Genomic DNA, 43,287 nt, shown 5'->3' with positions numbered 1-43,287 from the left:
CCCCCACGGGCCTGGGGATCTCCCCCGGGCGGCCCGGCCCGGCCGGGTCACCCCGCCCTCCCCCCCGCCGGGGCGCCCCCCCGCCGCTGTGCGCGGGGGCCGCGCCGCGTGTGTTGCGACCCGGTGTCAGTCGGTGCGCACGCCGAGGACGTAGGTGCCGCTGTAGCCGTCGGACAGGTCGGCCAGCGTCACCCGCACCATGCCGGTGCCGTCGACCTCGTAGCGCTCCTGGATCCGCGGGCCCCACCCGGTGCGCTCGACGGTGACCTGGGCCAGGTCCTCCCTGCCCCGCAGTGCGGGGTCGAAGGGGAAGACGATGTCCTCGTAGGGGGCGATCTCCCCGCGGGGCGCGCCATGCTCGTCGACCCCGGCGCACTCGGCGAAGCGGTACCACCCGACGTTGTGCACGGCGGGGTACTCGCGCACGAGCACCGTGCCCTGCAGGCCGAAGGAGTCCTGCAGCACGGCGTCCTGGGTCAAGATGGCGTCGAAGACCGTGCGGGTGCCGCCGTCGGCCTCGCGGAAGACGCCGAAGCCTCGCGACAGGCGGTCCTTGAGGCGGGCCCGCGAGGAGCGGTCGGCGGCGATGGCCAGGCCGATGGCCGTGGAGGCGGCGGGGTAGGGCGAGCGGTGGACGCGGCGGCCGAAGCGCTCACGGAGCATACGCGGGACGAGGGGGAAGGAGGAGGCCCCGCCCACGAGGTAGATCCCGGCGATGTCGGTCAGGTCCGGGCCGCCGTCCTCGAGCCGTCCCACGAGGGGCGACATCGTCTCCAGGCTCCGCTCGACCAGGGGGACCGCGGCCTCGTAGAGGTCTGCCGCCTGCAGGACGACGTCGTGGTCGCGCAGGCTCAGCAGGAGGCGGCGCGTCTGCGGCGCGAGCGCCTCCTTGGCGTCCCGGCACTGCACGAGCAGGTCGTCGAGCTCGCCGGGGCTCAGCGACTGCTCATCGACCCCGGCCCGGGCGAGCACCATCTCGACCAGGAGCAGGTCGATGTCGTCACCGCCCAGGTCGCCCAGGCCCCGGGAGGCCAGCACCTCGTGGTCGTCGTCGCGCACGTCGACGACCGAGGAGTCGAAGGTGCCGCCTCCCAGGTCGTAGACGAGGACCCGGGTGCGACGCGAGGAGACGGTCGATGCCTTGCGGTGGGTGTACTCGAAGCCAGCCGCGCTGGGCTCGTTGAGCATGGCGGTCACGTGAAAGCCGGCCGCTCGGAACGCCTGGAGCGTGATGAGGCGCTGCGCCCCGTAGGCGTGCGCGGGCACGGCCACCGCCACGTTGACGTCCTCGTCCCCCGGGTCCTTGCCGTCGAGCGCCCCCGAGGCCAGCAGCCGGCGGCGCACGTCGGACAGGTAGCTCGTCAGCACCTCGAGCACCCCGAAGGTCCGGTCACCGATGGTCACCGGGGTGGTGGCCTTGACGGTGGGGGAGGACAGGACCCGCTTGAGGCTGCGCAGCAGCGGCGCACCGGCCCTGGCGGCGGCCAGGGCATCGAAGCCGTGGACGAGCCCGTCGTCGACCAGCGCGCTGACCGACGGCAGGTACTCGTGGGCGTCGCCCTGGGTGTCGGTGAAGGTGAGCACGGGGTAGTTGCCCCGGTCAGCGCGCGCGACCACCGTCCGGGTCGTACCCAGGTCGATGCCCAGGTCGAGGACCCCGGGGGAGTCGTGGGATGCGGACAGGGACGTGGAGGGACTACTACTCCCGCTTCGGGCTGCCATGGCAGGACCTTATCGCCGTATGGCGCGCCGTCCGGGCACCTCTCAGTGAGGCGTCCGCCTCTTTGCAACCGGCTGACAACCGCACCGGGACGTTGGGCCGGGACGTGACCAGTCCCACCGCCGCACGAGGTGAACAGTTGGTGAACAGCACCCATCGGCGCAACGAACCCGGATACCGGCGGGTAAGAATGTGTTCGGGCCACGTCCAGGTGGCCCGGGCCTGTCCACCGTCGTACCACCGGTGCCCCACCAGGCCCACCGGCCTGACTGGGAATGGCATGACTACAACCCTGTTCATCGTGGCGGTCGTCGTCGTCGTGGCGCTCGTCTTCGACTTCACCAACGGTTTCCACGACTCCGCCAACGCGATGGCGACCTCGGTCGCCACGGGCGCTCTGACCCCCAGGCGTGCGGTGCTCATCGCCGCCGTCCTCAACGTCATCGGTGCCCTGCTGTCCACCGAGGTGGCCAAGACGATCTCCCACGGGATGTTCGACGACTCGATCATCCAGGCGGCCCCTGAGATGGTGCTCGCGGGTCTGGCGGGGGCGATCCTGTGGAACCTGGCGACCTGGCTGTTCGGGCTGCCGTCCTCCTCCTCACACGCCCTGTTCGGCGGTCTGATCGGCGCGGTCATGGTCGCGGCCGGATCGGCCGGAGTGCACTGGGGCACGGTGCTGTCCAAGATCATCCTGCCTGCCTTCCTCGCCCCGTGCGTGGCCGGGCTGGCCGGGGCGGTGGCCACGTGGATCGCCTACCGGATCGCCCGGCCCACCGACCGCTACAGCCAGTCGGTCTTCCGCAACGGCCAGCGCATCTCGGCCTCGATGGTGGCACTGGCGCACGGGACCTCCGACGGCCAGAAGACGATGGGCGTCATCACGCTCGTCCTCGTCGCGGGCGGCTACCAGGAGGCGGGCACCGCCCCCCAGTGGTGGGTCATCATCACCGCCGGCCTGGCGATCGGCCTGGGCACCTACTCCGGTGGCTGGAGGATCATGCGCACGATGGGCAAGGGCCTGGTACACATCGACTCCCCGCAGGGCTTCGCCGCCGAGACGGCCTCGACCGTCGCCATCCTGGCCTCCTCCCACCTGGGCTTCGCCCTGTCGACCACCCACATCTGCACCGGCTCGATCCTCGGCTCGGGCGTGGGCCGCGGCACGGCCGTGTCCTGGCGGACCTTCGGCAAGATGGGCACCGCCTGGCTCATCACCCTGCCCTGCGCGGGCCTGGTGGGCGCCATCACCTCCTTCATCGCCGTCAACGGGGGAGTCCTGGGGACCCTGACCGTCATCGGCCTGCTGATCGTCGGCGCCATGCTCATCATCCGCCAGGCGAACCACAACCGGGTCGACTTCTCCAACGTCAACGACGCCAATGAGGTGGTCGTGGGACGGCGGGCCGACCCCGCGCTGGGCCGCGAGCCCAAGACCGTCGATCAGGTCAGGAGCGAGCTCGTCGGCGCGGCCGGCGCGGCGGACAAGGAGCTGCAGGCATGAGCATCGACTGGGCCTCCCTGGGACTCGTCACCGTCGTCACGGTTCTGGGCACCGCCTTCATCCTGGCCATATCCTCCTCGGCGGCACGCATGCTCGACGAGGTGCACCTGCGCCGCAAGGCCGGTCAGGTCAAGGGCATCCACGCCGCCGAGGTCCTCGCGGGCTTCTTCCTGCTCATCGCCGCGGGCATCGTCCTGTACGGCCTGTGGCTCATCGTCCCCTACTTCCACTAGCGGCAAGGCCCCGTTCTGGGCTGTCGTTACCGGCCCGGCTGCTCCGACCCGCTGCTAGTCTCCGCTCATGACGGAGGACTTGAGGGCCCTCGCCCTGGCGGCGGTGGGCGCCTCCCGCGCGGTCGAGGATCCCGACTACCCCCGGTACCACGTGGCCCCTCCCGTCGGGCGCCTCAACGACCCCAACGGACTGCTCATGGACGCCGGGACCTACCACGCCTTCTACCAGTTCAGTCCCTTCCACCCCCACCGCAAGCTCGTCTACTGGGGGCACGCCACCTCCACCGACCTCGTCACCTGGCGCAACCACGCCCCGGCGATCGTCCCCGACTCGCCCTACGACCGCTCGGGCTCCTACTCCGGCAACGCCCTCGTGCTCGAAGACGCCGAGGCAGCCATGGCCCCGGCGGGCGCCCCCTACCAGCTCTTCTTCACCGGCAACCTCAAGGACCCGGTCACCGACGAGCGCAGCTCCAGCCAGTGCCTGGCCACCTCCACCGACCTCGTGGACTTCGCCAAGTGGCCGGGCAACCCGCTCCTGCCCGCTCAGCCCGCGGGCTACACGGCCCATTTCCGTGACCCGCAGGTGTGGCGCGACCCCGAGGACCCGGGCTCCTTCCGGATGATCATCGGCGTCCAGCGCGCCGACCTGACCGGCGCCGCCCTCCTGTACCGATCCAGGGACCTGCTGACCTGGACGGCCGAGGGCGAGCTCACCTTCCCCGACGCCGACGGCGCCTTCGACTCCTTCGGCTACATGTGGGAGTGCCCCGGCCTTGTACGGCTGACCGACGAGCTGACCGGCCAGGAGCGCGATGTGCTCATCTGGTGCCCGCAGGGCATCACCCCCGACGCCGAGGGCTTTGAGAACATCTACCCGGTCACCTACACCGTGGGCCGCCTGGTCGGAACCGAGCTGCGCGAGTGCGACGGCAGCTTCGCCGAGGTGGACCGCGGCTTCGAGTACTACGCCCCGCAGGCCTTCGCCCGCCGCCCCGGCGAACCGGGACCCGTCCTGCTGGCCGGCTGGGCCGGCAACACCGAGCAGGACGAGCACCCGTCGATGGACAGTTGGGGGTGGGTCCATGCCCTGACCGTGCCCCGCGAGCTGTCCCTGCGCGCCGGCCGGCTCATTCAACGCCCCGCGCTGCGCGTCGAGCCCGGAGCCGGCCTGTCGGTGGGGGAGCGGGGCCTGGACGCTCACGACGGGCTCGTCGACCTCGCCGAGCTCGACGGCCACCGGTCCTGGCACCTCGTGCTCGACGTCGAGCACGCTGCGGGACGGTGGGGGCTGGTCATCGGCGACGAACGTTCCTCGGTGACCGTGTCCCTGTCTCCGGCAGGGCAGGACGGAGGCGCCCCACCGGTCCTCGAGGTCGACCGCTCCCGGTCGCGCTACACCCGGCACGGCACGCACCGACGGGTCACCCTTCCACCGGGCACCGACCGGCGCCTCGAGGTGCTGCACGACCGGTCGGTCACCGAGCTCGTCGTCGGCGACGGCGACACGCTGTTCACCTTCCGCTCCTACGTCTCGCCGACGGCCACCGGTGCCGCGCTGTTCACCGACGGGTCCCTCCGGCTCGCCGGGGCACGAGCGGTCCTGCACGACTGATGACCGGGCGTCCCGGCTCCACGCGCGCCGGGCGCCCTGCACATCGTCGCTATCTGTTGCGGAAAGATCACGGCCGCGGTAACGTGACCAACGTTTGACACAGTGAGCGGCCGCCCGACGTCGCAGTCGACCACCGGGACCGCCCGCAACCACCAGCTCAATGCAGAGTCCCCATTCCCAGAGAAAGGAAGCCCGGGTGGCAATGGATCACGCCCGCGTGGCGAAAGACGTCCTGACATACGTCGGAGGCGCGGAGAACATCAGCGCGGCGGCGCACTGCGCGACGCGTCTGCGTCTCGTTCTCAACGACATGGACAAGGTGGATCAGAAGGCCCTCGACAAGGACCCCGACCTCAAGGGGACCTTCATCGCCGGTGGCATGTTCCAGATCATCGTCGGCCCTGGGGACGTTGACCACGTCTTCAAGGAGATGGTGACCAAGGGAGGCGTCAAGGAGGTCTCGAAGGACGAGGCCAAGGAGCAGGCGGCCAAGGGCGGCAACCCCGTGTCCCGCTTCATCAAGATGGTCGCGGACATTTTCGTCCCGATCCTGCCGGCCCTCATCGCCGGCGGTCTCATGATGGCGATCCACAACGTGCTCACCGCGGAGGGCATGTTCGGCGATCAGGCGCTCACCCAGCGCTGGGCGTGGCTGGAGGACTACGCCGGCCTCATCAATCTCGTGTCCTCGGCCGCCTTCGCCTTCCTGCCCGTGCTCGTGGGCTTCTCAGCGGCCAAGCGCTTCGGTGGCAATGTCTACCTGGGCGCCGCCATGGGTGCTGCCATGGTCTCAACCTCCCTGCTCAGTGCGTACTCGATGTCCGATGAGGTCGCCGCCAGCAACTTCTGGCTCTACCAGGGGATCGGCACCAACTGCTCCTTGACCGACGCGACGTGCATCGCCCAGCTGTCCTCCGAGGGGGCGATCCCGGCCCCCGACACCTGGAGCCTCTTCGGGCTGTCGGTCGACAAGATCGGCTACCAGGCGATGGTCATCCCGGTCCTCGCGGTCACCTGGATCATGTCGATGATCGAGAAGTGGCTCCACAAGCGGCTGTCCGGCACCGCCGACTTCCTGCTCACCCCGCTCATCACGCTCCTGGTCACCGGCTTCCTCACCTTCGTTGTCGTCGGCCCATTCACCCGCATCCTGTCCGACGGCATCACCGATGGCATCGCCTGGCTGTACAACACTGTCGGCCCGGTGGGCGGGCTCCTCTTCGGGCTCGTTTACTCGCCGATCGTCGTCACCGGCCTGCACCAGTCCTTCCCGGCCATCGAGCTGCCCCTCATCGCCGAGATGTCCAACGGCGGCCCCGGCTCCTTCATCTTCCCAATCGCCTCGATGGCCAACGTCGCCCAGGGCGCCGTGGCCCTGGCGGTCTTCTTCAACACCCGTGACCCCAAGCTCAAGGGTCTGGCGGGTGCCGGTGGTGCCTCGGCGGTCTTCGGCATCACCGAGCCCGCCATCTTCGGTGTCAACCTGCGGCTGCGCTGGCCGTTCTTCATCGGAATGGGTGCCGCCGCGCTCGGTGGCGCCATGGTGGCCATCCTCGACATCCACTCCCAGGCGCTGGGCGCGGCTGGCTTCGTCGGCTTCGTGTCCATCGTTCCTGACGACATTCCGAAGTACATCGTCCTCGAGCTCGTCGTCTTTGCCCTAGCCTTCGCCGCCGCCTTCGGGTACGCACGCAGCGCCCGCGGGCGGGCCACGCTGGCCACCGACGCGGATGAGGCCGCTCTCGAGGCCGAGGTGACAGCCGCCCACGAGCCCGTCGTCGTCGAGCTGCCCGAGGGCGCCGACAGCGACTTCGCGATCACCGCGCCCATCGAGGGCACGGCCATCGCCCTGTCGGAGGTCGAGGACCAGACCTTCGCCTCGGGCATGCTCGGCCCGGGCCTGGCCATCGTGCCGGCCTCCGGCCCGGTCGTCTCACCGGTCGACGGCGAGATCATCGTCGCCTTCCCGACCGGGCACGCCTACGGCATCCGCTCGGCCAGCGGCATCGAGCTGCTCATCCACGTCGGCATGGACACCGTCCAGCTCGAGGGCAAGCACTTCACCCCCAAGGTCCAGGCCGGTGACCAGGTCCTGCGCGGCCAGACCCTGGTCGAGGTCGACTGGAATGGCGTGACCGACGCCGGCTACCAGATCGTCACGCCGATCGTCGTGTCCAACGCCACGGCCTTCGGGGACCTGACCGACCAGGCCAGTGGTGAGGTCGCCAGGGAGGACTCGCTGTTCGCGGTGACTCCCGCGGCACAGGGCGCCGAGGCCTGAGACGGCACCGACCGCCAGCACGAGCCGCGCGGGTCGTGGGATCGCAAGGTCCCGCGGCCCGCGCGGCTCGTGCACCGACCAGCCACAGACTCCTCCAGACGCCTCGCCGAACCACCGTGACTGTCGGCGCGCCGCGCCGTCGTCAGACGGTCGACCCGGTGAGCACCGTGACCGGCAGCTCGATGGGGGAGGGGCTCGTGTCGATCTCCTCGCCCTGGGAGACGGCCTCGACCTGGGTGAGGAGGACATCGACGGCGGTGCGGGCGAGGGCGCCGATCGGCTGCTGGACGGTGGTCAGCTCGGGCAGGGCCCGGCGGACGGCGGCCGTGCCGTCGAAGCCGATGACCTTGAAGTCGGCCGGCACCTTCAGGCCCCGACCGGCGGCCCAGTGCAGGACGGCGGCGGCCGACAGGTCATCGGTGGCGAAGACAGCGTCGACCTGGGCGTCCACGGCGTCGAGGTGGGCGTTGATGAGCCTGGCGCGCTCGGCATCGGGGGTGTGGAAGTCGACGGTCATGATGATCGGCTCGATGCCCGCCTGTTCGAGGACCCGGCGGTAGCCCGCCTCGCGACGGTTGTGGGTGCCGGTGCGGGAGGTCAGCAGCGCGGGGCAGCGAGCACCTCGTTCGAGGAGCAGCTCGGTGGCCACGCGACCGCCCTCCTCGTTGGCGCAGCGCACGTTGGGCACGGTGGGGGACAGCTCCCTGTCAACCGTGACCAGGGGGAGGCGCACGGTGTCGTACTCCTTGAGGTTCTCGTTGTGCGCCCCGGAGATGATGCCGTCGACCCGGTGGGACACGAGCAGGTCGAGGTACTCGCGCTCCCTGTCGGCCCGTCCCATGGAGTTGCACACGAGGATCCGGTAGCCCTGGCCGGCCAGGGCGTTCTCGATCTCCGCGGCGAGCTCGCCGAAGAAGGGCAGGGCCACCGTGGGGACGATGACGCCGATCGTCTGGGTCGACTTGCCGTGCAGGGCGCGCGCCACCTGGTTGGGGCGGTAGTTCAGCTCGGCGATGGCGGCCGCCACCCGCTCCTTGATCGAGTCGGAGAGGTAGCCGCGATTGTTGAGCACTCGGGAGACGGTCGTCAGAGACACTCCGGCGGCTTGGGCGACATCGGCAAGGGTGGGCTCACGGCGTGCTGCCATCGGGCCTCCTTACTCCGGATGTCGAACCAATCTGTGTCTAGCGTAAGCCCCGAGGGCCCCGGATCCATCATCAACGGGACTGTGGGCTCCGACATCATCGCAGGTCAGAGGGGTCGGCGCCTCGATCACGGCACGTAATGACATAATGTACATTATCGGCGATGGGGGAACGGGGCTGGGCAGCTCCGGCCACTGGCTCATGTACCGTTGCACGGATGCGCACGACGAGCCCGACTACTGAAGCCCACGACCGCACCGCAGGCACGCCGGCCCATGCCGCCGACTCCCATGACGTCATCGTCGTGGGCGGCGCCCGTGAGAACAACCTGCGCGGCATCGAGGTGACGATCCCCAAGCGACGCCTGACCGTCTTCACCGGCGTGTCTGGCTCGGGCAAGTCGTCACTGGTCTTCTCCACGATCGCCGCCGAGTCCCGCCGACTCATCAACGAGACCTACTCCAGCTTCGTCCAGGGCTTCATGCCGTCGACGGCCCGCCCCGACGTCGACGTCCTTGAGGGGCTGACCCCGGCGATCATCGTCGACCAGGAGCGCATGGGCGCCAACCCGCGCTCGACCCTGGGCACGGCCAGCGACGTCAACGCCATGCTCCGACTGCTCTACTCGCGCCTGAGCACCCCCCACATCGGCTCGACCCAGGCCTTCGCCTTCAACGTCCCCTCGGTCTCGGGTGGTGGAGCGCTCAAAACCGTCAAGGACGGGCGCACGGTCCTCGAGCGCAAGCACTACACGGTCCAGGGCGGGATGTGCCCCCGCTGTGAGGGCCGTGGCTCGGTGTCGGACATCGACCTGGCCGAGATCTACGACGAGAACCTCTCACTGCTCCAGGGGGCCATTAAGGTCCCCGGCTACACCCCGGACGGATGGCTCGTGCGGGTCTTCGCCTCCTCGGGCTTCTACCCCGCCGACAAGCCGATCAAGAGCTTCACCCCCGCCCAGCTCGACGACTTCCTCCACAAGGCCCCCACCAAGGTCAAGATCGACTCCCACTCGATGACCTACGAGGGCCTCGTGCCCAAGATCCGCAAGTCGATGCTGTCCAAGGACGTCGACTCCCTCCAGCCCCATGTCCGGGCCTTCGTCGAGCGGGCCGTCGTGTTCCGCACCTGCCCGGATTGCGAGGGCACGCGCCTGGCCGAGCCCGCGCGCACCGCGACCATCGACCGGGTCTCCATCGCCCAGGCCTGCGCCATGCAGATCTCCGACCTGGCTACGTGGGTCGGGCGCCTGGAGCGGGCCGCCCGGGGCGAGGCGCCCCAGGACGGCGAGCAGGCACCGCAGGTCAAGGGCATCGAGGGCGCGGCCCCGCTGCTCACCGGGCTGCGCGAGACCCTGGAGGCCTTCGTCACCATCGGGCTGGGCTACCTGTCCCTGGACCGCTCGGCCTCCACGCTGTCGGGCGGCGAGGCCCAGCGCACCAAGCTCGTGCGCCACCTCGGCTCGGCGCTGACCGACGTCACCTACGTCTTCGACGAGCCGAGCATCGGCCTGCACCCCCACGACATCGCCGCAATGAACCAGCTCCTTCAGTCGCTGCGGGACAAGGGCAACACCGTGCTCGTCGTCGAGCACAAGCCCGAGACCATCGCGATCGCCGACCACGTCGTCGACCTGGGGCCCGGCGCCGGGACCCACGGTGGGACCATCACCTTCAAGGGCGACGTCGCCGGGCTGCGGCGCTCCGACACGCTGACCGGCCGGCACCTGGCCGACCGCGCCCAGCTCAAGGACACCGTCCGCTCCCCCACCGGCGTCATTGAGATACGGGGGGCGGCCACCAACAACCTCCGCGACGTCGACGTCGACATTCCCCGTGGCGTGCTCACGGTCGTCACGGGAGTGGCCGGCAGCGGCAAGTCGAGCCTCATCCACGGCAGCCTGTCCCCCATGGACGGCGTGGTCACCATCGACCAGTCACCCATCAAGGGCTCGCGGCGCTCCAACCCCGCGACCTACACCGGCCTGCTCGAGCCAGTGCGCAAGGCCTTCGCCAAGGCGGGCGGCGTCAAGCCCGCCCTGTTCTCGGCCAACTCCGAGGGCGCCTGCCCGGTGTGCAATGGCGCCGGGGTCATCGACACCGAGCTGGGATTCATGGACACCGTGACGACGACCTGCGAGGCCTGCGAGGGGCGGCGCTACAACGACGAGGTGCTCGCCTATACCTTCGGTGGCAAGAACATCGCCGAGGTCCTGGCCCTGAGTGCCGAGGACGCCCTCGAGCTGTTCGCCTCCCCCGCCTCCAAGGTGCCCGCGGCGGCCGCCGTCCTCAGGCGCCTGGTCGACGTCGGCCTGGGCTACCTGCGCCTGGGGCAGCCCTTGACGACCCTGTCCGGCGGGGAGCGCCAGCGGCTCAAGCTCGCCGTCCATTTAGGCGAGGCCGGCGACGTCGTCGTCCTGGACGAGCCCACCGTGGGCCTGCACCTGGCCGACGTCGAGGCCATGCTCGCCCTGCTCGACCATCTGGTGGAGGCCGGGCGCTCGGTTGTCGTCATCGAGCACCACCAGGCCGTCATGGCGCACGCCGACTGGATCATCGACATGGGACCGGGCGCGGGCCATGACGGCGGGCGGGTGGTCTTCACCGGCACCCCCCGCCAGATGGTCGAGGGGCGCACCACGCTGACCGGCCAGTACCTGGCCGACTACGTCGCCTCCTGAGGCCGGGGCGTCCTCCCACGTCCACACCCTGATGACCCTGCGGCTGTGACGCGGCCGGACCAACCCCATCCGCCAGTGTCATATGTCCCGATCTCGAGGTGCCATATCTACCGATCTCGCGGAGGGGCCGTCAGTCGCCCAGGGCGGTGCCCACGGCCCGAGCGGCCCGAATCCACTCGTGGTCGGTGGGGACGTACTTGATCCTGCCGGCCACCTCGGCCAGCGGCACGAGCGCGGTGTCATGGCCACGGTCGGCCACCATGACCCCGAAGGTCCCCTCGGCCACCGCCCGGACACCGGCGACCCCCAGGCGGGTGCCCAGGAGACGGTCGGCCGCGTTGGGAATGCCGCCGCGTTGGACATAGCCCAGGATGGACACGCGCGCCTCGAGGCCGGTGGTGGCCTCGAGCTCCTCGGCCAGGGTGAAGGTGTTGGCCCGGTGCGAGGCCTCAAGGGCCTTGACATTGCGCTTGGCCATCGCCTTGAGCTCGGGGGTCGAGGCGTCCTTGACCAGGGCACGCGCCCGGTCGAGCTCGGCGGCGTCGGCCTGGGCGAGGGCGCCCTCGGCCACTGCGATCACCGAGAAGGTCGAGCCGTGGGACCGGCGCTGCTCGATCCGCTCGGCGATGGCCGCCACCGAGTAGGGGATCTCGGGCAGGAGGATGACGTCGGCGCCCCCGGCGATGCCGGCCCCCAGGGCCAGCCAGCCGGCCCGGTGGCCCATGATCTCGGCCAGGATGATCCGGTGGTGGGAGTGGGCGGTGGAGTGGAGGCGGTCGACCGCCTCGGTGGCGATCTCCAGTGCGGTGGAGAATCCGAAGGAGGAGTCGGTCTCGACGATGTCGTTGTCGATGGTCTTGGGCAGGTGGATGACGTTGAGGCCGGCGTCCATGAGGCGCTTGGCGTTCTTGGCCGTGCCTCCCCCGCCCAGGCAGATGAGCGCGTCGAGGCCGTTCCGGGCGTAGTTGTCCACGATCGTGGGCACCATGTCGCGCACCTCGCCGTCGACGACCATCCGGTGGACCTTGTCGCGGCTCGTGCCCAGCATTGTCCCGCCGGTGGTCAGGATCCCCGACAGCGCGGCCCCGTCCAGCTCGGTGAAGCGGTTCTCGGCCAACCCTCGCAGGCCGTCGCGGAATCCCAAGAGGGTCCAGCCGTGGTCCCGGATCGCCGCCTTGCCGAAGCCGCGGATCGCCGCGTTGAGTCCGGGGGCGTCGCCGCCCGCCGTCAGGATGCCGATGCGCTTGGTTGCCATGGCGGCAGTATGCCGCTGCCGGGGCCGGGTCAGTGGGCCGAACGACGCCGGCGTCTCACGGCGGGCCTGAGGGGGTAGACTTCACGGCCGGGCGGCCCCGGCCGCCGGTACAACCCCGCCTTCGGCGGCCCGGCGGGAATGGCAGGCGGCCGGGAGGCGTTGAGGCGGTCGTGCTCCGCACGGCCCGAGTCGGGGCGGGGAGCTCACCAGGCCGCCACGAGAAGGAGCAGGAGCATGGCAGACCGCGCGCTACGGGGCATGACCATCGGAGCCAAGTCGATGGAGTCCGAGGACGGCGTGGAGTTCGCCGAGCGGCAGGTCGTCACCTACGAGTGTCCCCTGGCCCATGTCACCTCCGTGCCGATGTCGGTTGAGGCGGAGGTCCCCCTGACCTGGGAGTGCCCCGAGTGCGGGCAGGTGGCGGCGCTGCGCGGCCAGGACGACCCCGAGGCCGACGAGCCCAAGAAGGCCCCGCGCACCCACTGGGACATGCTGCTTGAGCGTCGCGAGATCGACGAGCTCAAGGTCCTGCTCGATGAGCGCCTCGAGATGCTGCGCTCCGGGGAGGTCTACCGCGAGCGGCTCTGAGACTCGCCGGGGGCCGGTCAGGACCTGCCGCGTGCGCGGGAGACGGCCTGCGAGGCCAGGCCCAGACCCTTGCCCGCCAGGGTGACGAGCTGCTCGGAGCGCTTGGCCAGGCCCCATTTGGTGACCAGTGCGAGCTCCTCGGTGAAGATCCCGCCCGAGAGCTTGGACTGCCCGGCCTCGCGCTCCAGGAAGGTGATCGGCATCTCGACGATGCGCCCACCGGCCTGGTGGACGAGCAGGGTCATGTTGACCTGGAAACCGTATCCCAGCGCCTCGACCTTGCTCAGGTCCATCCGGCGCAGGATCTCGGCCCTGTAGGCCCGCAGCCCGGCGGTGGCGTCGCGCACCCCCAGGCCGAGCATCGCGTTGATGTAGAGGTTGCCGCCGCGGGACAGGGCCACGCGCCTGGCGTCCCAGCCCTGGGTGGCACCGCCCGAGACCCAGCGTGAGCCGATGACGAGCTCGGGGGCGTCGGCCATCTCGGCACGCTGGATGACCAGGGCGAGGTCCTCGGCACGGTGGGAGCCATCGGCGTCCATCTCGCAGACGAGCTCGTAGCCCGAGGCGAGCCCCCAGGAGAAGCCCGCGAGGTAGGCGGGTCCGAGGCCATTCTTCTCCGCCCGGTGCAGGACGTGGACGTGGTCATCCTCCGCGGCCCGGGTGTCGGCCAGGGCGCCGGTGCCGTCCGGGGAGTTGTCGTCGACGACGAGGACGTGGGCCTCGGGCGCCGCGGCACGCAGCCGGTCCAGGGCGCCGGGCAGGGACTCGATCTCGTTGTAGGTGGGGATGACGACGAGGGACTTCACTGGTGCTCTCTCTCGGTGCGATCGGCTCGACGCAGCCGTCGGCCTGCGCGGCCCCGCCTCCTGCGGGCTGCCTCCACGATACCGGCTGCCGCGAGGAGGGCGCCGCCGACCTGTACGAGCACCGCCGGCGCGGCGCCCAGGCGGTCGGCGACGGTCGTCGAGGTGCGCAGCGGCACGTCGGCCACGAGCCCGGCGCTCGTGTAGGGCCGGAGGCGCTGGACCACTTCGCCCGAGGGACTGATGATCGCGGTGATGCCCACGGTTGAGACCTGGACGACCGTCCGGCCGTGGACGACCGCCTGCACCCGGCCCTGGGCCAGCTGCTGGGCGGCCTCGGAGGAGGTGAGGAAGGAGGCGTTGTTCGTGGGGATGACGATGACCTCTCCACCCTGGGCCACACCCTCGCGCAGGAGACCGTCATAGGCGACCTCGAAGCAGATGCCCATGGCCAGGGTGACGTCGCGGCCCTGGGTGGCGGCGCGCACGGTCAGCGTCTGGGCGCCGGTGCCGGGAGCCATGTCGGTGCCGATGCGATCGGCCTGGTCGGTCACCGCGCGCACGAGGGGACGCCAGGGCACGTACTCGGCGAAGGGCACGGGCCGGTGCTTGCGGTAGTACTCCCCCGGCCCGGTGCCCGGGCTCCACACGACGACGTCGTTGTAGCGCACGTCCTCGGCGAAGGCGACGGCGCCCACGAGCACGGGGGCGGCGACCGCCTGGGCGGACTGCTCGACCAGGACCGCGCTGTCCGGGTGCGTGCGCGGGTCGAGGTCGGCGGAGTTCTCCGGCCAGATGACGAGGTCAAGGCTCCCCGGCCCCACGTCCTGGGCGAGGTCCTGGGTGGCTCGGGCATGGTTGCCGGTGACCTCGAGGGCGCGGGCGAAGGCGTCCTCGAAGTCGGTGGCCACATTGCCCTGGACCACCCCGACGCGCAGGGTCCCGTTCTCGGCGCCCGTGGGCACGGGCAGGGCCGTAGGAGCCAGGAGGAGGGCGCCGGCGGTGGCGGCCAGGACCAGTGCGGGGCGGTGGCGGCGGGCGCCCAGCGCCCGGACCGTCTGGACCAGGCAGGCGGCGACCATGGCCACGAGGGCGCTCAGACCCAGTGACCCGCCATAGGCTGCCACCGGCAGCGCCGGCGCCTGCACCATGGCGTAGGCCAGCCGCCCGAAGGGGAACCCGCCCAGCGGCCAGGACGAGCGCAGCTCCTCGACGGCGCACCACAGCACGGTCCAGGCAACGATCCGCGCCCAGGGGCCGCCGGGACGGTCCTCGGCGAGCAGCCGCACACGGCTGACCAGTGCCCAGGCGCCGCCCAGGGCCGCCAGGTAGGCGGACTCGACGATAACAAGGGCCACCCAGCCGATGGAGTTGCCCATCGCGACGGCGGTGAAGTGCAGCAAGGGGGTGAACAGGCCCAGGCCGAAGACGGCGCCCAGCCCGGCCCCGGCGGCCACGCCCCGACCGGAGGAAAGCGCAAGCAGTGCCGCCACGCCCAGCGGGGCGGCCCACCACAGGCCCAGCGGCGGGAAAGCCGCCCACAGGGCCAGCCCGGCCGCCAGGGCACCCAGCACCGGGGCCCCGGCACGCAGGCGGCTCACTGGCCGCCCTCGAGACCCGACCAGGCCACCACTCCCCTGTCGACCTCGGCGTGGGCCCGCTCGGCCGCGGCGGCGGCCCCGACGCCACCGGAGCCCCGGGGCTCCAGGACGGACAACTGGGCGAGCACGTCGAGCACCTGGCGGCTCCAGCGCACGAAGTCCCCCGCCGTCAGCTCGGTGGACTCCAGAACCTCCCCGAGGTCGGTGCCCTGGGCCCGGGCCCGGATGGCGCCGGCCAGGGCGGGCTCGGCGCCGCTGGACGGCTCGATGCGGGCCAGGGCCTCCAGGTCGTTGATCCTGCGGGCCAGGGCCAGCTCCTCGCGCAGGATCTCACCCAGGCGGGTGCCCGGCGCGACCGGCAGACCAATGGACGGCGAGCCGGCGCGTGGCTCATAGACGCAGGCGCTGACCGCGCCGGCGAGGTCATCCGACCCCAGGCCGTCCCACACGCCCCGGCTCAGGCACTCGGCGATGAGCAGGTCGCGCTCGGCGTAGACCCGGGCCAGCATGGCCCCGGTTGTCGTGACGCGCAGGTCGCCCTGCGGGTCGTCGCGGTCCTCGGGCTCGAGGTAGCCCAGGTCGATGAGCACCTGGCACACGGCGTTGAAGAGCCGGGCAATGGTGCCGGTGCGCCTGTCCACCCGCGCCTGGAGCCGCTCGGCCTCGGCCAGCGCCCGCGACCACCGGCGGCCCAGGCCCGCGTGCTCCTCGCGGTCGGGACAGCCGTGGCACGGGTGGGCGCGCATCTGCCGGCGCAGGTCCTCGAGCCGCTCGGCCAGCACGGCCTGCCGGGCGGCGCCGTCGGCCTGAGCGGCGCCGCGCCTGCCGGGACGCTCCAGGTCCCCGGAGCGCAGCTTGTCGACCAGGCGCCCCACGAGCCGGTCCCGGTCGCGCGGGCGGCGCAGGTCCAGGGAGTCGGCCAGGGGCATGGATCCGACCCGCATGACCCCGGCGGGCGTCGTGTCGGGCGTCAGAGTCATGACGCGCGAGTCCTCCCCCAGGACCGTCAGGCTGGCCGTGCCGGTGCGATCTGCCCCGACCTCGACGACCACGGCGTGCCGGGAGCGGCGCCCCCGGGCATGGACAATGACGTCTCCCCGGCGCAGGGAGCCCATCTGCCGTCCCGCGTCGGTACGTCGCTCCTCGCGCCGGGCCCGGGACAGCTCGGCCTCGGCCTCGGTGATGCGCCGGCGCAGGGTGGCGTACTGGGAGAAGTCCCCCAGGTGGCAGGCCATCGCCTCGGCCAGGTGCGCCACGGAGGCGCGGGTGCGGCGGGCCTGGGCGGCGAGCTCGACGACGCCCCGGTCGGCCTGGTACTGGGCGAAGGAGGACTCCAGGACCTCCCGGGCGCGGGCGCGGGAGGTGCGGCCCAAGAGGTTGACCGCCATGTTGTAGGTGGGACGGAAGGCCGACACGAGCGGATAGGTGCGCTTGGAGGCCAGGGAGGACACGAACGCGGGCTCGACGTCCTCAGTGGCCAGGACGACCGCGTGGCCCTCGACGTCGATGCCGCGTCGCCCGGCGCGCCCGGTCAGCTGGGTGTACTCCCCGGGGCTCAGTGTGACGTGCGCCGAGCCGTTCCACTTGCGCAGGGACTCCAGGACGACGGTGCGCGCCGGCATGTTGATGCCCAGCGCCAGGGTTTCGGTGGCGTAGACCACCTTGACCAGTCCGGCGCTGAAGAGCTCCTCGACCGTCTCCTTGAACACCGGCAGCAGTCCGGCGTGGTGGGAGGCGACGCCGCGCTGGAGGGCGTGGACCCAGGTGTGGTAGCCCAGGACGCCCAGGTCGGCCGCAGGGATGTCGGCCGTACGGCGCTCGACGATCTGGCGGATGAGGGCGGCCTCGTGCTCCGTGGTCAGGTCCACTCCCCCACCGACGACCTGCCTGACCGCCTCGTCGCAGCCGGCGCGGGAGAAGACGAAGACGATGGCCGGCAGGAGGCCGGCGCGGGCGAGGGCGTCGACAACCACCCGTCGCGCCGGCGGGCGCAGCCGGGCCGAGCGGGTGCCGCGCTCGTCGCGGCGCGGGGCTCGCCCCGAGCCCCGGTGCCTGCGGAGATGGGCTGCCCCGGCCCTAGACCGTGCTCCACCGCTCTGGGACCCGGCGGCGCGGCGGGCGTCCCTGACCGCCGAGACGAGCTCGGGGTTGACGACCGGCCCGTCGGCGGACTCCGGTGCCCCGGGATGGGTGTGGAGGGGCAGGAGCCGGCGCCCCACCATCATGTGCTGGGTCAGGGGCACGGGACGGTGCTCGGAGACGACGACGGCAGTGCGGCCGCGCACCTGGTCGAGCCACCGGCCGAAGTCCTCGGCGTTGGACACGGTCGCCGACAGCGAGACGACCTGAACCTCGGGGGCCAGGTGGATGATGACCTCCTCCCACACGGGCCCGCGGAAACGGTCGGCGAGGTAGTGGACCTCATCCATGATGACGAAGCCGAGGCGGTCCAGGTCCCGTGCCCCGGAGTAGAGCATGTTGCGCAGGACCTCGGTGGTCATGACGATGACCTCGGCGTGGGGGTTGACCGAGGCGTCCCCGGTGAGCAGACCGACCCTGTCGGCGCCGTGGCGGGCGACCAGGTCGAGGTACTTCTGGTTGGACAGCGCCTTGATGGGTGTGGTGTAGAAGGCCTTGCGCCCGCCGGCCAGTGCCAGGTGGACGGCGAACTCCCCGACGATGGTCTTGCCCGCGCCGGTGGGGGCGGCCACGAGCACGCCCTCGCCGCGCTCGAGGGCCTGGCACGCCTCGGTCTGGAAGTCGTCGAGGGGAAAGTCGTAGGCCTGGGCGAAGCGGGCGAGCTCGGTGCGCGAGGCGGCCTGACGGCGACGGGCTGCGGCGTAGCGCTGGGCGGGCGAGCTCATGGCGCTCAGCCTACGTGTCCCCGGGACCCGCTCAGCGCGGCAGGAGCAGGCGCACCGCCTCGGGCACCGCCTCCAGGCGCAGGGGCAGCGGGGCGATGGCCTCCCCGTCGGCGTAGGGCCGGGGCGGGGTGTGGAGACCGGCCTCCTTGTCGGGAAGGGCCTCGATGGTCACCGCGCGGCTGCGCTCGATGTGGACCGCCGGGTGCTCGACGTGGGTGCCCTGGAAGATCCGCAGGAACAGGCCGACGAGCCCGGGACGCGTGACCGGATCGAGCCGCAGCACGTCAAGCAGGCCGTCGGTCACCTCCGCGCTGGGGGCCAGGGTCATGCCCCCGCCGATGAAGGAGGTGTTGGCGGCCGCCAGCAGCATGGCCGGGCCCTCCCAGGTGCCCGCGTCGGTTGTCACGCGGTAGCCGTAGGGGCGCATCCGCACGATCTCGGGGACGACCGCCACGGTGTACCGGGCCTCGCCGTGGGGCCAGCGCAGGTTGTTGGCCCTGCGGTTGACCACGGCGTCGATGCCCGCCCCGACCACGGCCATGCACCAGTGCTGGCCATAGGCCCCGGTCACCCGGATCGCGTCGCAGCCCAGGACCCTGCCCTGCCCGGTCAGTGCGGCATCGATGACGTCGGTGGCCGCCAGGACGTCGCGGGCCGGCAGGCCGAAGTGGCGCGCGATGTCGTTGCCGGTGCCGGTGGCCACGATCCCCATGGGCACACCCGTGGTCGCCACGAGGTTGAGGCCCTGGTGGACCATGCCGTCGCCGCCGACGACGACCAGAGCATCGACGCCGCGCTCCTCCAACAGGGCGCCCAGGCCGTCGGAGCCGTCCTGCGCGGCGGGCAGGACCTCGTAGCCCCGTGCGATGAGGGCGCGCCTGGTGGTCTCTGCGGCGCTGCGGTGACGACCGTGGTTGGAGGTGGGGTTGGAGATGAGGGCCAGGCGCATCGGTGCTCGGTTTCGATCAGGCGGCAGAGGGCCGGGCGGGCAGGATGGCGCTCAACGGCTCACACGGCGGGCGTAGTGCGCTCAGGAGCTCTCGGAGCCGGAGGCGATCTCACCGGCCGTCCCGGTGCCGGCCAGCGCCGCGTCGAGGGCGGCGTTCTCCTCGGCCTCGCGCCGGGCCACCCGTTTGTCGTGCGTGATGGCAATGTAGCAGGCCAGGAAGTACAGGCCGGTGATGGGCACCGCCATGAAGATCATCGACCAGGGATCGGGAAGGGGGTTGGCGAAGGCCATGAAGGTGAAGATCGCCACGACCGCCCAGCGCCAGCCGGCGAGCATGGTGCGCCCCTTCATGACGCCGAGCTGGTTGAGGGCGACGAGCAGCTCGGGCAGGAGGAAGGCGACCCCGAACACGAGGATGAGCCGCATGACGAAGGACAGGTAGAGACTCGCCTGGAGGTAACCGGTGCCCGACTCGGGGATGAAGCCGGTGAGAATGGTCACGGCGTGGGGCAGGATGAACACGCCCAGGGCAGCGCCCGCCGCGAAGAGCACGAGCCCCGTCGCGCCGTAGGCCCAGGTGTAGAGCTTCTCCTTGCGGGTCATGCCCGGTCCGACGTAGGCCCAGAACTGGTACATCCACAGGGGGGAGGCCAGGAACACGCCCAACCAGATCGACACCTTGAGCTTCATGTCGAAAGACGACAGGACGGTGTCGAAGTTGATCGAGATGTCCGCGCCGTTGGCGTTGGCATCCTCGATGGGGTGGGTGATGAGGCTGAAGGCCTGGTCGTAGAAGAGGTAGCCGACCACGGACATGACAAGGACCCCTGCGGCCGAGATGACCAGGCGGTCACGCAGCTCACGCAGGTGGTCGCCAATGGACATGACCGCCTCAGGGTTGTCCTGGCGCCTGGTGTGGAACACCTTGGGCAGTGCCACCATGGCCTGGCTCCTTCACTCGACTTCGGGGCCCGTCGGGCCCTGGCCCGTCAGGGCGCACCGGGCGTGCCGGGGGCGGGCTCGCGTCCCCGCACCGGCCTCCACGCCCGGCGGGACCTCACTGCTGGGTGGTGCCTTCCGGGGACTGCTGGGGGTATGCCTGTCCCTGCTGGGTGGGCTGGGTGTAGTACGTGCCCTCCTGAGGCTGCTGGATCTGGGCGGGGGCGTCGTCGTCCTCGCGCAGCTCCTTGACCTCCTTCTTGAACACCTTCATGGACTTGCCGACCGAGCCCGCGATCTCCGGGAGCCGCTTGGCCCCGAAGATGAGGATGATGACGACCAGCAGGACGACGATGTGGGTGGGTGAGAACTTCACGGCACTCTCCTTGCGGTGTGCGACACGATGAGACATTCGAGAGTCTAGCGGCATGCTCACCGGGCCCCGTGCGCCGCCTGGGCCGTTCCACCGTCGGCGTAGGTTGATTCCGCTCACGTCACGGCTCAGGTCACAAGCTCGTCGCAGCCTCGTCAGGCCCTGCTGCCCCCCCGGCTCTCCCCCGGTTCTTCCCGGTCTCGACCGGTGTGGACCGCGGCGTCGGCCTCCAGCGCCCTTGTGGCCGCCGCGGCCGCGTCCCGGGCCAGGTCCACGGGCTCAACGGCCAGGATGTGGCGTCCGGCGGACAGGACGAGTCCGAGCAGCCAGGCACGGTCCCGGCCGTGCACGACGGCCACGAGGGATCCGTCGGGACGCTCCCGGCTGGTGCACGGAATCTGCTCGATGAGCCACCTGCCGGAGGGGGCCAGGGTGAGGACCGCCTCAGCACCGGCCTGGGCGCCGGGGGTGCGGGGGCGTCGGCGGGGGTGCGTCGTGGCGGGCTCGGGGAGCACCCGTGCCTCCAGGACGCGGTCGAGGCGGAAGGATCGCTCGTCCCGGGCGGTCAGGCACCAGGCGCGCAGGGTCAGGCTCGTGCCGTCGCTGCTCAGACCCAGGGGGTCGACGCTGCGTTCGGAGGGGGTGTCGGTGGCCGAGACGTAGGACAGGTGGAGGCGGCGGCCCTCCTCCAGGGCTGAGCGCACGGCGCCCAGCGCCTCCGCCCGGACACCGGAGGACTGGGGAATGTCCTGGGCGTCCTGCTTGGGCTGAGGGGGCACGGCTTGCGGCCCGTCCTGGGCGGGGTCCTGGCCCGCCGCGCCCAGGGCGCGGCGCAGGGCCTCGTGGGCCCCGCCGAGCGCCTGTGCGGCACCGGGGTCGGTGCGCAGCAGGTCATGGAGGACCCTGAGGGACAGCAGGAGGCTGACGGCCTCTTGCCGGGAGAGCCTGACGGGCCGGTCCAGGCCCAGCGGCTGGGTGAGGCTGAGCCTGCCCTCCTCGAAGGCCTCGGCGTCGAAGTCGACGAGGTCGCCGGGCATGCCGCCCGGGACGCCCGAGACCCACAGGGTCGAGACATCGGCGCGGATCGTCTGGGCCGTCACCCCGAAGTGCTCGGCGGCCTGCTCGACCGTGGCGCCGGGGCGCTCGGCCACCCAGGCGGGCAGCGCCAGCAGCCGCACGAGCCGGTCCACGGAGCTGGGGCGGGCCATCTCAGCGGCCCCCGTCCCGGCCACAGCCCGTCAGCGCGGCGGCGCCGCGCAGGTGGGCGAGGACCTCCTCGCGCAGGGCGGGCGGTGCCAGGACGACGACGCCGTCGCCCAGCGCCGCCAGGGCGCCGGCGAAGGCGAAGGTGTCGGCGTAGGCGGCGCTCAGCACCTCCCATCCCTCGGGCGGCTCGACCCCAGCAGGCGGCGGGGCGCTGGTGGCACCGGCACGGATCTGCAGCGCCCTGCCCGGGGCGACGGCCAGCAGGGCAGTATGCGTCTCGGGGTCCGGGGGGTCGGGGTCGAAGGCGCCGGGACCCGAGACGATGTCCACCCCGCCGGTGATGCGGGCCAGGCGGAAGGTCCGTCGGCTTCCGGTGGCGGGCTCGAGCGCGTCGAGGTACCAGGCCCCCTGGCTCAGCCGCAGCCGGTGGGCCTCGACGGTGCGCGAGCGGGACCGGCCGGATGCCGGAGAGAGGTAGTCGAAGCTGACCAGCCGCCGCTCGTCGACGGCGGCGGCCAGCTCGGCAGGGACCTCATCGCCGGCCAGGTCGAGGGTGAGGTCGAGCAGGGCGCCGGGTCCGTGGGGCCTGTCGGCCACCGCGCGGATCTTGGTCAGGGCGTGGCGCGCCGAGCTCGTCAGGGCCCCGGAGCGCCACGCCGAGGCGGCCAGGTCGATGGCGGCCGCCTGGGACGCCGAGACGGTCAGCTCGGGTAGGGCGTAGTCCTCCTCGGCCACCCGGTAGCGCGTCTGCTCCTCGCTGCCCGAGGTCTGCACGGTGATGCCCAAGCCGCGTAGGACGCTCTTGTCCCGCTCGAACATGCGTCGGGCCGCGGTGCCGCCGGCGGGGTCGTAGCCCGCGACCGTGGCGATGATGGTCGCGGCGGTCAGCCCGGTCGTCGTGTTGCGCAGCGCGAGCAGAAGGTTGACCTGACGCTCCTCGGCCGGGATCGGTTGCGCGGAGGAAGTGCTCACCCCGCCAGCCTAGATGGCTCGGTCCCCGGAGTGGTCCGGCGTGTGTACGGTGTGCCCATGATGTGGCGCGACGGGCGGGTACTGGCCCTCCGGGTGGCGTGGGGGCGCGAGGGCGACCGCTGCGCCGAGTTGCTCGTGCGGATCCTGGCGGCACCGGCCAACGCGACGGGACTGCTGGTCGGGCAGGAGTGCCGCGCCGTGGTCTACGAGACGCTGACGGGCATGCCTTCGACCGGGGAGCGGGTGCGCCTGGAGGTCTCGGCCCTCGACCGGGGCCTGGGCACCGGCGGCCATGCCATGGTGCTCACCCGCCTCGACGTCCTGCCCGAGGACCCCACCCCCACCGGTCACCTCGTCAAGGCGCGCTACATGCCCGACCAGGTCATGGTCACCGGCGTCGACGAGCAGGGCACCGCCCACCACGGCCTGCTGTCCGCCTCCGCGGAGGAGCTGACGCTGGGCGGCGTCCCGGTGGTCGTGGCCGACCTGCACTCCAGCCTGCCCGCCGTCCTGGCCGGGATCAGGTCGTCGTGCTCGGCCGCGGGCCGCGGCTGGCGGGGGCGCAAGGCCCCGCGGGTGGTGTACGTCATGCCCGACGGCGGTGCGCTGCCGATGCCCTACTCGCGGACGGTGGCGGCCCTGCGCGCCGCCGGGTGGCTCGAGGCGACGGTGACGGCGGGACAGGCCTGGGGTGGGGACGTCGAGGCCGTCAGTATCCACAACGCCCTGCTCGCCGCACGGCATGTCCTGGGCGCCGAGGTCATTGTCGTCATCCAGGGGCCGGGCAACCTGGGCACCGACACTCCGTGGGGCTTCTCCGGCGTGGCCTGCGGGGACGTGGTCAACGCGGTGGCGGCCCTCCAGGGCCGCGCCGTCGCCTGCCTGCGCATCTCCCAGACCGACCCCCGGGAACGGCACCGGGGGGTGTCCCACCACTCGATGACGGCGCTGGGCCGGGTGGCGCTCGCGGGGGCCGACGTCGTCGTGCCCGAGCTGCCCGGCGAGTTGGGCAGGCAGGTCGACCGGCAGGCCGCGGCGCTGTGCTCGCCGCGCGCCCTGGGCGAGCCCCACCGGCGGATCGACGTCCCGGTGGACGGTCTGCGCCGGGCCCTGGATGCCGTCGAGGAGAGCACCGGGCTGCGGCTGTCGACGATGGGCCGCGGCCTGGACCAGGACGAGGCCGCCTTCCTGGCGGCCGCGGCCGCGGGCCGGCACGCCGCCGCGCTGGCCGCAGGCCTCTGCTGAGGGGTCAGGCGGAGGCGTACAGGCCCAGGAGCCGCTCGACCTCCTCCCCCGCGGCCGCCAGGGCCGGACCCAGGTACCGGCGCGGGTCGACCATCGCCGGGTTGTCCCCGAGGACCTCGCGCACGACGGTCGTGGCCACGACGTTGATATGCGTGGAGACGTTGATCTTGGTCATGCCGGCGCGCACGGCGGCGACCAGGCCCGCGTCGTCGACCCCGGAGGAGCCGTGGAGGACCAGCGGCACTGGCACCGCGGCGGCCAGGCGGGAGATGAGCCCGTTGTCGAGCAGCGCCCGGCGCTCAGTCATGGCGTGGGAGGAGCCGACGGCCACGGCCAGCAGGTCCACCCCGGTGGCCTCGACGAAGCGCGCGGCCTCCTGCGGGTCGGTGCGCACCCCCGGGGCATGGGCCCCGTCCTTGCCGCCCACCTCGCCGAGCTCGGCCTCGACGCTGACCCCGCGGGCGTGGCACATCCCGACGACCTGCGCCGTGGTGGCGACATTGTCCTCGTAGGGCAGGGCCGAGCCGTCGTACATGACCGAGCTCATGCCCAGCTCGACCGCCTCGGCCACCAGGTCGACGGACTCGGCGTGGTCGAGGTGGACGACCACGGGGACCTCGGCAGAGCGGGCCACGGCCAGGGCACCGGCGGCGATCGGTGCCAGGCGTCCGCCGTGGTAGGCCACGGCGTTCTGCGAGATCTGCAGGACGATCGGCAGTCCGGCGCGCTCGGCGGCACGGGTGAAGACCTCGGCGTGCTCGAGCAGCACGACGTTGAAGGCGCCCAGCGCCGTGCCCCGGGAGCGGGCGGCGCGGGCGGGGGTGACAAGGTCAGTCAGCGGCATCGGTGTCCTCAGCTTTCACCTGGTGGAGAAGGGTGGTGTAGGTGTCGGGGTCGACGAGCCCGGCCACGGGGGTGCGCACCGCCGCCGCCGACAGCGCGACGGCGACCTCAAGTGCCCGGCCTCCGACCGGCTCGGTGCCCGGGCGGGCGGCGAGGTGGGCGGCGAGCGCCGCGACGGCGGCGTCCCCGGCGCCGGTGGGGTTGACCACCTCGACAGGCGGCGGGGCCGCGTGCCAGGAGCGCACGGTGGCGCCGACACGGCTCAACAGGTGCATCCCGCGCGGGCCATCGGACACGACGACCCCGCGGGCACCGGCACGCAGGAGGATCTCGGCACCGGCACGCGGGTCGTGCTCGCCGGTGGCCTCGGTCAGTTCCTCGAGGTTGGGTTTGAGGAGGTCGGCGCCGCCCGCGCAGGCCAGGAGCAGGGGTCCGGAGGTGTCCAGGACGGTGCGCACGCCCAGGGCGCGGGCGGCCTGGAGGAGTCCGGCCAGCTCCTCGGCCCTGGTTCCCGGAGGGCAGGATCCCGCCACGACGAGCACGTCACCGGGGCCTGCGCCGTCCAGGACCGTGGAGGCCAGCGCCTGCCAGTCGTGCGCAGTGACGGGGCTGCCCGGCTCGTAGAAGCCGGTCGCTCCGCCGTCGGCGTCGCGCACGACGACGGTCGAGCGGGTGCGGTAGGCCCCGCCCGGGTCCACCCACCGCTGCTCCAGGCCCCAGTCCTCCAGCGCCTCCTGCAGCTCCTGGCCCTGGGAGCCGCCGAGGAACCCGCCGAGCCGCAGCTCGGGGGCGTCCGCCCCGATGCCACGCAACTGGTGGAGGACCGAGGCGACGTTGATGCCCTTGCCCCCCGGGCGACGCGCCACCCGGGCCACGCGGTTGACCGTCCCCATCCTCGGGGTGGCGACCTCGTAGGTGACGTCGACGGCCGGGTTGGGGGTCACGACGATGACCCGTCCGGTCACGGAACCGGTGCTCACCTGCGCCTCCTTGCACATCTCATCGCTCCGACGACGCGGAACGAGCCGGCGCCCCGCACGCCGACATGATCGAATACTAGCGCTATAAGCATCATATTTGCACATTCGAGCATGTCACCCCGTGGTGGACCTGTCGCTGCCAGTCGTTCGGCCCCTGCTGCCGCCTCGGGTGGCCACCGCTGAGACGTGGCCGGGCAGGACGGTGGGAGGCATTACCCTGAGCCCATGAAGACCTTCGAGGACCTGTTCGTCGAGCTGCAGGACAAGGCCGCCTCCCGCCCCGCCGGGTCGGGGACGGTCGCCGAGCTCGACCGCGGGGTGCACTTCATCGGCAAGAAGATCGTCGAGGAGGCGGCCGAGGCGTGGATGGCCTGCGAGCACGAGTCCGATGAGGCCGCCTGCCAGGAGCTGAGCCAGCTGCTCTACCACGTCCAGGTCATGATGATCGCCAAGGGCTACACGCTCCAGGACGTCTACACCCACCTGTGAGCGCCCCGCTCACCGCACCCCGGGCCACGAGCCCCACTCCTACCCCCACACAGTCAGGACCACCGTGCTGCGCATCGCCGTGCCCAACAAGGGCTCCCTGTCCGAGCCCGCCACCACCATGCTCAAGGAGGCCGGGTACCGCACCCGGCGGACCGGACGCGAGCTCGTCCTGGTCGACGAGGCCAACCAGGTCGAGTTCTTCTTCCTGCGCCCACGGGACATCGCGGTCTACGTCGGGCAGGGCACGGTCCACGCGGGGATCACCGGGCGCGACCTCCTGCTGGACTCTGGGGTCAGCGCCGTGGAGCACCTCGCGCTGGGCTTCGCCCGCTCGACCTTCCGCTTCGCCGCGCCGGCGGGCACGATGACCTCGCTGGAGGACGTGACCGGAAGACGGGTGGCGACCTCCTACGACGTGCTTGTGCGCACCTTCCTGGCCCAGCGGGGTGTGGAGGCCCAGACGGTCCACCTCGACGGGGCCGTGGAGTCCTCCGTCCAGCTGGGTGTGGCCGACCTCATCGCCGACGTCGTCGAGACCGGTACGACGCTGCGCGCCGCGGGGCTGGAGACCTTCGGTGAGCCGCTGCTGGCCAGCGAGGCGGTACTCATCACCACCGAGCGCCACCGCGACGAGCCGGGGCTGGGCACCCTGGTGCGCCGGCTCGAGGGGGTCCTGCGGGCGCGCTCCTACGTCCTGGTCGACTACGACGTCCCGATGAACCGGCTGGACAGGGCCACGGCCCTGACTCCCGGCATCGAGTCCCCGACGGTCTCCCCGCTGCAGAACCCCGACTGGGTGGCGGTGCGGGCGATGGTGCCGCGCAAGGACATCAACCGGGTCATGGACGAGCTCTACGAGGTCGGCGCCCGCGCCATCCTCGTGTCCTCCCTCGTGGCCTGCCGTCTGTGAGGCGCGGGCCCGGGCGGCCCGGCCTCAGGCGGTCAGCAGCGGGTCGCAGGCGGCCTTGGCACTGACCCCGGGGGCTCCCAGGAGCTGCTGGGCCGCCAGGAAGTCGATGGTGCGGCCGACCTGCTCGACCGAGACCGAACCGATGACGGCATTGCCCTCGGGTGCCACGAGCTCGGCGGTGGCCACGGCGACCTGCCGGGCGTTGGCCGCCTGCGTGGGGTCGACGAGGTCGGGGACGTACTGCGCGCTGGCCTCGACGGCGGCGTCGGGGTCGGCGGCGAAGTCGGCCATGCCTCGTGCTGAGGCGACGACGGCGTCGGCCAGCTCCTCGCGGCGCTCAGCCAGCAGCTCGGCGGTGGTGACCAGCGAGGCGCCGAGCAGCGGGACGTCCTGGGCGATCTCCAGAGTCCTGACCGGGGTGCCGTTCTGGGCGAGCTGGACGGCGTCGTTGTTGGAAAAGCCGACGACCGCCTCGACCTTGCCCGAGGCCAGCGCCGCCTGCTGGGTGTAGCCGATCTCCTCGACGGTCACGTCCTGCTCGGTCAGCCCGGCGGTGGACAGGGCCACGAGCAGGGAGTACCAGGTCTCCCCCGTCCGGCCCGGGGTGCCGATGACCCGGCCCTTGAGGTCGGCCAGCGCGGTGATGCCCGAGGACTCGGGGACGATGACGCAGCCGGGGTAGCGCTGGTAGTAGCCGCCGATGATGACCAGCTCGTTGCCGTTGGAGGCGGCCACGACCGCCTCGTCGCCGCCGGCGACGACGATCTGCTCGGTGCCGGCCAGGAGGGCGTCGAACTGGCCCTCCTGCTCCCCGTGGTGGCGCAGGCTCACGCCGGCGGCGTACTGGCCCTGCTCGAGCGCCATGTAGAAGGGGGCGAACTGCACGTTGGGGGTGTAGGTCAGGCCGATGACCGGCCCCTCGGCGGTGGCCGAGGCTCGCGACTGCGCCCCGGTGCCCGAGGAGCAGGCTGCGCCTGCTCCGGCGCCGGCCAGGAGCAGGGAGGTCAGGAGTGTGCGGCGGGTCAGGGTGGAGGTCATGGCGGTCCTTTCGGTGCGGGCGGGGTGAGGGGTCGTCAGGTGGCGCGGCGTCCGCGCATGGAGTCCACGACCCGGCTGCGCCGTTCGAGCTCGTGGAGGCACCAGTGGATCGTCGTGGCCATGAGGCACAGGACGACGATGGTGGCGAACAGGCCGGTGGTGTCGACCGTCTGGCGCTGGGAGGCCAGGACCATGCCCAGTCCCTGCCCGCCCATCGTCATCTCCCCGATAACCGCTCCGGTCACCGACAGGGTGAAGCCGGTGCGCAGGCCCGACAGGATGGCGGGCAGGGCCATCGGCAGCTCGATGTGCACGATCATGGAGATCCCGTGGGCGCCGTCGAGCCGCGCGGCGTCGATGACGTCGGAGTCCAGCCCTTTGAGTCCCAGGAGCACGGTGACGGTGATGGGGAAGAAAACCATGAGGACACACAGTGCCACCGTGGGCACGGTTCCGTAGCCGATCCACACGACGAGCAGCGGTGCGATGGCCACCGCGGGCACGGCCTGCAGGGCGGCGACGTAGGGCAGCACCGCCCGGGCGAAGGACCGCGAGCGCGCCAGGGCCCAGGCCAGGGGCAGGGACAGCAGGCCCGCGGTCGCGCTGCCCAGAAGGGCTTCGCGCAGGGTGACCCAGGCGTAGCCCAGGAGGTCTCCCCGGGTCACGCTCAGCCACAGGCGTCGCAGGACGTCGAGGGGGTTGGGCAGGAAGACCGGCTCGATCGTGCCCGAGGCCGTCACCGCCCACCAGACCGCCAGGAGCGCGACGCCCAGGAGAAGCGCGGGGCTCGGCCGCAGGCGCGCGCGGGCGGTGTCGGGGCGGGGCACGGACGCTCATCCTCTCGGTCCCCGGGGACGGGTGCCCCGGGGCGTCTCCGGGGTGAGGGGGTGCAGCCCGCGCGCCGGCGCACGGGTGCGCGCCCCGGTGCGGGGCGCTGCCGCGAGTGCGTCGGCGCCTCGTGCCTCCTCCCATCCGGACTCTCACCGTCGGTGCTGGAGTTCCACCAGCTCAACCGGGCAGCCTCCCCTGCGGGGAGGAGACCCGGGTCGCGGACTGTCACCGCCGGCTCGGAATTTCACCGACCCCGGAGCACGTTGCTGCCCCGACCTTATCCCCGGTGCGGGGTGATGACAAACCTGGCCCGGCCCGGAGGGGCCCACCGGGCCGGCGAGGCGTCTACCCTGGAGCCAGGTCAAGGCGGATGATCGGAGATGATCATGGGATCCGTCCGCTGCCCCGCGGTCGCGGGGAGTTTTTAACCCGAGGACCGTACCGTCCTGTCCGGCATGCTCGATGAGCTGCTCGGTCGGGCCCGACGCTCCCTGCCCCTCCCGGGGGGCCGGGTGCCCAAGGCGCTCATCGTCCCGCACGCGGGCTATGTCTACTCCGGTGCGATGGGGCTTCGCGCGGGTGCATCGGCACGCTGACGGCCCACCGGCCGCTGGGTGAGGATGTCGTGGCCAACGCCGTCCTGGCGGCCACCCGAGACCCGCGCTTCGCTCCGGTCGAGCCCGAGGAGCTCGGTTCCCTGAGCCTGGAGGTCTCGGTGCTCACCGAGCCCGAGCCCTTGGAGGCGGCAGATGAGGCGGAGGTGGTCGCCCGGCTGCGCCCGGGGGTCGACGGGGTCGTCCTCCAGATGGGCCCGCACCGGACGACCTTCCTGCCCCAGGTGTGGGAGGAGCTGGACGACCCACTGGTGTTCCTGGTCCGGCTCAAGCGCAAGGCGGGGCTCGCCGAGGACTTCTGGCACGAGGAGCTGGTGGTCCCGACCTACCGAGTGCGCTGCTGGAGCCGGCCGTGAGCGGGCAGGTCGGTGCCGGCGCGCCGGCGCGCTGGTGGCACCGGGTGGGGGACGGCCGCCTCCAGTGCGACCTGTGCCCGCGCGCCTGCGCGAGGTCCTGGCCACCCTGGTCGACCTGCGGGAGCACACCTCGACGTGGCTGGAGCTGACGACGCTGCTCATCCCCGGGCTCAACGACAGCCCTCGGGAGGTGGGCGCCCTGGCGGCCTGGGTCGCCACCGAGCTCGGGGCCGACACTCCCCTGCACCTGACGGCCTTCCACCCGGCCCACCGCATGCGCGACCGCCCCGCCACCCCCGTGACCAGCCTCGTGGACGCCGGGCGTTTGGCCCTGGAGGCGGGGCTGCGCTTCGTCTACTGGGCAATGTGCTGACCGCGGAGGGGGCGACGACGACCTGCCCGTGCTGCCGGGCCCCACTCATCGAGCGCCGCGGCTACACCCTGGAGGCCTACCGTCTCGATGCCGCCGGCCGCTGCCGCGCCTGCGGGCAGCGGCTGCCCGGTCTCTTCGACGGCGCCGACCCCGGGGACTTCGGGGCCCGGAGGCTGCACGTCAGCCTTCGGGGCTGAGGCCGGCGCGGCCCTGTCAGCGCGTGGCGGCGACCGCGGCCTCGAACTCCTCCTCGACGGCCGGGTCGGGCCGGCCCAGCCGCGAGACCGCCCAGGCCACGAGGAGGTTGCCGACGAATCCGGGCAGGATCTCATAGAGGTCGAAGATGCCTGTGTCGAGGTTGCCCCAGATGATGACGAGCACCGCCCCGGTGACCATGCCCGCCACCGCCCCGGGGGCGGTCAGGCGCCGCCAGTACAGGGACAGCAGGACGGTGGGGCCGAAGGAGGCGCCGAAGCCCGCCCAGGCGAAGGCCACGAGCGCCAGGATCGTGTTGTTCTTCTCCCAGGCCATGGCGGCCGCGACCAGTGAGACGGCGAGCACCGCCAGGCGCGAGTACAGGACGAGTCGCTTGGGTGAGGCCCTCCTGCTCGCGGGCAGCTGGCTGAAGAGGTCCTCGATGAGCGCCGAGGAGGTCACGAGCAGCTGGCTGGATACCGTGGACATGATGGCGGCCAGGATCGCCGCCAGCATGAAGCCGGCGATGAGCGGGTGGAAGAGCAGCTGGCCCAGCGAGATGAAGACGGTCTCGGGGTCGCCCAGTCTGCTGCGATCACGGTGGTAGGTGGCCACGCCCACGATCGCCGTGGCGGCGGCGCCGGCGACGGCGAAGAGCATCCAGCCGATGCCGATGCGGCGGCCGGCGATCGTCTCCTCAGGGCTGCGGATCGCCATGAAGCGCACGATGATGTGGGGCTGGCCGAAGTAGCCCAGGCCCCAGGCCAGCGAGCTGATGACTCCGATGGCCGAGGTGGAGGCTCCCACCATCGCCCAGTAGCCGGGGTCGACGGCGTTGACGGCCTCGACGGTCGCACCGATGCCGCCCAGGTGGATGACGCCGACGACGGGCACGGCCACCAGGGCGCAGACCATCATGACCCCTTGGACGAAGTCGGTGTAGGAGACCGCCAGGAAGCCTCCGACGAGGGTGTAGAGAACGGTGACGGCGGCCACGAGGATCATCCCGGCGCGGTAGCTCATCCCGAAGGAGGAGTTGAAGAACATGCCGCCGGCCACCATGCCCGATGAGACATAGAAGGTGAAGAAGACCAGAATGATGAGGCCCGCGGCCCAGCGCAGCACGTGGGTGGAGTCGTGGAGGCGGTTGTCCAGGAAGCTGGGGATGGTGATCGAGTTCCGCGCGACCTCGGTGTAGGTGCGCAGCCGGGGGGCGACATACCGCCAGTTGAGCCAGGCGCCTACGGTCAGGCCCACGGCGATCCAGGACTCGACCAGGCCCGAGGCGTACAAGGCGCCGGGCAGTCCCATGAGCAGCCAGCCGGACATGTCGGCCGCCCCGGCCGACAGCGCGGTCACCGCCGGGCCCAGGCCGCGGTCGGCGAGCATGTAGTCGTCCAGAGAGTTGTTGCGGCCCGAGGCCCACCATCCGATCGCCACCATCCCAAGGAAGTAGATGGTCATCGAGATGGTCTGGAACGCGGTGTCAGTCATGGATCCTCCCAGGGTGAGGGATGGGTGGGGCCGGTGACACCCTACCCGTTGCGCGCCCGGGCTCGCCCACACAGACGCCGAGGCGGGCCGGCGTAGGCTCGGGCCATGAGCACCATCGGCTCCACACCCACCGACCCGCCCGCCCTGGCCCTGGCCGGGGCGACCGGATACCTGGGCGGCACGGTCGCCCGGCTCTTGTCGGCTCAGGGCGTGCCTCTGCGTCTCCTGGCCCGCAGGCCCGAGGCCGCGCCCAGTCTTCCCGGCTCACGCGCCCTGCCGATCGCCTACGCCGACACCCCGCAGGTCCAGGACAGTCTGGCGGGGGTGAGCACCCTGTTCATGGTCTCGGCCCACGAGTCGCCCTCGCGCATCGAGGAGCACCAGGGCCTCATCGATGCCGCCGCGGCGGCGGGGGTCGGCCACATCGTCTACACCTCCTTCTACGGCGCCAGCCGGCAGGCGACCTTCACGCTCTCACGCGAGCACGCCCGCACCGAGGAGATCCTGGCTGCCTCGGGCATGGAGTTCACGCTCCTGCGGGACAACTTCTACATGGACTTCCTCGTCGAGCTGTGCACCGAGGGCGGGGAGATCCGCGGTCCGGCCGGGCAGGGGGTGTGCTCGGCGGTCACACGCGCCGACGTCGCCGCGGTGGCCGCGGCGGTGCTGGCCGATCCCGATGCCTGGCGGTGCCGGACCCTCGAGCTGACCGGTCCCGAGGAGCTGTCGATGGAACAGGTCGCCCGCACCGTCGCCTCCCGCCTGGGCCGCCCGGTGCCCTACATCGACCAGACCGTCGAGGAGGCCTACACCACCCGGCGGGCCTGGCCGGCCGAGCAGTGGCAGTACGACGCCTGGGTCTCGACCTACACCGCGATCCGTGACGGCGAGCAGTCCGGCCTGTCTGGCGCCGTCGAGGAGGTCCTGGGCCGTCGGCCCGAGTCCCTCGAGGAGTACCTCGACCGCGTCCTGGCCTAGATGATCGATCCCCGGGTCCGGCAACACCCACCTTCTCGCGGAGATCGGGACATATGACACCCCGAGATCGGTAGATATGACACCTCGACGTGTCATTAGAGGTTGCGCCGATAGGTGGCAGCGTGGGGTGCGCGGTGGGCATGGTGGGGTGTGTGGGGGTGAGTTGTCTGCGCTGGTCTGGGCGTGTTGGGGTCTGCTGTGCCCGCTGTTCCAGCAGTCGTCATTGACCCGATCTGGCGAGTTCACCGCCCTGGCCAACACCATCATCACCTGCCAGCTGATCCACCGAGCCTGGACCACCCACCGCTGGGACACCCGACCACGCCGACAACCCTGACCTAACCGCGCAACCTCTTAGTCCCGATCTCGCGGAGGTGGCGGGCCCGGGACTGATGACGCGAGGCGGGGCTCTGACTCAGGCGCTCATCTGCCCGCGCTTGGCCTGCCAGGCGCTGTCTGCCTCGGCGGTGACCTCCTCCAGGGACCTGCCGATCCCTGCGGCCGCATAGGCGCCGATGAGCCCTTCGACCAGGGGCGCCGGGCTGAGCCGGGTGCGTGCGGCCGTGTCGGGGTCGGCCAGCTCCAGGGCGGTCTCGGCACTCATGATCGAGCTGCCGAGGTCGGCCAGGACGAGCACCCCGCCGCGCCCGCCCGGGGCCTGGGCGGCTCTCTCGATCGCCGCCAGGATGCTCCCGGTGTCGGTGCCCAGGCCGCCGTCGTCGAGTCCCGCGGCGACCTCGACAACGACATCGAGGCCCGTGACCAGCTCGCGGGCCAGGTCGACCGCCGACTGCGCCAGGGCGTGGGAGTGGCTGACCACGACGATGCCGACGCCGGTCACGACCGGTCCTCCTCGGCACCCAGGACGTCGGCCAGGGCCTGGACGATAAGCGCTGTCGAGGCCGCGCCGGGGTCGATGTGGCCGATGGAGCGCTCGCCGAGGTAGGAGGCGCGGCCCTTGGTGGCCAGCATCGGCGCGGTGGCGTCGCGGCCGGCGGCCGCGGCACGGGCGGCCGCGCGGGCCGCGGCCGCCGGGTCCTCGGGGTCGCGCCGGGCCTCCAGGGCCGGGGTCCAGGCGGCGCGCCTGGTCTTCTCCCCCGCCTGGGCCCTGCCCCGCTGGACGATCCCGCCGATCCCGGCCTCGACGGCGTCGGCGATCCCCGACGCGCCCAGCGCCGGGTCCTGCCCGCAGGCCGCGGCGGCGCGCAGGAAGAAGGTGCCGTACAGGGGCCCCGAGGCGCCGCCGACCTTGGAGACCAGGGCCAGGGCGGCGGGCTTGAGCACCGCCGCCGGGGTGTCGGCCCGCTCGGCGCCGAGCGCCTCGACCGCCTCGACGGCGGCCGCCATGCCGCGGGCCATGTTGGCGCCGTGGTCGGCGTCCCCGATCGCGGCGTCGAGGGCCGTCAGCTCCTCGGCGTCACGGCAGATCAGCTCGCGGGCGCGCAGCACCCAGGCCCGGGCCCGCTCGGCGTCCAGGACGGTTACGGGGTTCGTCGCGCTCACCGTCACGCCCCCCAGCGCAGGCCCGGGGTGGACACAGGAGCGTCCCACAGCCGCAGCATCTCGGCGTCGGCGCGCACGAGCGTCAGGGAGCAGCCCGCCATGTCCAGGCTCGTGATGTAGTTGCCCACGAGTCTGCGCGCGACCGCGACCCCGGCCTCCTGGAGGAGGCGGGCGACCTCGGCGTAGACGACGTAGAGCTCGATGAGCGGGCTGGCGCCCATCCCGTTGAGCAGCGCGATGACGCCGTGGTCCTCCCCGGCGGGGGCCTCGGGCAGCTCGGCCAGAAGCGGCTCGACCAGCCGTGCGGCGATCTGGTCCGCCGGTGCCACGGGCTCGCGATGGCGTCCGGGCTCGCCGTGGATGCCGATGCCGATCTCCATCTCCTCCTCGGGCAGGTCGAAGGAGGGCTTGCCGTTGGCCGGCACGGTGCAGGAGGTCAGGGCCATGCCCATCGACCGGCCGGCGCGGCTGACCCGCTCGGCCACGGCGGCGACCTCGGCCAGCGGGCGCCCCTCCTCGGCGGCGGCGCCGGCGATCTTCTCAACGATGACGGTCACGCCCACCCCGCGCCGGCCGGCGGTGTACAGGGAGTCCTCGACGGCGACGTCGTCGGCGGTGACCACCGTGGCGACCTGCGTGCCGGACTCGGCGGCGACGAGCTCGGCGGCCATCTCGAAGTTCATGATGTCGCCGGTGTAGTTCTTCACGATGTGCAGCACGCCGGCGCCCCGGTCCACCGCGGCGGTGGCCGCCGCGATCTGGTCGGGGACCGGGGAGGTGAAGATCTCTCCGGCGCAGGCGGCGTCGAGCATGCCCGCGCCCACGAAGCCGCCGTGGAGCGGCTCGTGGCCGCTGCCACCGCCCGAGACGATGGCCACGCGGCCCTGTTCCTTGGGGACGGCGCGGTAGACGACGCGCTGGTCGAGGTCGACCGACAGGACGCCGGGGTGGGCCGCCGCCATGCCGGCCAAGGCGTCGGAGACGACGGTTTCGGCGGAGTTGATCAGCTTCTTCATGCGCCGACCCTACCGCACTACGGCACAGGTCACAGCCACTCCTGACCGGTGGCCGGACGATCAGGGCTCAGGCGGGGATGCCGACGTAGACCGTCTCGAGGTACTCCTCGATGCCCTCCCGGCCGCCCTCGCGCCCCAGGCCGGAGCGTTTGACCCCGCCAAAGGGGGCCGCGGGGTTGGAGGTGGTCGCCGAGTTGACCCCGAGCATGCCGAGCTCGAGCCGCTCGGCCAGCCGCATGGCCCGTTCCATGTCGCGGGTGTGAAGGTAGCCGGCCAGCCCCATGGGGTCGGCGTTGACGCGCCTGAGCAGCTCGTCCTCGTCCTCGAAGGCGGTCACGGGTGCCACCGGGCCGAAGACCTCCTGCCGGAGGATCGGGGCCTCGGGGTCCAGGCCGGTCAGGACCGTGGGCGGGTAGAAGAACCCCGCGCCGTCGGGCACCCTGCCGCCGACGACGGCGGTGGCGCCCCGCTTGAGGGCGCCGTCGACCAGGCCGGCCACCTTGTCGCGGTGGGCGGCACTGATGAGGGGGCCGACGTCGACGCCCTCGACAGTTCCGGGGCCCACGCGCTGGGAGGCCATCTCCTGGCTGAGCGCCTCGACGAAGGCGTCGTGGAGGCGGCGGTGGACGAGGATGTGGTCGGCGGCGTTGCACGCCTGCCCCATGTTGCGCAGCTTCGTGGTCACCGCCGCCTCCACGGCGGCCTCGAGGTCGGCGTCGTCGAAGACGATGAAGGGGGCGTGGCCGCCCAGCTCCATCGAGGTGCGCAGCACCCCGTCGGCGGCCTGGGCCAGCAGGGCCGAGCCGACGGCGGTCGATCCGGTGAAGGACAGCTTGCGCAGACGCCGGTCGGCCATGATGCCGGAGACGAGACTCGGGCCGCTGGTCGTGGGCAGCACCGACAGCACGCCGGCGGGCAGGCCGGCCTCTGCCAGGATGCGCGCCAGGAGCAGGGCGGTCAGCGGGGTCAGCTCGGAGGGCTTGAGGATGGCCGTGCACCCGGCCGCCAGAGCCGGTGCGATCTTGCGGGTGGCCATGGCCAGGGGAAAGTTCCACGGCGTGATGAGCAGGCAGGGCCCCACGGGCCGGCGCAGGACGATGGCACGCAGGCGGCCCTCGGGCAGGGCGTAGGCATCGCCCCGCACGCGCACCGCCTCCTCGGAGAACCAGCGCAGGAACTCCGCGCCGTAGGCGACCTCGGCACGGGACTGGTCCAGGAGCTTGCCCATCTCCAGGGTCATGAGCCGGGCGAGGTCCTCGGCGTAGGTGGTCGTCGCCAGCTCGAAGGCGCGGCGCAGGATGTCGCTGCGCTCGCGCGCCGGCGTGTCCCGCCAGGCCTCCTGGGAGGCGTGCGCCGCCTCGAGCGCGCAAGCGGCGTCATCGGGCCCGGCGTCGGCGACCTCGGCCAGGACCCGGCCGGTGGCGGGGTCGAGCACCTCCAGGCGCCGGCCGGAGGCCGCGGGGCGGAACTGCCCGGCGACGAACAGCTCGGTGGGCGCGCGCCCGGGCAAGGACGAGGTGGCGGTCGGGGTGGCGGTCGGGGTGGGGGTCATGCGGTCCTCCCTGAGGTCGGTCGTGTGGGACGGGGCGCTGTGCACAGCACGATGGCAACGGCGTACCCGCCGTCGTGGCTGACCGACACCGGCCAGTGCTCCGGAGTGTCGGCCTGTGGCCCCAGGCTGGCGCGCAGCGCCTGCCCGAGGCCGCCGAGCAGGCGCAGCGAGGGCCGGCCCCAGCGGTCGGTGACGAGCTCGACCTCCTGCCAGTCGAGCTCCTCGGGCGCGAGCACCGGGGGTCCCGCCCGCCCGCCCGCGGCGACGGCCTGGGACCAGGCCTTGACGAAGGCCTCCTTGGCGGCCCATCGGGCGGCGAGGTGCTCAGCCTCCCGGGAGCCCTTGTCCTGTGCCCGACGGCGCGCCTCACGGCGCTCGCGGGCCGTGAAGGCCCGCTCGGCGAAGACGGTGCCGGGCTGGTCGAGCTGCCCGGCCAGCGAGGGGACGTCGACGAGGTCGACACCGACGCCGAGCACCCCGGCGCCCCCGGCGCTCCCGGGCGGCACAGGTGGCACAGGCGGGCTGGTGGTGTTCATGGCCCCAGTGTCTCGCGCCGCCTGCCGGCTCGCCGCACGATCCCCGGCGGGTGACCGGGTGCTATGACCCGGCGAACAGGCTCAGGGCGGCCGCGTTGGACCAGGCCATTTGCAGGCCGATGATCGCGGCGATCCACAGCAGGGTCACCTTGGCCTCGTACTCCAGCCTGGGGACCAGCCGGTTGAGGCAACCGAAGAAGCGGTCGCCGACCAGCGCTGCGACGGCGATGATCAGACCCGCCGGCAGCACCATGACCAGGCAGTAGCCCGCCAGGACCACCAGCCTGCCGACCTGGCCGGTGTCCATCCCGGCGATGATCCCTGTTGCAGCGATGTAGGGCACCATCGTGGCCGCCTCAGTCAGTGCCGCCCCCAGGCCCAAGGCAATGGTCGCTCTCAGACCGGTGGGCGCCGGACGGCTCGCGGCCGGTCCGGGATCGGCCGGGTCCGGCTTCTTGGGCCCGGGGGCGAGAATACCGAACAGGGCCAGGCCCGCTCCCAGGACGAGCCCCAGCCAGCGGAAGGTGTCGGTGCGGGTCAGCGGCACGACCACCTCAGCGAACACGTCGAATCCAGCCAGCAGCGCCGTTCCCAGGGCGAAGTACACGGTGCACACGGTGAGGAAGTAGACGCTCATCGTGCCCAGGTCGACGCGACGGCGCCACATCACCAGGCCCAGAGGAATGACCAGGGTGCCCAGGCTCGTGGAGTCCAGGAGTGCCAGCCCGACAAGGGCCAGGAGGTCTCCCACTGCCGTTCCTTCCGTCTGCGCACCAATCCACTGTCGTACAATTGTACGACGCGTATTCTGTGGGCGTCCAGCACGTCAGGAGCCTGCTATGTTGGTACCCAGTCCCGTCACGCCTTTGACGAAGCGCTTGTCCGCAACGGGGACCGTGATCGCGGACGCGACGATCACCGTCATCGCGCGGGACGGCTTCGACCGGGTCAGTGTGCGCACCGTCGCGGCGCAGTCCCAGCTCGCGCCCGGCACCGTCCAGTACCACGCACGGACGCGTCAGGACCTCCTGACCAACGCCTTCATCCGCTCGGTCCAGCGGCAGGACAAGCGCATCCGGGCCCTGCCACGTGCCGGCAGCCCGCTGGAGGCCATGCACCAGTCCCTCAGTGAGCTCTTGCCCACCGGGGGCGCGCGGCGGGAGGACGCGGCGCTCTGGGTGGCCTACGGGGCGGTCGCCTCGACCCGGCCCTGGCTTGCTGAGCTGTACTGGTCCGCCCTCGTGCTGTTCCGCACCCGGCTCGAGACGGCCCTCGCCTCGGCTCACGACGCAGGGCGCCTCGTGCCGGGCATGACGCCGTCCGCGGCAGCGCGACTGGTCACCGCGCTCGTCAACGGCCTGACGATCGACTACCTCAACGCCCCTGAGACCGAGCAGCAGGAGATCGCCCGCGAGCTTCACCGCGGCCTGGCGCTCATCCTTCGCTGACCTCCAGGCCACCTCGCCGCCCGGATCGCCCCATGTCAGCCGGGGAACGCCTGTGCGGCGGGCCCGGGAAGGGGTCCGCCGCACAGGCGTGGAGGCCGGGCCAGCGCCCGGGGCGCTCAGTCCTCCTGGGAGGCCCGCTCGCCGGCGTGGTAGACGCCGTCGGTGCCCAGGCGCGCCTGCGGGTCCAGGAGCATGGCGGCCTCGACCTCGTGGGGGTCGCGATACTTGGTCTCCTCGCCCAGGCGGCGGCCCTCGACGGTCTCGAACAGCGGGGCGCGGCCGATCATGCCGGCCCGGCGGCGACGGGTGCCCGCGGCCAGGCGGCGGTTGGCCGACTCCAGCCAGGCCTCGACGGCCTCCTGGCCGCCGGCCTTGCGCAGGGCCGCCTCGAAGGCGCCGGGGTGGACGATGGCGACCAGGCCCGAGACATGGCCGAAGCCCAGTGAGGTGAGCAGGCCGGCGCGCACCGGGCCCGCGCCTGGCACCCGGCCGTCGGCACCACCGCGGCCGGTCAGGCGGATGGGCGTACGCGGCCACACCCAGAAGGCGTCGCGCTCCAGGGGGGCGTCGACGACGTCGAGGCTGGCGTTGCCCGGGGCCACACCGGTGGCCAGGATCTCGGTGAGCCCGGCGACCTGGAACAGCGCCGCACCACCCTTGGCGTGACCGGTGATGGTCTTCTGGGACACGGCCACGAGCGGGTTGCCCTCGGAGCGTCCCAGGGCCCGGGCGAGCCGGGTGTGCAGCTCAGACTCGTTGGGGTCGTTGACGTCGGTCGCGGTGTCGTGCTTGGAGACCACGGCGATGTCATCGGCCTCGACGCCCAGGCGGGCCAGGGACCTGGCCAGGCGCGAGTCCTTGCCGCCGCGGCCCGCACCCAGGGCACCCAGGCCGGGGGCCGGGATGGAGGTGTGGGCGCCGTCGGCGTAGGAGGACACGAAGCCCAGCACGCCGGCCACCGGCAGGCCCAGCTCGGCGGCCACCGAGCCGCGGGCCAGGATGACGGTGCCGCCTCCCTCGGCCTCGACGAAGCCGCCGCGGCGGCGGTCGTTGGCCCGGGAGAAGTGGCGGGCGGAGATGCCCTTGGCGTACATGGCCGCCGCCTCGGCGGTGGCGTTCATGTTGCCGAAGCCGACCACCGACTCGATGGAGATGTCGTCGATGGCGCCGGCCACGACGACATCGGCCTTGCCCAGGGCGATCTTGTCCCAGCCCTCCTCGATGGACACCGCGGCGGTCGCGCAGGCGCTGACCGGCTGGACCATCGACCCGTAGCCCCCGACGTAGGACTGCATGACGTGGGCGGCCACGACATTGGGCAGGGCCTCCTGGAGGATGTCGCTGGGACGCTCCTCCCCCAGGAAGCGGCCGACGAACATCTTGCGCATCGACTCCATGCCGCCGAAGCCCGTCCCCTGGGTGCAGGCGACGTCGGCGGGGTGGACGGCGGTGAGCAGCTCGGCGGGGGTGAAGCCCGCCGACAGGAAGGCGTCGACCGCGGTGACGAGGTTCCACGCGGCGATCGTGTCCATGCCCTCGGTCATCGAGGCGGGGATGCCCCACCGCTGGGGGTCGAAGTCGACCGGGAACTGGCCGCCGACCGTGCGCGACAGGGCGGCGCGGCGCGGCACCCGGGCCAGCGAGCCCGCCAGGCGGGTGACGGTCCACTCCCCGGTGGCCTCGTCGGGGGCCACGAGGGTGTGCTCGGGGTCGGTGGCCTCGATGGTGCGGGCGGTGGCCTCATCGGCCACGGTCAGCGTGATGTCGCGGTCGAGGTAGACCGAGACCTCCTCGGGAGCCACCGGGGCGATGACCCCGTCGTCGACGAACTCGCGGATGCCGCAGCGGGCCACGACCTCGTCGCGGTAGCGCTCGAGGATGTCGGACTCCTCGACGAGCTCGCCCTCGGTGTCGTACCAGCCCGCCGAGGGGCTGTCCTGCCAGGTGAGCAGACCCATGCCCCAGGCGAGCTCGAGCACGCCGGCGGCGGTCAGCTCGACGTCGTCCCCACTGGTCATGCCCAACTCGGCCTCGCGGCGGGTGCGGCCCGACCCCCAGGTCGAGACCTCCCCGGAGGAGACCACGACGATGACCTCGTCGAGGTCGACGTCCACCTCGCCCCAGTCCGGGGCGGTGGGCTGGGTGGGCACCGAAGGAGTCGGCAGGGCCTTGATGAGCGCCGGGGCGTCCTCGGGCTCGTCCTGGGCGGGCGCGACGGCGGCCGCGGCGCTCTCGCGCAGGGCCACGAGGTCGACGTCCTCGCCCAGGCCCCCGGTCAGATCGGCCAGGACCGGGCGCGTGGCGGCCTGGGTGCGCACCTGCTCGGTGCACAGGGCCAGCAGCTCGGCGGCGATCTCCTCGGTGGCCCAGGTGCGCACCCCGGCGGCCTCGACGGCAGCCACAAGCGGGTCGTTGCCTCCCATGAGCCCGGTGCCGCGGACCCAGCCGATGCGCGGGTGGGCCAGGGTGACCCTGGCGGACCAGGCCTTCTCCGAGCTCCAGCGGTTGACCACGGCGTCGAGGGCCGACTTGACCTCGCCGTAGGCGCCGTCACCGCCGAAGGTGCCCCGGTTGGGCGAACCGGGCAGGACGACGTGGAGCCGGTGGTCGACGTGGGTGTCGGTGCCGATGGCCGACAGGGCGGCGATCGTGCGCTCCACGCTCCACAGCAGCAGGCGGGTCTGGGACTCCGCCTCGGGCCCGGCGTCGGCCAGGGTGCCCGCCACCCGGGGGGCGGCGAAGGGAAACAGGAGGGTGGGGACGAGCGCCTCCTTGACCAGGGTCGTCTTGCCGCCGGCGGTGACCACCTGGTCGGTGCCGATCCACTCGGCCAGGGCGTCGACGTCCCGGTAGGAGGCGAGGTTGGCCGGCACGATCCACAGGCGCGCCCCGGCCGAGGCGTGGTCGCGGTACAGGCGCGTGGCGAAGGCCAGGCGCTCGTGGCTCAGCCGCGAGCTCGTGGCCACGACCGTGGCCCCGCCGGCGAGCAGGTCGCCCACGACGGCGGCGGCGATGGAGCCGGGGGCCACGCCGGTGACGACGGCGACCTGGTCGGCCCAGCGCACGCAGTCGGCGCCCGCGACGGGGGCCTGCGCGGCCGACCGGGAGATCGCCTGGGCGATGGCGGCGCGCTCGGCGGCGTCGGGGGCCTGGGAGGCGCCCAGCTGCCGGGCCCACCAGGCGGCCTGGTCGGCCACGGCCGCGCCCAGGCCGGTGAAGCGCTCGGGGGCCAGCAGGCTGGCCTGGTCCGGGGCTGTCTCACCGTTGCCCAGGCGGGCCAGGTCCTCGCGGGCGGTGGCCCAGCGGTCGTCGATGAGGACGGCGCGCTCGGGGCTGAAGGAGGGGGTGACCGAGGCCACCCAGCCGGAGCCGAGCTCGGTGTTGACCGCCTCGATGGCGGCCCGGGTGGCGGCGGCCTCGTCCTCGGCGTCGGCCGGGACGGTGGCCTTGTCCGACAGGCCGAGGGCCTCGAGGATCGTGCGGGCGGTCGTGGCCAGCACGCCGCTGTCGCCGGTGACGGTCTCGGCGAAGGCATCCAGTGCCGCGGAGTCGACCACCGCTCCCCCGGCGCCGCCGGCGCTGGGCTTGGACACGGCCACGCCGTGGGCGCCGGCCACCTCCTGGACGGCCTTGTCGATGAGGGCGTCGACGGCGGCCGCGTTGGTCAGCGGCGCGGAGGTGCCCAGGGATGCCAGGTCCTCGCCCCGCATCGAGCCGCCCTCGCGGGTGCCCAGGAACACCGCGGCGGTCACGTGGGAGACCCAGCCGTCGCCCAGTGCCCAGGTGCCGGTGACGCGGTCGGCCACGCGGGTGGCGCGCACCCCGGAGGGTCCCAGGATGCGGCCCAGACCGGTGCGGATGGCGTCGGTGAGCACCGGCCCGAAGGGCTTGTAGCCCGGCGCCCCCTTGGCCACCGTGGCCGACAGCGCGGTCATGTCGGCGTCGGCGGCCCCGTCGATCGAGGCCAGCTGGAGCTCGGTGCCCATGTCCATGAGCAGCTGGTTGCGGCGCGAGGACACGCCGTTGGTCAGCGTCTCGGTGGTGTCGGTGGTGCCGATCTGCTCGGGGCGGATGCGTGCGGCGTGGGCCAGGAGCACCGTCAGGGCGTCGGTGGCGCCGAAGGGCAGGTCCTCGACCGGACCGGTGGGCGCGGGACCA

General features: G+C 72.4%; 37 protein-coding genes, 1 pseudogene and 1 riboswitch. Of the genes and pseudogenes, 15 read left to right on the top strand and 23 right to left on the bottom strand.

The features are described 5' to 3' along the window. Window positions 1–126: 126 nt before the first annotated feature. The gene (locus tag Q4C85_RS06085) at window positions 127–1,722 is read right to left on the bottom strand and encodes an Hsp70 family protein (protein ID WP_303140608.1); all 1,596 of its coding nucleotides are present in this window, start codon (window positions 1,720–1,722) and stop codon (window positions 127–129) included. Between the two features lie 278 nt (window positions 1,723–2,000). Between Q4C85_RS06085 and Q4C85_RS06080 the strand changes: the two genes are divergently transcribed. From Q4C85_RS06080 to Q4C85_RS06065, 4 genes are all read left to right on the top strand, one after another. After that, complete coding sequence (locus tag Q4C85_RS06080; RefSeq protein ID WP_303140607.1) at window positions 2,001–3,224, top strand: inorganic phosphate transporter; 1,224 nt, start codon at window positions 2,001–2,003, stop codon at window positions 3,222–3,224. After that, window positions 3,221–3,457 carry a hypothetical protein gene (locus Q4C85_RS06075; RefSeq protein WP_303140606.1) on the top strand — a complete coding sequence of 79 codons (237 nt, stop codon included), beginning with the start codon at window positions 3,221–3,223 and terminating at the stop codon, window positions 3,455–3,457. Before Q4C85_RS06080 ends, Q4C85_RS06075 begins: the two co-directional genes overlap by 4 nt. A 67-nt stretch (window positions 3,458–3,524) precedes the next feature. Beyond that, entirely contained in the window at window positions 3,525–5,072 is a 1,548-nt protein-coding gene (locus Q4C85_RS06070) for a glycoside hydrolase family 32 protein (protein ID WP_303140605.1), read from the top strand. Window positions 5,073–5,274: 202 nt separating this feature from the next. Further along, complete coding sequence (locus Q4C85_RS06065) at window positions 5,275–7,353, top strand: sucrose-specific PTS transporter subunit IIBC (RefSeq protein WP_303140643.1); 2,079 nt, start codon at window positions 5,275–5,277, stop codon at window positions 7,351–7,353. Between the two features lie 142 nt (window positions 7,354–7,495). On the opposite strand, the gene Q4C85_RS06060 is transcribed toward Q4C85_RS06065, so the two are convergent. After that, on the bottom strand, window positions 7,496–8,500 hold the full coding sequence (locus tag Q4C85_RS06060) for a LacI family DNA-binding transcriptional regulator (protein ID WP_303140604.1): 1,005 nt from the start codon (window positions 8,498–8,500) through the stop codon (window positions 7,496–7,498). A 215-nt stretch (window positions 8,501–8,715) separates the two neighbouring features. Between Q4C85_RS06060 and Q4C85_RS06055 the strand changes: the two genes are divergently transcribed. After that, on the top strand, window positions 8,716–11,178 hold the full coding sequence (locus Q4C85_RS06055) for an excinuclease ABC subunit UvrA (RefSeq protein ID WP_303140603.1): 2,463 nt from the start codon (window positions 8,716–8,718) through the stop codon (window positions 11,176–11,178). A 130-nt stretch (window positions 11,179–11,308) separates the two neighbouring features. On the opposite strand, the gene Q4C85_RS06050 is transcribed toward Q4C85_RS06055, so the two are convergent. Next, entirely contained in the window at window positions 11,309–12,433 is a 1,125-nt protein-coding gene (locus tag Q4C85_RS06050) for an ATP-dependent 6-phosphofructokinase (RefSeq protein WP_303140602.1), read from the bottom strand. A 234-nt stretch (window positions 12,434–12,667) separates the two neighbouring features. Here Q4C85_RS06050 and Q4C85_RS06045 point away from each other — a divergent pair, with 234 nt between their 5' ends. Next, window positions 12,668–13,021: an RNA polymerase-binding protein RbpA gene (locus Q4C85_RS06045; protein ID WP_303140601.1), complete on the top strand. Its 354-nt coding sequence runs from the start codon at window positions 12,668–12,670 to the stop codon at window positions 13,019–13,021. A gap of 17 nt (window positions 13,022–13,038) precedes the next feature. Here Q4C85_RS06045 and Q4C85_RS06040 read toward each other — a convergent pair whose 3' ends face one another. From Q4C85_RS06040 to Q4C85_RS06005, 8 genes are all read right to left on the bottom strand, one after another. Beyond that, the gene (locus Q4C85_RS06040; protein ID WP_303140600.1) at window positions 13,039–13,827 is read right to left on the bottom strand and encodes a polyprenol monophosphomannose synthase; all 789 of its coding nucleotides are present in this window, start codon (window positions 13,825–13,827) and stop codon (window positions 13,039–13,041) included. Beyond that, window positions 13,824–15,425, bottom strand: coding sequence for an apolipoprotein N-acyltransferase (lnt, locus tag Q4C85_RS06035; protein WP_303140598.1), 1,602 nt, complete (start codon window positions 15,423–15,425; stop codon window positions 13,824–13,826). The genes Q4C85_RS06040 and lnt overlap by 4 nt, the downstream gene beginning before the upstream one ends. Continuing rightward, entirely contained in the window at window positions 15,422–18,289 is a 2,868-nt protein-coding gene (locus tag Q4C85_RS06030; protein ID WP_303140597.1) for an RNA helicase, read from the bottom strand. The genes lnt and Q4C85_RS06030 overlap by 4 nt, the downstream gene beginning before the upstream one ends. A 31-nt stretch (window positions 18,290–18,320) precedes the next feature. Beyond that, window positions 18,321–19,238 carry a diacylglycerol kinase family protein gene (locus Q4C85_RS06025; RefSeq protein ID WP_303140595.1) on the bottom strand — a complete coding sequence of 306 codons (918 nt, stop codon included), beginning with the start codon at window positions 19,236–19,238 and terminating at the stop codon, window positions 18,321–18,323. 81 nt (window positions 19,239–19,319) lie between these two features. After that, window positions 19,320–20,180: a twin-arginine translocase subunit TatC gene (tatC, locus tag Q4C85_RS06020; protein WP_303140594.1), complete on the bottom strand. Its 861-nt coding sequence runs from the start codon at window positions 20,178–20,180 to the stop codon at window positions 19,320–19,322. A gap of 115 nt (window positions 20,181–20,295) precedes the next feature. After that, window positions 20,296–20,589: a Sec-independent protein translocase subunit TatA gene (tatA, locus tag Q4C85_RS06015; protein ID WP_303140593.1), complete on the bottom strand. Its 294-nt coding sequence runs from the start codon at window positions 20,587–20,589 to the stop codon at window positions 20,296–20,298. Between the two features lie 116 nt (window positions 20,590–20,705). Further along, entirely contained in the window at window positions 20,706–21,758 is a 1,053-nt protein-coding gene (locus Q4C85_RS06010) for a YafY family protein (RefSeq protein ID WP_303140592.1), read from the bottom strand. A gap of 1 nt (window position 21,759) precedes the next feature. Continuing rightward, the gene (locus Q4C85_RS06005; RefSeq protein WP_303140591.1) at window positions 21,760–22,728 is read right to left on the bottom strand and encodes a WYL domain-containing protein; all 969 of its coding nucleotides are present in this window, start codon (window positions 22,726–22,728) and stop codon (window positions 21,760–21,762) included. A 57-nt stretch (window positions 22,729–22,785) separates the two neighbouring features. On the opposite strand from Q4C85_RS06005, the gene Q4C85_RS06000 reads away from it, so the two are divergent. Beyond that, entirely contained in the window at window positions 22,786–23,973 is a 1,188-nt protein-coding gene (locus tag Q4C85_RS06000; protein ID WP_303140590.1) for a DUF3866 family protein, read from the top strand. Between the two features lie 4 nt (window positions 23,974–23,977). On the opposite strand, the gene Q4C85_RS05995 is transcribed toward Q4C85_RS06000, so the two are convergent. Both Q4C85_RS05995 and Q4C85_RS05990 read right to left on the bottom strand, forming a co-directional pair. Further along, window positions 23,978–24,817: a class II fructose-bisphosphate aldolase gene (locus Q4C85_RS05995; RefSeq protein WP_303140588.1), complete on the bottom strand. Its 840-nt coding sequence runs from the start codon at window positions 24,815–24,817 to the stop codon at window positions 23,978–23,980. Next, window positions 24,804–25,796: a hexose kinase gene (locus tag Q4C85_RS05990; RefSeq protein WP_303140587.1), complete on the bottom strand. Its 993-nt coding sequence runs from the start codon at window positions 25,794–25,796 to the stop codon at window positions 24,804–24,806. The genes Q4C85_RS05995 and Q4C85_RS05990 overlap by 14 nt, the downstream gene beginning before the upstream one ends. Window positions 25,797–26,021: 225 nt before the next feature. Between Q4C85_RS05990 and Q4C85_RS05985 the strand changes: the two genes are divergently transcribed. Continuing rightward, window positions 26,022–26,285 (top strand): phosphoribosyl-ATP diphosphatase, encoded by a 264-nt coding sequence (locus Q4C85_RS05985; protein ID WP_303140586.1) that lies wholly within the window; start codon window positions 26,022–26,024, stop codon window positions 26,283–26,285. 64 nt (window positions 26,286–26,349) lie between these two features. After that, on the top strand, window positions 26,350–27,195 hold the full coding sequence (hisG, locus tag Q4C85_RS05980; RefSeq protein WP_303140584.1) for an ATP phosphoribosyltransferase: 846 nt from the start codon (window positions 26,350–26,352) through the stop codon (window positions 27,193–27,195). A gap of 24 nt (window positions 27,196–27,219) precedes the next feature. On the opposite strand, the gene Q4C85_RS05975 is transcribed toward hisG, so the two are convergent. Together Q4C85_RS05975 and Q4C85_RS05970 are read right to left on the bottom strand one after the other, a co-directional pair. Further along, window positions 27,220–28,233 (bottom strand): ABC transporter substrate-binding protein, encoded by a 1,014-nt coding sequence (locus Q4C85_RS05975; protein WP_303140583.1) that lies wholly within the window; start codon window positions 28,231–28,233, stop codon window positions 27,220–27,222. A 35-nt stretch (window positions 28,234–28,268) separates the two neighbouring features. Beyond that, window positions 28,269–29,060, bottom strand: coding sequence for an ABC transporter permease (locus Q4C85_RS05970; protein ID WP_303140581.1), 792 nt, complete (start codon window positions 29,058–29,060; stop codon window positions 28,269–28,271). Between the two features lie 128 nt (window positions 29,061–29,188). After that, a riboswitch (FMN riboswitch) is annotated at window positions 29,189–29,329 on the bottom strand. 175 nt (window positions 29,330–29,504) lie between these two features. Between Q4C85_RS05970 and amrB the strand changes: the two are divergent. From amrB to Q4C85_RS05950, 4 genes and pseudogenes are all read left to right on the top strand, one after another. Next, window positions 29,505–29,660 (top strand): annotated as a pseudogene (gene amrB, locus Q4C85_RS05965) (AmmeMemoRadiSam system protein B); the annotation flags it as partial. Continuing rightward, a complete protein-coding gene (amrA, locus tag Q4C85_RS05960; RefSeq protein ID WP_368501420.1) occupies window positions 29,648–30,034 on the top strand; it encodes an AmmeMemoRadiSam system protein A in 387 nt (128 codons plus the stop codon). The pseudogene amrB and the gene amrA, both read left to right, overlap by 13 nt. 73 nt (window positions 30,035–30,107) lie before the next feature. Continuing rightward, window positions 30,108–30,407, top strand: coding sequence for a hypothetical protein (locus Q4C85_RS05955; RefSeq protein WP_303140579.1), 300 nt, complete (start codon window positions 30,108–30,110; stop codon window positions 30,405–30,407). Then, window positions 30,401–30,604: a hypothetical protein gene (locus Q4C85_RS05950; protein ID WP_303140578.1), complete on the top strand. Its 204-nt coding sequence runs from the start codon at window positions 30,401–30,403 to the stop codon at window positions 30,602–30,604. The genes Q4C85_RS05955 and Q4C85_RS05950 overlap by 7 nt, the downstream gene beginning before the upstream one ends. 16 nt (window positions 30,605–30,620) lie before the next feature. Here Q4C85_RS05950 and putP read toward each other — a convergent pair whose 3' ends face one another. Beyond that, a complete protein-coding gene (gene putP, locus Q4C85_RS05945) occupies window positions 30,621–32,096 on the bottom strand; it encodes a sodium/proline symporter PutP (protein ID WP_303140577.1) in 1,476 nt (491 codons plus the stop codon). 105 nt (window positions 32,097–32,201) lie between these two features. Here putP and Q4C85_RS05940 point away from each other — a divergent pair, with 105 nt between their 5' ends. Next, window positions 32,202–33,074, top strand: a complete 873-nt coding sequence (locus tag Q4C85_RS05940) for an NAD(P)H-binding protein (protein WP_303140575.1) — start codon at window positions 32,202–32,204, stop codon at window positions 33,072–33,074. Between the two features lie 415 nt (window positions 33,075–33,489). On the opposite strand, the gene dhaM is transcribed toward Q4C85_RS05940, so the two are convergent. The 6 genes from dhaM to Q4C85_RS05910 form a co-directional block, all read right to left on the bottom strand. Further along, complete coding sequence (dhaM, locus tag Q4C85_RS05935; RefSeq protein ID WP_303140573.1) at window positions 33,490–33,915, bottom strand: dihydroxyacetone kinase phosphoryl donor subunit DhaM; 426 nt, start codon at window positions 33,913–33,915, stop codon at window positions 33,490–33,492. Continuing rightward, on the bottom strand, window positions 33,912–34,577 hold the full coding sequence (gene dhaL / locus Q4C85_RS05930; RefSeq protein WP_303140571.1) for a dihydroxyacetone kinase subunit DhaL: 666 nt from the start codon (window positions 34,575–34,577) through the stop codon (window positions 33,912–33,914). The genes dhaM and dhaL overlap by 4 nt, the downstream gene beginning before the upstream one ends. 2 nt (window positions 34,578–34,579) lie before the next feature. After that, window positions 34,580–35,593: a dihydroxyacetone kinase subunit DhaK gene (gene dhaK, locus Q4C85_RS05925; protein WP_303140569.1), complete on the bottom strand. Its 1,014-nt coding sequence runs from the start codon at window positions 35,591–35,593 to the stop codon at window positions 34,580–34,582. 67 nt (window positions 35,594–35,660) lie between these two features. Continuing rightward, entirely contained in the window at window positions 35,661–37,145 is a 1,485-nt protein-coding gene (locus Q4C85_RS05920) for an NAD-dependent succinate-semialdehyde dehydrogenase (protein WP_303140567.1), read from the bottom strand. Further along, window positions 37,142–37,681: a holo-ACP synthase gene (locus Q4C85_RS05915; protein ID WP_303140566.1), complete on the bottom strand. Its 540-nt coding sequence runs from the start codon at window positions 37,679–37,681 to the stop codon at window positions 37,142–37,144. The genes Q4C85_RS05920 and Q4C85_RS05915 overlap by 4 nt, the downstream gene beginning before the upstream one ends. A 61-nt stretch (window positions 37,682–37,742) precedes the next feature. Further along, entirely contained in the window at window positions 37,743–38,432 is a 690-nt protein-coding gene (locus tag Q4C85_RS05910) for a GAP family protein (RefSeq protein WP_303140564.1), read from the bottom strand. An 88-nt stretch (window positions 38,433–38,520) separates the two neighbouring features. Between Q4C85_RS05910 and Q4C85_RS05905 the strand changes: the two genes are divergently transcribed. Then, window positions 38,521–39,129 carry a TetR/AcrR family transcriptional regulator gene (locus tag Q4C85_RS05905; RefSeq protein WP_303140562.1) on the top strand — a complete coding sequence of 203 codons (609 nt, stop codon included), beginning with the start codon at window positions 38,521–38,523 and terminating at the stop codon, window positions 39,127–39,129. A 116-nt stretch (window positions 39,130–39,245) separates the two neighbouring features. Here the strand turns inward: Q4C85_RS05905 and Q4C85_RS05900 are convergent. After that, the coding region (locus Q4C85_RS05900) for a beta-ketoacyl synthase N-terminal-like domain-containing protein (RefSeq protein ID WP_303140561.1) at window positions 39,246–43,287 on the bottom strand (4,042 nt) is incomplete at its 5' end.

This window comes from Actinomyces sp., assembly GCF_030524025.1.
GTDB lineage: Bacteria > Actinomycetota > Actinomycetes > Actinomycetales > Actinomycetaceae > Actinomyces.
The sequence above is the reverse complement of the archived record's forward strand: the minus strand, read 5'-3'. Positions and strand labels throughout refer to the sequence as shown.

Coding starts and splice junctions, on each gene's coding strand:
- Q4C85_RS06075 (WP_303140606.1), top strand. CDS start 3,221: ATGAGCATCGACTGGGCCTCCCTGGGACTCGTCACCGTCGTCACGGTT.
- Q4C85_RS05905 (WP_303140562.1), top strand. CDS start 38,521: ATGTTGGTACCCAGTCCCGTCACGCCTTTGACGAAGCGCTTGTCCGCA.
- Q4C85_RS06080 (WP_303140607.1), top strand. CDS start 2,001: ATGACTACAACCCTGTTCATCGTGGCGGTCGTCGTCGTCGTGGCGCTC.
- Q4C85_RS06030 (WP_303140597.1), bottom strand. CDS start 18,289: ATGAGCTCGCCCGCCCAGCGCTACGCCGCAGCCCGTCGCCGTCAGGCC.
- Q4C85_RS06010 (WP_303140592.1), bottom strand. CDS start 21,758: ATGGCCCGCCCCAGCTCCGTGGACCGGCTCGTGCGGCTGCTGGCGCTG.
- Q4C85_RS05985 (WP_303140586.1), top strand. CDS start 26,022: ATGAAGACCTTCGAGGACCTGTTCGTCGAGCTGCAGGACAAGGCCGCC.
- Q4C85_RS05915 (WP_303140566.1), bottom strand. CDS start 37,681: ATGAACACCACCAGCCCGCCTGTGCCACCTGTGCCGCCCGGGAGCGCC.
- Q4C85_RS05975 (WP_303140583.1), bottom strand. CDS start 28,233: ATGACCTCCACCCTGACCCGCCGCACACTCCTGACCTCCCTGCTCCTG.
- dhaK (WP_303140569.1), bottom strand. CDS start 35,593: ATGAAGAAGCTGATCAACTCCGCCGAAACCGTCGTCTCCGACGCCTTG.
- Q4C85_RS06050 (WP_303140602.1), bottom strand. CDS start 12,433: ATGGCAACCAAGCGCATCGGCATCCTGACGGCGGGCGGCGACGCCCCC.
- tatC (WP_303140594.1), bottom strand. CDS start 20,180: ATGGTGGCACTGCCCAAGGTGTTCCACACCAGGCGCCAGGACAACCCT.
- Q4C85_RS06045 (WP_303140601.1), top strand. CDS start 12,668: ATGGCAGACCGCGCGCTACGGGGCATGACCATCGGAGCCAAGTCGATG.
- Q4C85_RS06025 (WP_303140595.1), bottom strand. CDS start 19,238: ATGCGCCTGGCCCTCATCTCCAACCCCACCTCCAACCACGGTCGTCAC.
- Q4C85_RS06065 (WP_303140643.1), top strand. CDS start 5,275: ATGGATCACGCCCGCGTGGCGAAAGACGTCCTGACATACGTCGGAGGC.
- Q4C85_RS06060 (WP_303140604.1), bottom strand. CDS start 8,500: ATGGCAGCACGCCGTGAGCCCACCCTTGCCGATGTCGCCCAAGCCGCC.
- Q4C85_RS05995 (WP_303140588.1), bottom strand. CDS start 24,817: ATGCCGCTGACTGACCTTGTCACCCCCGCCCGCGCCGCCCGCTCCCGG.
- Q4C85_RS06055 (WP_303140603.1), top strand. CDS start 8,716: ATGCGCACGACGAGCCCGACTACTGAAGCCCACGACCGCACCGCAGGC.
- tatA (WP_303140593.1), bottom strand. CDS start 20,589: ATGTCTCATCGTGTCGCACACCGCAAGGAGAGTGCCGTGAAGTTCTCA.
- Q4C85_RS06070 (WP_303140605.1), top strand. CDS start 3,525: ATGACGGAGGACTTGAGGGCCCTCGCCCTGGCGGCGGTGGGCGCCTCC.
- putP (WP_303140577.1), bottom strand. CDS start 32,096: ATGACTGACACCGCGTTCCAGACCATCTCGATGACCATCTACTTCCTT.
- Q4C85_RS05940 (WP_303140575.1), top strand. CDS start 32,202: ATGAGCACCATCGGCTCCACACCCACCGACCCGCCCGCCCTGGCCCTG.
- Q4C85_RS06085 (WP_303140608.1), bottom strand. CDS start 1,722: ATGGCAGCCCGAAGCGGGAGTAGTAGTCCCTCCACGTCCCTGTCCGCA.
- Q4C85_RS06000 (WP_303140590.1), top strand. CDS start 22,786: ATGATGTGGCGCGACGGGCGGGTACTGGCCCTCCGGGTGGCGTGGGGG.
- Q4C85_RS05920 (WP_303140567.1), bottom strand. CDS start 37,145: ATGACCCCCACCCCGACCGCCACCCCGACCGCCACCTCGTCCTTGCCC.